52 protein-coding genes, 2 pseudogenes and 1 riboswitch are annotated in these 57,671 nt (G+C 50.0%); of the genes and pseudogenes, 41 read left to right on the top strand and 13 right to left on the bottom strand.

The features are described 5' to 3' along the window. Nucleotides 1-130: 130 nt before the first annotated feature. Nucleotides 131-175, top strand: a riboswitch (PreQ1 riboswitch). 112 nt (nt 176-287) lie between these two features. From queC to ACFPYJ_RS26315, 19 genes are all read left to right on the top strand, one after another. After that, entirely contained in the window at nt 288-956 is a 669-nt protein-coding gene (queC, locus tag ACFPYJ_RS26405; RefSeq protein WP_379191227.1) for a 7-cyano-7-deazaguanine synthase QueC, read from the top strand. After that, on the top strand, nt 953-1,399 hold the full coding sequence (gene queD, locus ACFPYJ_RS26400; RefSeq protein WP_379191226.1) for a 6-carboxytetrahydropterin synthase QueD: 447 nt from the start codon (nt 953-955) through the stop codon (nt 1,397-1,399). The genes queC and queD overlap by 4 nt, the downstream gene beginning before the upstream one ends. Further along, nucleotides 1,389-2,117: a 7-carboxy-7-deazaguanine synthase QueE gene (gene queE / locus ACFPYJ_RS26395; RefSeq protein WP_379191225.1), complete on the top strand. Its 729-nt coding sequence runs from the start codon at nt 1,389-1,391 to the stop codon at nt 2,115-2,117. The genes queD and queE overlap by 11 nt, the downstream gene beginning before the upstream one ends. A 16-nt stretch (nt 2,118-2,133) precedes the next feature. Then, nucleotides 2,134-2,631: a preQ(1) synthase gene (queF, locus tag ACFPYJ_RS26390; protein WP_379191224.1), complete on the top strand. Its 498-nt coding sequence runs from the start codon at nt 2,134-2,136 to the stop codon at nt 2,629-2,631. Nucleotides 2,632-3,369: 738 nt separating this feature from the next. After that, nucleotides 3,370-3,678 carry a winged helix-turn-helix transcriptional regulator gene (locus tag ACFPYJ_RS26385; protein WP_379191267.1) on the top strand — a complete coding sequence of 103 codons (309 nt, stop codon included), beginning with the start codon at nt 3,370-3,372 and terminating at the stop codon, nt 3,676-3,678. 136 nt (nt 3,679-3,814) lie between these two features. Further along, entirely contained in the window at nt 3,815-4,447 is a 633-nt protein-coding gene (gene hxlA, locus ACFPYJ_RS26380) for a 3-hexulose-6-phosphate synthase (protein WP_379191223.1), read from the top strand. A 5-nt stretch (nt 4,448-4,452) separates the two neighbouring features. Continuing rightward, a complete protein-coding gene (gene hxlB, locus ACFPYJ_RS26375; protein WP_379191222.1) occupies nt 4,453-5,013 on the top strand; it encodes a 6-phospho-3-hexuloisomerase in 561 nt (186 codons plus the stop codon). A gap of 435 nt (nt 5,014-5,448) precedes the next feature. Then, entirely contained in the window at nt 5,449-6,897 is a 1,449-nt protein-coding gene (locus tag ACFPYJ_RS26370; RefSeq protein WP_379191221.1) for an ABC transporter substrate-binding protein, read from the top strand. A gap of 124 nt (nt 6,898-7,021) precedes the next feature. Continuing rightward, nucleotides 7,022-10,009, top strand: a complete 2,988-nt coding sequence (locus ACFPYJ_RS26365; protein WP_379191220.1) for an extracellular solute-binding protein — start codon at nt 7,022-7,024, stop codon at nt 10,007-10,009. Beyond that, nucleotides 10,006-10,971, top strand: coding sequence for a carbohydrate ABC transporter permease (locus ACFPYJ_RS26360; protein WP_379191219.1), 966 nt, complete (start codon nt 10,006-10,008; stop codon nt 10,969-10,971). The genes ACFPYJ_RS26365 and ACFPYJ_RS26360 overlap by 4 nt, the downstream gene beginning before the upstream one ends. 3 nt (nt 10,972-10,974) lie before the next feature. Then, nucleotides 10,975-11,841: a carbohydrate ABC transporter permease gene (locus ACFPYJ_RS26355; protein ID WP_379191218.1), complete on the top strand. Its 867-nt coding sequence runs from the start codon at nt 10,975-10,977 to the stop codon at nt 11,839-11,841. Nucleotides 11,842-11,854: 13 nt separating this feature from the next. Next, nucleotides 11,855-13,363, top strand: coding sequence for a hypothetical protein (locus tag ACFPYJ_RS26350; protein WP_379191217.1), 1,509 nt, complete (start codon nt 11,855-11,857; stop codon nt 13,361-13,363). Then, entirely contained in the window at nt 13,360-13,974 is a 615-nt protein-coding gene (locus tag ACFPYJ_RS26345; protein WP_379191216.1) for a YIP1 family protein, read from the top strand. Before ACFPYJ_RS26350 ends, ACFPYJ_RS26345 begins: the two co-directional genes overlap by 4 nt. 12 nt (nt 13,975-13,986) lie before the next feature. Then, nucleotides 13,987-16,332 (top strand): DUF5696 domain-containing protein, encoded by a 2,346-nt coding sequence (locus tag ACFPYJ_RS26340; RefSeq protein ID WP_379191215.1) that lies wholly within the window; start codon nt 13,987-13,989, stop codon nt 16,330-16,332. Nucleotides 16,333-16,335: 3 nt separating this feature from the next. After that, on the top strand, nt 16,336-17,214 hold the full coding sequence (locus ACFPYJ_RS26335; protein WP_379191214.1) for a carbohydrate ABC transporter permease: 879 nt from the start codon (nt 16,336-16,338) through the stop codon (nt 17,212-17,214). A 2-nt stretch (nt 17,215-17,216) separates the two neighbouring features. Continuing rightward, on the top strand, nt 17,217-18,203 hold the full coding sequence (locus tag ACFPYJ_RS26330) for a carbohydrate ABC transporter permease (protein ID WP_379191213.1): 987 nt from the start codon (nt 17,217-17,219) through the stop codon (nt 18,201-18,203). A gap of 167 nt (nt 18,204-18,370) precedes the next feature. Continuing rightward, on the top strand, nt 18,371-20,212 hold the full coding sequence (locus tag ACFPYJ_RS26325) for a sensor histidine kinase (protein ID WP_379191212.1): 1,842 nt from the start codon (nt 18,371-18,373) through the stop codon (nt 20,210-20,212). Nucleotides 20,213-20,224: 12 nt separating this feature from the next. After that, nucleotides 20,225-21,859 carry a response regulator gene (locus ACFPYJ_RS26320; RefSeq protein ID WP_379191211.1) on the top strand — a complete coding sequence of 545 codons (1,635 nt, stop codon included), beginning with the start codon at nt 20,225-20,227 and terminating at the stop codon, nt 21,857-21,859. Between the two features lie 8 nt (nt 21,860-21,867). Beyond that, complete coding sequence (locus ACFPYJ_RS26315) at nt 21,868-23,214, top strand: ABC transporter substrate-binding protein (RefSeq protein WP_379191210.1); 1,347 nt, start codon at nt 21,868-21,870, stop codon at nt 23,212-23,214. Nucleotides 23,215-23,668: 454 nt separating this feature from the next. On the opposite strand, the pseudogene ACFPYJ_RS26310 reads toward ACFPYJ_RS26315, so the two are convergent. The 3 genes and pseudogenes from ACFPYJ_RS26310 to ACFPYJ_RS26300 form a co-directional block, all read right to left on the bottom strand. Further along, nucleotides 23,669-23,869, bottom strand: a pseudogene (locus ACFPYJ_RS26310) (DJ-1/PfpI family protein); the annotation flags it as partial. A 105-nt stretch (nt 23,870-23,974) separates the two neighbouring features. Further along, nucleotides 23,975-24,610: a DUF2306 domain-containing protein gene (locus tag ACFPYJ_RS26305; protein ID WP_379191266.1), complete on the bottom strand. Its 636-nt coding sequence runs from the start codon at nt 24,608-24,610 to the stop codon at nt 23,975-23,977. 57 nt (nt 24,611-24,667) lie between these two features. Further along, nucleotides 24,668-25,702, bottom strand: coding sequence for a DJ-1/PfpI family protein (locus ACFPYJ_RS26300; RefSeq protein WP_379191209.1), 1,035 nt, complete (start codon nt 25,700-25,702; stop codon nt 24,668-24,670). A gap of 173 nt (nt 25,703-25,875) precedes the next feature. Here ACFPYJ_RS26300 and ACFPYJ_RS26295 point away from each other — a divergent pair, with 173 nt between their 5' ends. Together ACFPYJ_RS26295 and ACFPYJ_RS26290 are read left to right on the top strand one after the other, a co-directional pair. Next, the gene (locus ACFPYJ_RS26295; RefSeq protein ID WP_379191208.1) at nt 25,876-26,562 is read left to right on the top strand and encodes a response regulator transcription factor; all 687 of its coding nucleotides are present in this window, start codon (nt 25,876-25,878) and stop codon (nt 26,560-26,562) included. A 1-nt stretch (nt 26,563) separates the two neighbouring features. After that, entirely contained in the window at nt 26,564-27,898 is a 1,335-nt protein-coding gene (locus tag ACFPYJ_RS26290; protein ID WP_379191207.1) for a sensor histidine kinase, read from the top strand. 198 nt (nt 27,899-28,096) lie between these two features. Here ACFPYJ_RS26290 and ACFPYJ_RS26285 read toward each other — a convergent pair whose 3' ends face one another. Further along, nucleotides 28,097-28,516, bottom strand: coding sequence for a collagen-like protein (locus tag ACFPYJ_RS26285; protein WP_379191206.1), 420 nt, complete (start codon nt 28,514-28,516; stop codon nt 28,097-28,099). 103 nt (nt 28,517-28,619) lie between these two features. Then, the gene (locus ACFPYJ_RS26280) at nt 28,620-29,441 is read right to left on the bottom strand and encodes an FG-GAP-like repeat-containing protein (RefSeq protein ID WP_379191205.1); all 822 of its coding nucleotides are present in this window, start codon (nt 29,439-29,441) and stop codon (nt 28,620-28,622) included. Nucleotides 29,442-29,572: 131 nt separating this feature from the next. Here ACFPYJ_RS26280 and ACFPYJ_RS26275 point away from each other — a divergent pair, with 131 nt between their 5' ends. Both ACFPYJ_RS26275 and hmpA read left to right on the top strand, forming a co-directional pair. After that, a complete protein-coding gene (locus tag ACFPYJ_RS26275; protein ID WP_379191204.1) occupies nt 29,573-29,887 on the top strand; it encodes a chorismate mutase in 315 nt (104 codons plus the stop codon). 139 nt (nt 29,888-30,026) lie between these two features. Continuing rightward, nucleotides 30,027-31,241 (top strand): NO-inducible flavohemoprotein, encoded by a 1,215-nt coding sequence (gene hmpA, locus ACFPYJ_RS26270; RefSeq protein WP_379191203.1) that lies wholly within the window; start codon nt 30,027-30,029, stop codon nt 31,239-31,241. 31 nt (nt 31,242-31,272) lie between these two features. Here hmpA and ACFPYJ_RS26265 read toward each other — a convergent pair whose 3' ends face one another. Next, on the bottom strand, nt 31,273-31,776 hold the full coding sequence (locus ACFPYJ_RS26265; protein ID WP_379191202.1) for a Crp/Fnr family transcriptional regulator: 504 nt from the start codon (nt 31,774-31,776) through the stop codon (nt 31,273-31,275). Nucleotides 31,777-32,016: 240 nt separating this feature from the next. Between ACFPYJ_RS26265 and ACFPYJ_RS26260 the strand changes: the two genes are divergently transcribed. The 5 genes from ACFPYJ_RS26260 to ACFPYJ_RS26240 all read left to right on the top strand — a co-directional run bounded on the left by ACFPYJ_RS26260 (nt 32,017) and on the right by ACFPYJ_RS26240 (nt 37,114). Continuing rightward, nucleotides 32,017-32,700: a FadR/GntR family transcriptional regulator gene (locus ACFPYJ_RS26260; protein ID WP_379191201.1), complete on the top strand. Its 684-nt coding sequence runs from the start codon at nt 32,017-32,019 to the stop codon at nt 32,698-32,700. A gap of 97 nt (nt 32,701-32,797) precedes the next feature. Next, the gene (locus ACFPYJ_RS26255; RefSeq protein WP_379191200.1) at nt 32,798-34,135 is read left to right on the top strand and encodes an ABC transporter substrate-binding protein; all 1,338 of its coding nucleotides are present in this window, start codon (nt 32,798-32,800) and stop codon (nt 34,133-34,135) included. 77 nt (nt 34,136-34,212) lie between these two features. Further along, the gene (locus tag ACFPYJ_RS26250; RefSeq protein ID WP_379191199.1) at nt 34,213-35,091 is read left to right on the top strand and encodes a carbohydrate ABC transporter permease; all 879 of its coding nucleotides are present in this window, start codon (nt 34,213-34,215) and stop codon (nt 35,089-35,091) included. Beyond that, nucleotides 35,091-35,918: a carbohydrate ABC transporter permease gene (locus ACFPYJ_RS26245; protein WP_379191198.1), complete on the top strand. Its 828-nt coding sequence runs from the start codon at nt 35,091-35,093 to the stop codon at nt 35,916-35,918. The genes ACFPYJ_RS26250 and ACFPYJ_RS26245 overlap by 1 nt, the downstream gene beginning before the upstream one ends. Further along, a complete protein-coding gene (locus ACFPYJ_RS26240) occupies nt 35,915-37,114 on the top strand; it encodes a trans-sulfuration enzyme family protein (protein ID WP_379191197.1) in 1,200 nt (399 codons plus the stop codon). Before ACFPYJ_RS26245 ends, ACFPYJ_RS26240 begins: the two co-directional genes overlap by 4 nt. Nucleotides 37,115-37,169: 55 nt before the next feature. Here the strand turns inward: ACFPYJ_RS26240 and ACFPYJ_RS26235 are convergent, their stop codons facing one another. The 3 genes from ACFPYJ_RS26235 to ACFPYJ_RS26225 form a co-directional block, all read right to left on the bottom strand. After that, nucleotides 37,170-38,351: an NAD(P)/FAD-dependent oxidoreductase gene (locus tag ACFPYJ_RS26235; protein ID WP_379191196.1), complete on the bottom strand. Its 1,182-nt coding sequence runs from the start codon at nt 38,349-38,351 to the stop codon at nt 37,170-37,172. 41 nt (nt 38,352-38,392) lie between these two features. After that, complete coding sequence (locus ACFPYJ_RS26230) at nt 38,393-38,827, bottom strand: helical membrane plugin domain-containing protein (RefSeq protein ID WP_379191195.1); 435 nt, start codon at nt 38,825-38,827, stop codon at nt 38,393-38,395. Nucleotides 38,828-39,150: 323 nt separating this feature from the next. Continuing rightward, nucleotides 39,151-40,422 (bottom strand): S-adenosylmethionine decarboxylase related protein, encoded by a 1,272-nt coding sequence (locus tag ACFPYJ_RS26225; protein WP_379191194.1) that lies wholly within the window; start codon nt 40,420-40,422, stop codon nt 39,151-39,153. 193 nt (nt 40,423-40,615) lie between these two features. Between ACFPYJ_RS26225 and ACFPYJ_RS26220 the strand changes: the two genes are divergently transcribed. Both ACFPYJ_RS26220 and ACFPYJ_RS26215 read left to right on the top strand, forming a co-directional pair. Beyond that, complete coding sequence (locus ACFPYJ_RS26220; RefSeq protein ID WP_379191193.1) at nt 40,616-41,275, top strand: glycosyltransferase; 660 nt, start codon at nt 40,616-40,618, stop codon at nt 41,273-41,275. Between the two features lie 139 nt (nt 41,276-41,414). After that, nucleotides 41,415-41,613 (top strand): annotated as a pseudogene (locus tag ACFPYJ_RS26215) (sodium-dependent transporter); the annotation flags it as partial. A 104-nt stretch (nt 41,614-41,717) separates the two neighbouring features. Here ACFPYJ_RS26215 and ACFPYJ_RS26210 read toward each other — a convergent pair. Beyond that, nucleotides 41,718-42,632 (bottom strand): amidoligase family protein, encoded by a 915-nt coding sequence (locus ACFPYJ_RS26210; RefSeq protein WP_379191192.1) that lies wholly within the window; start codon nt 42,630-42,632, stop codon nt 41,718-41,720. A gap of 888 nt (nt 42,633-43,520) precedes the next feature. Between ACFPYJ_RS26210 and ACFPYJ_RS26205 the strand changes: the two genes are divergently transcribed. The 3 genes from ACFPYJ_RS26205 (at nt 43,521) to ACFPYJ_RS26195 (ending at nt 46,320) form a co-directional block, all read left to right on the top strand. Continuing rightward, the gene (locus ACFPYJ_RS26205) at nt 43,521-44,576 is read left to right on the top strand and encodes a hypothetical protein (protein ID WP_379191191.1); all 1,056 of its coding nucleotides are present in this window, start codon (nt 43,521-43,523) and stop codon (nt 44,574-44,576) included. A gap of 6 nt (nt 44,577-44,582) precedes the next feature. Next, nucleotides 44,583-45,440 (top strand): hypothetical protein, encoded by an 858-nt coding sequence (locus ACFPYJ_RS26200; protein WP_379191190.1) that lies wholly within the window; start codon nt 44,583-44,585, stop codon nt 45,438-45,440. Nucleotides 45,441-46,164: 724 nt separating this feature from the next. Beyond that, entirely contained in the window at nt 46,165-46,320 is a 156-nt protein-coding gene (locus ACFPYJ_RS26195; RefSeq protein WP_379191189.1) for a hypothetical protein, read from the top strand. A gap of 251 nt (nt 46,321-46,571) precedes the next feature. On the opposite strand, the gene ACFPYJ_RS26190 is transcribed toward ACFPYJ_RS26195, so the two are convergent. Beyond that, a complete protein-coding gene (locus ACFPYJ_RS26190) occupies nt 46,572-47,420 on the bottom strand; it encodes a helix-turn-helix transcriptional regulator (protein ID WP_379191188.1) in 849 nt (282 codons plus the stop codon). Between the two features lie 557 nt (nt 47,421-47,977). Here ACFPYJ_RS26190 and ACFPYJ_RS26185 point away from each other — a divergent pair. After that, complete coding sequence (locus tag ACFPYJ_RS26185; protein ID WP_379191187.1) at nt 47,978-48,160, top strand: hypothetical protein; 183 nt, start codon at nt 47,978-47,980, stop codon at nt 48,158-48,160. A gap of 62 nt (nt 48,161-48,222) precedes the next feature. Next, the gene (locus ACFPYJ_RS26180) at nt 48,223-48,930 is read left to right on the top strand and encodes a DUF421 domain-containing protein (protein WP_379191186.1); all 708 of its coding nucleotides are present in this window, start codon (nt 48,223-48,225) and stop codon (nt 48,928-48,930) included. A 65-nt stretch (nt 48,931-48,995) separates the two neighbouring features. On the opposite strand, the gene ACFPYJ_RS26175 is transcribed toward ACFPYJ_RS26180, so the two are convergent. Both ACFPYJ_RS26175 and ACFPYJ_RS26170 read right to left on the bottom strand, forming a co-directional pair. After that, a complete protein-coding gene (locus tag ACFPYJ_RS26175; protein ID WP_379191185.1) occupies nt 48,996-50,306 on the bottom strand; it encodes a histidine--tRNA ligase in 1,311 nt (436 codons plus the stop codon). A gap of 303 nt (nt 50,307-50,609) precedes the next feature. Then, nucleotides 50,610-51,035 carry a MarR family winged helix-turn-helix transcriptional regulator gene (locus tag ACFPYJ_RS26170; RefSeq protein ID WP_379191184.1) on the bottom strand — a complete coding sequence of 142 codons (426 nt, stop codon included), beginning with the start codon at nt 51,033-51,035 and terminating at the stop codon, nt 50,610-50,612. Between the two features lie 186 nt (nt 51,036-51,221). Here ACFPYJ_RS26170 and ACFPYJ_RS26165 point away from each other — a divergent pair, with 186 nt between their 5' ends. The 6 genes from ACFPYJ_RS26165 to ACFPYJ_RS26140 all read left to right on the top strand — a co-directional run bounded on the left by ACFPYJ_RS26165 (nt 51,222) and on the right by ACFPYJ_RS26140 (nt 57,612). Beyond that, a complete protein-coding gene (locus tag ACFPYJ_RS26165) occupies nt 51,222-51,677 on the top strand; it encodes a CBS domain-containing protein (protein ID WP_379191183.1) in 456 nt (151 codons plus the stop codon). A 44-nt stretch (nt 51,678-51,721) separates the two neighbouring features. Beyond that, nucleotides 51,722-53,002 (top strand): MFS transporter, encoded by a 1,281-nt coding sequence (locus ACFPYJ_RS26160; RefSeq protein WP_379191182.1) that lies wholly within the window; start codon nt 51,722-51,724, stop codon nt 53,000-53,002. A gap of 233 nt (nt 53,003-53,235) precedes the next feature. Then, nucleotides 53,236-53,973, top strand: a complete 738-nt coding sequence (locus ACFPYJ_RS26155; RefSeq protein WP_379191181.1) for a MerR family transcriptional regulator — start codon at nt 53,236-53,238, stop codon at nt 53,971-53,973. A gap of 319 nt (nt 53,974-54,292) precedes the next feature. Further along, entirely contained in the window at nt 54,293-54,769 is a 477-nt protein-coding gene (locus ACFPYJ_RS26150; RefSeq protein ID WP_379191180.1) for an HPP family protein, read from the top strand. Nucleotides 54,770-54,975: 206 nt separating this feature from the next. Then, nucleotides 54,976-56,424 carry a DEAD/DEAH box helicase gene (locus tag ACFPYJ_RS26145; protein ID WP_379191179.1) on the top strand — a complete coding sequence of 483 codons (1,449 nt, stop codon included), beginning with the start codon at nt 54,976-54,978 and terminating at the stop codon, nt 56,422-56,424. A 264-nt stretch (nt 56,425-56,688) separates the two neighbouring features. Next, entirely contained in the window at nt 56,689-57,612 is a 924-nt protein-coding gene (locus ACFPYJ_RS26140) for an alpha/beta hydrolase (RefSeq protein WP_379191178.1), read from the top strand. Nucleotides 57,613-57,671 lie beyond the last annotated feature (59 nt).

Raw genomic sequence — 57,671 nt, 5'->3', positions numbered from 1 at the left:
CTGCACAAGTACAGTACGGTTGAAACTCCGGATATCCGCCGTTATTTATTGTCAATTGAAACGGAAGCGGTAAAAGTGGTACAATTCAACTAACAGCATACAAGTCCAAGTGCGCTAGTAGAGCCGCAGCTTGGGAGAGGTTCTAGCAACACCCTCTATAAAAAACTAAGGAAACGATACCTCCTTGGGTATCGTTTTTTCATTTTTTGTGAGCAGTGGAACAAGCGCATTGTCCTAGAATCTCTTGCGATTTTGCCTAGTTGAGGGTAGAAGGGAAGAGGGTTTATATGAAGAAAGCAAGCAAAGCCGTGGTTGTTTTCAGCGGCGGCCAGGACAGCACGACCTGTCTGTTCAAAGCGATGAAGGAGTTCGAAACGATAGAGGCTGTTACGTTTGACTATGGCCAGCGTCATAAGCTGGAGCTGGAATGCGCAGCCCGCATTGCGGCGGAATTCAATATTAAACATCATGTGCTCGATATGTCGCTGATCAGCCAATTGGCGCCGAACGCGCTAACCCGGGATGATATCGCGATCGAACAGAAAGAGGGGGAGCTTCCTTCGACGTTCGTGGACGGGCGCAATATGCTGTTTCTGTCCTTTGCGGCGGTATTGGCGAAGCAGGTGGGAGCCAAGCATATTGTTACGGGCGTGAGCCAGTCGGATTTCAGCGGCTATCCCGATTGCCGGGACGTGTTCATAAAGTCGCTCAATGTGACGCTCAATCTGGCGATGGATTATGAATTTGTGATTGATACCCCGCTCATGTGGCTGACGAAAGCGCAGACCTGGCAGCTGGCCGATGACCTGGGCGTCTATGACTATATAAGGGAAAACACATTGACCTGCTATAACGGGATTATTGCGGATGGGTGCGGGGAGTGTCCGGCTTGCCTGCTGCGGGCAAGAGGGGTTCAAGAGTACGAGGCGGCCAGAGAAGAAGGGCTTCGCGTATGATTCAGCAAATCTACCCATCGGTCATGCATCCGTTTCGTTATGAGCTGAATAAAGACATGCATTTTGCCGCGGCTCATTATGTCCCAAGCGAGAGTGCCGGAGCATGCAGCAATGTGCATGGCCACACTTATTTTCTCAATGTTACGGTTGCAGGCAACGAGCTGGATGAGACCGGGTTCCTCGTTAACTTCTCGCAGATCAAGAAGCTGATTCATGACCGGTTCGACCATACCATGCTGAATGATCACTCGTCCTTGTTTAGCGATGAAGATCCAAGCCGCTTCCCGACAACGGAAAATGTAGCGAGAATCGTCTGCGAGCTCATTCAGGCGTATCTGGACCGATCAGCGAACAAGGCAAAATGTGTGCAAATCTTCCTCAGGGAAACACCGACCAGCTATGTCGTCTACCGTCCTTATGCAGGAGGCAACTATGGCGAATAGTCGGTTTCCAGTTATTGAAATCTTCGGTCCTACCATCCAGGGTGAGGGCATGGTTATTGGCCAGAAGACGATGTTCGTTCGAACAGCTGGCTGTGATTATCAATGCTCCTGGTGCGACTCCGCTTTCACGTGGAACGGCACAGGCAAAGCGGATATCCGCATGCTTACGGCAGAGGAAATTGAAGCGCAGCTGAGAGATATTGGCGGCGATACCTACTCCCACGTAACAATTTCCGGGGGCAATCCGGCACTGCTGCGGCAGTTGAACGAGCTTATCGAGCTGCTTCACAGCCTCGGAATCTCGGTTGCCTTGGAGACTCAGGGCAGCATCTGGCAGGATTGGTTCCTGCAGATTGATGAGCTGACCCTTTCGCCCAAGCCGCCGAGCTCAGGCATGACGACGGATTGGGATCAATTAGATCTGATTGTTGTCAATCTCGCCGGGCAGAAGCGGAATTTTAGCTTAAAGGTCGTTGTGTTTGACGAGACAGATCTGCAGTATGCGGCTGATGTTCATGAGCGGTATAAGCAGGTTCCGTTCTTCCTGCAGGCGGGCAACGACGATGTGCACGAGCAGGATTCAGCGTTGTTATTGAACCGGCTTATCGAGAGATATAAATGGCTGGTGGACACCGTGATTGCGTCCTCTGAGCTGACGAATGTACGCGTTCTTCCTCAGCTTCATGCATGGCTGTGGGGCAATAAACGAGGCAAATAAAGGAGAGAAACGATTCATGGCAGGACGAGACGAAGCCGGGCTCGAAGGCATCAGCCTTCTCGGCAATCAAGGCACGCAGTACGCGCAAACCTACACGCCAGCTCTATTGGAGGCGTTCGATAACAAACATCCATACCGCGATTACAGGGTAAAGTTTAACTGTCCGGAGTTTACAAGCCTGTGCCCGATTACGGGACAGCCGGATTTTGCGACCATCTATATCTCATACATTCCCGATGTGAAAATGGTAGAGAGCAAGTCGCTCAAGCTCTATCTGTTCAGTTTCCGCAACCATGGGGATTTCCATGAGGACTGCATCAATATCATCATGAATGATCTGATTGACCTGATGTCGCCGCGTTTCATCGAGGTATGGGGCAAATTCACACCTCGCGGCGGAATCTCCATCGATCCTTACTGTAACTACGGCAAGCCCGGCACCAAGTACGAGCAAATGGCGGATTACCGCATGATGAATCATGACTTGTATCCGGAGAAAATCGATAATCGCTAGCTTCATCAGCAGGCAGCGCTAACCCCGATGGGGATGGCCGCACTCCTGCTTGATCAGCCCCAGCCGCTCGCAGCAATCTGAAAGTTACAATGAGGCTGCTCGGCTGCTCGGCTGCTCGACTCCAGCTTATCCTGCCGCTATTAGTGGTGGAGCATGTGTTTTTAGAATGATTAAGCGGTTGTTCGGCTGATCGGTTGATCCGACACCAGCTTATCCTGCTCATTTCATTGGTGGAGCGCCAATCTATACTGGATTTTATACAGTTAAAAGGCAGATTTCGGCCTCAAGGAGCTGCTATACTGGATTTCATACAGTTAAAACAACCAAGAATGGCTGTTTGGAGCTAATTTCGGCGTTATAACTGTATCATTTCCAGTATAGAGTTCAATAGAATCGATCAAGCGCGAAATAGCTGCAATTATCCAGTTTAGATGCTGGTTTTGGTGCGCATTGGCTTAAGCATGCAGAAGCATATACCCGGTGCCGATTCCGATTTTTGCTTAGCCCGCAAACGCAGCTACCAATCCGGTGCGGGGGTGCTTTGCAGCCCGCCAGCCCACCAAGTACACCCTCTAATAAGGCTGCTCCAAGTCGTGATCATGACTTGCGAACAGTCTTTTTTGCGTTCACTCAGCTTGCAGCCCATACGATCTAAATTGAAAACCAAGCCTTCTACGCGTTAAAATGATTGGTAATGCGCAAGATGCACATGAAAGGAGCCGACAAACCGTGGGCGACATGCAGTTTAAGCGATCAGTCGAGATGACATTGAAGGTCATCGGGGGAAAATGGAAGCTTGTTATTCTGTGCCATCTCATTGATGGCGTCAAACGCTTCGGCGAATTGAAGCGGGAGATGCCGGATATTACCCAAAAAATGCTCACCCAGCAGCTCAGAGAACTGGAGCAGGATGGTATCATCGATCGGAAAGTGTTCAATCAAGTTCCGCCAAAAGTAGAATATTCGATCACGGATTACGGCCTTACGCTCAAGGAGGTTCTGGATGTCATGTCCGAGTGGGGCCTGCATCATGTGGAGCACTCTTAAACGTTCATTTTATTGCCCGAAATCACTCCAATAGTATCTATTTGGGTACTACGTTACACAATAGTGCGTACTTTCCTTTTCGATTGTGATCCGCTACGATAGAGGGGTGCACAATAACTTGTAGGAGTGATCATTAATGGAGCTTCAACTAGCATTAGATCTCGTGGACATCGCAGGAGCCAAGGAATTGGTGAAAGAAGTAGAGTCCTATATCGATATCGTTGAGATCGGTACGCCGGTCGTTATTAATGAAGGACTTAGAGCCGTCAAGGAAATCAAAGATGCTTTCCCTCATCTGAAAGTGTTGGCGGACCTAAAGGTCATGGATGCAGCGGGCTATGAAGTGATGAAGGCCTCGGAGGCTGGCGCGGATATCGTTACGATTCTTGGCGTAGCGGAGGACATGACGATTAAAGGTGCCGTGGAGGAAGCGAAGAAACAGCAGAAGAAAATCCTTGTCGATATGATCGGCGTGAAGGATATCGCAGGCCGTGCTAAGGAGCTCGATGCGCTGGGCGTAGATTATATCTGTGTGCATACCGGTTATGACCTTCAGGCGGTCGGCAAAAACTCCTTCGAGGATCTTATGATTATCAAAAGCGTAGTCAAGAATGCGAAGATTGCCGTAGCAGGCGGCATCAAACTGCAGACGCTGCCGGAAGTCATTAAAGCCGGTCCGGATCTTGTCATCGTAGGCGGCGGCATTACTGGGCAAGAGGATAAGCAGGCTGCTGCTGCGGAAATGCAGCGTTTGATTAAACAAGGGTAACCGGCATGCCGACAACGCAATTATTAGATCAAATCATACAGGAGCTGGCGCAGACTGCCCGGGTAGTTGCCGATGCCGATGTGGACAAGCTGGCGGAGGAAATTCTCAGGTCCAGGAAGGTCTTCGTAGCAGGTGCCGGCCGTTCTGGATTAATGATGCGCGCTTTTGCCATGAGACTGATGCAGTTGGGGATTGATGCTTATGTAGTTGGGGAAACCGTCACACCTAACCTGGATCAGGGGGATTTACTTCTGATTGGATCAGGTTCAGGAGAGACCAAGTCGCTCATACCTATGGCTGAGAAAGCCCGCAGCTTAGGTGGAACCGTTGCGGTTATCACGATTTCTCCAGAATCGGCCATAGGCCGGCTGTCGACGCTTATCATCAAATTGCCCGGTGCGGCCAAAGATCATTCGGGCGGCCAGAGCAGCATAACCATCCAGCCAATGGGCGCGTTATTCGAGCAAACACTGCTTCTATTCGGTGATACGGTCATTCTGAAGATGATGGAGAAGCAGGGTCTGAATACCAAGGCGATGTTCGGCAGACATGCCAATCTTGAATAGCGAATCAGCACCATAGAAAGCAGCAGAGCAGGGTCCGCAAAAAGGCCGCCGCTCTGCTGCTTTTTGTGCCTATGGCTGGCCAGTCGTAGGCAGCGGTGCAGGTCCGAGTTCAGCCGAGCAGAAGGATGGGCCGGCAACGATAAAGCCCGAATAAGCAGACAAACATAACGAGCGTAATCAAGGCCTCCTCTATCTAGGGGGCTTTTTTTGCTGCAAGCAGTCATATACGGGCGCATCTTGTTGTAACCGCTGTCAAATTAGTTTAAATAATGGAGTTTTTTTTATAAATCGTTCATTTTTACCTCGCTTGAAACCATCTAGAATAGAAAAGAAAACAAACGGAGACAGATTTTCTCCGGAGCAGATGAAAGCGCTGTACGGTTTTTGGAAGAAGCTGCTTTGTTTTGCCAGTTAAACGATACAAGGAGGGTTTCTATGAAAGGGTTAAGGTCAAAAGGATTTATTTTTCTTCTCGTATTGGCATTTGTATTAAGCGCTTGCAGCTCTGGAACGCCCAAAACAGAAGGCACGAATAACGGCACCAATGAGCCGGCGGCGAACACGACCGGCAATGCGGCGGAGCCGGCAGACACGAACGCTGCGAATGATCCGAAGGCTGATAATAAAGCGGAGGAAGGCACAGCAGCAGAGAAGGTTACCGATCCGAACATGAGCGGCAATGTTACGTTCTGGACGTTCACCGCGGATATTTATAAACCGATTATTAAAGAATTTAACAAAGTGTATCCGAACATCAAGATCAACCTGGTCGGAATTGATTTTGGCGGTATGCATGACAAGCTGCAAACAACGCTTGCAGCAGGTAAAGGCGCACCTGACGTGGCGCAGGTCGAGCAGGGACAATTCCCCCGCTATCTGAAGGGCGATGTGCTTGAGGATTTGCTCAAGCCGCCGTTTAATGCAGGGCAATACAAGGATGACACGTCGGAGTATAACTGGATACGCTGGATGTCGCAGGACAATTCGAAGCTGTACGGTATGCCTTGGGATGTAACGCCAGGCGTTCTATACTACCGTGCCGACATCTTCGAAGAGCTCGGTATCGAATCCGATCCGGAAGCTCTAGCTGAGGTTATTGCGGATGGAGACGGCTGGATCAACGTTGTTGAGACGCTTACGGCTAACAAAAAATACGGTATGGAATGGCGCGACGGTCCAGTCCACTGGGCAGGCGACGTAACTGGATATTTCGACAAAGACTTCAACTGGCTGCGCAACACAGACGAGCTCGTTCAGGTTCTTGATGTAACGAAGCGTCAAAATCAACTGAAGGTCGCACCGCACATGTCCGGTATGTATGATGACAAAGGTAAAGCGCTGACGAAGAGCGGTCAGCTTACCGCGATGGCTCTGGGTTCATGGGGTGCCCGCGATATTGCGAAGATCTTCCCGGATCAAAAAGGCAAATGGCGCGCAACGGCACTTCCGCTTAACATCAGCGTAGGCATGGGCGGATCGACGTTCGTGTTCCCGAAACAGGCAAGCGCTGCAAATAAAGAGGCTTCATGGAAATTCGTAGAATGGATGCAGTTCTCTGAAGAAGCCTGGAAGATCTTCGTGGCGAATTCGGTTCAACCGGGCTGGAAGAGCATCACACAGCTGGGCTGGTACCAAGAGCTTAAGAATGATTACCTTGGCGGACAAAATGACTTTGCTTTGTATTCCTCGCTTGCGGATCGGATTCCACCGCGCAAAATCACGGCCCTTGACGGAAAAGCATGGGATATCTGGCTTAAAGGCGTTCTGAATGCGCTGGATAAGAACGTCGATTCCAAAACGACACTGAACAATATTGAAGATGAGATCAAACGTAAGCTGACACCGGAAATCGATAAGCTGAAGAAAGAGCTTGCTACTCCGTAAAGCAGCCCGGTAGCCAGCATGTGAGCCTGTTGCCGGCCGTACCCATCAGGGTGCGGCCGGTCGGTTCATCATGGCATCTTCAGCTGGTCCAGGTTCATCGTATCTTGTTAGGGGGATCGACTTTATGTTAACCATTTTACGCAAATTTAAGGTGACCATCGCGGTCATCCTCTTGCTTGTCGTTTTTATCGCCTGGTGGGATAGCAGCCGCGGCTATGACGATTCCGTCATGGCGAATGTCCCTGCTTACTCCGACTTAGATGAAAACTCGATTCTTCAGCAGGAGGATGTGAAGGCCAAACTTGAGCCCTCTTATCTTAAATATATGAAAACGAGTGCAGGTGAAGGAGCGAAGGATGCGGATTCATTTACACAATCGATCGCTTCCATGGACTATTCAGCTATTAGTCCGCAGGGTACGAAGACGGAAGAAAAGCTCGGCGATCAAGACGGCCCTGTATTAGCTCTATTAGAGGAAAACAGCTGGGTCGAATATAAGATTACGATTCCAAGAGACGGCTACTATCAGATTGGCATGAGCTATTATGCCATGCCCGGCAAACGTGCTTCAATCGTTCGTTCGTTAAAAATTGACGGAGAATATCCATTCTTTCAAGCGAAAAAGCTGGATTTCCAGCGGATGTGGCATGAGGTCGGAGCGCCTTGGCATGACAATCAAGGCAATGAATTCAACCCGAAGAGGGAGGAACTGTTCGGTTGGCAGTACCGCGGCCTTCGGGATACCGAAGGTAAAGTGAGCGAGCCCTTCCGTTTCTTCTTGAAGCAGGGCGAGCACACTCTGCGAATCGAGGCGGTAAGGGAGCCGGCGGCCATCGGGCAAATTGATATTCATTCTCCAACCGTAACGCCTTCCTACACGGAAGTGCTTGAGGAATATAAGAATAAAGGCTATAAGCCGGTCAAGGATGTTCAGATCAAGATTCAGGCTGAGAAATCCTCGCTTCGGTCGGATCCAACGCTGAAACGGCTCGAAGACCGTGAGCCGCTCACGGAGCCGTTCAATACAAAGGCGAGCGTGCTGAATACCTTCGGCGGCGCCGCCTGGCGTACGGGCGGCCAATGGGCGGAGTGGGAATTTGAGGTGCCGGAGAACGGGCTGTACCATATCGGCGCCCGTTACGGTCAGTGGTTCCTGAACGGATTCCCCGTGCAAAGGATCATGACAATTGACGGCAAGCTTCCCTTCAAGGAGGCGAACGACTTATCGTTCCCTTATGCCGCGAAGTGGCAGATTGCCAAGTTTGGCGACGATAAGGAGCTGTATCAATTTTACCTGGAGAAGGGAAAACACACGATCCGCATGGAAGTGCAGGTCGGCGCCCTTGGCAGTGTTTTCGAGAAAATAACGGATACGACGCATAAGATTTCCCTGCTCTCCCGTGAAGTTATTCGCGTAACCGGCACAAACCCGGATCCAAACGGAGATTGGCGCCTGGAAGAGAATATTCCGAATTTGGTGCCTAGGCTGAATATGATGGCTCGGGATTTTGATGATGCGATTAAAGAGCTGTACAAGCTTGGCGTAAAGGAAGGCAGCTCGGATATCAGCACGATCTATCAGGCCCGTGAGCAGATGTTAAGTATGGCGATGGATACAACAACCATTCCATCGAGGCTTCAAGCGATTACGGATCTGCAGTCCTCGCTCGGTCTGTGGGTCAACGGTCTGGCTAAGCAGAGCCTGCAGTTCGATTACCTCCTGGTGCAATCGCCGGATCATTCCTGGCCCAAGGGAGAGGCGCCTGCTTATGTGCGCGCCGGTACGATGCTGAGCGACTTTGCCTTGTCCTTTACGAAGGATTACAGCGGTGTCGGCAATGTGTATGGAGATGAAGAAGTGCTTGACGTATGGGTCGCACGCGGCCGTGACTGGGTGCAGATCATTAAACAGATGATCGATGAGGATTTCACGCCGGAGACCGGGATTAAGGTCAACGTCAACGTTATCCCTGCGCAGCAGATGCAGGTGCTGCTGCTGGCGAATACCGCAGGCCTTGCGCCGGACGTCGCGCTTGGCGTTGAGGGCGAGGTTCCGATCGACTTCGCGGTTCGTGACGGTCTGGTCAATCTCAGTAAATTCCCGGATTATCCGGAGGTAGCCAAACGGTTCCGTCCGGGCGCGCTCATTCCGTATAAGTACAACGGAGGCAACTTCGCGCTGCCGGAGAACCAGAACTTCAATATGCTGTTTTACCGCAAAGACATTATGGAGCAGCTCGGCATTACCGAGGATAAGATTCCTGATACATGGGATGAGGTCATGAATCTAATCCCAGCGCTGCAGCAGAACGGAATGGACTTCTTCTATCCGCATGCGGCGAACAATCCGAATGGCGCCATTAATGAATTTGCCCCCTTCTTCTTCCAGAATGGCGGCGACTTCTATAAGAACGACGGGATGAAGTCCAACATGGACTCCCCTGAAGCCCTTAAAGCGATGAAGCTGTGGACGGGATTGTTCACGAATTACAAGATTCAGAAGCAGGCGGATTTCTACAACCGCTTCCGTTCGGGCGAAATGCCGATCGGTGTCGCCGATTACTCCACGTATATCCTGCTGTCGACGGCAGCGCCGGAGCTTACGGGCTGGTGGGGCATGAAGCCAATGCCGGGCATTCGCCAGGAGGACGGCCAGATCAACCGCTCAACGGGCGGCCTGGGCCAGACGGGAATGATTTTCAAAAGCTCGAAGAAACAGGAGCAAGCCTGGAAATTCCTCAAATGGTGGACCAGCGCCGATTCACAGGAGCGCTTCGGTACGGAGCTTGAATCGCTGCTGGGCGTTGAAGCGCGATGGAATACCGCTAACGTTGAAGCCTTGAAGCGGATGCCTTGGCAGAAGTCCGATATTGATGGGATTCTGGAGCAGTGGGAGTGGTTCAAGGAACGTGAAATCGTTCTTGGCGGCTACTACACCACGCGCTACATCGCCAATATGTGGAATGAAATCGTGCTTAACGGAAAAGTCATCCGCGAGGCTGTGGACGAAGGCGTGCGCGAGATTAATAAAGAGCTGCGCAAGAAACGCGAGGAGTTCGGACTCGAGATGGATAAGAAAAATACAGCGGATCAAGGAGGGGGATTGCCATGAGTGTTCAAACAGAAGCTGCAGCGCCGGTAGCCCCCGTCATGCAGACGCACCCGGTTCGGCCGGGCCGATTGACGCAGTTATGGGCCGATATGAAGCGGCACAAGGTATCCTACCTGTTCCTTACTCCGTTTCTGCTCCTGTTCACGTTCTTCACCATCATCCCGGTCTTTATGTCCATTGGACTTAGCTTCACGTACTACAATATTTTGGAGCCGCCGCGGTTCATCGGGCTGTCCAATTATAAGCTGCTGTTCGTCGATGACGACATCTTCCTGAAGGCGATTGGCACGACGCTCAAGTTTGCTTTTATTACCGGACCGGTCGGTTATATCATGGCCTTTCTGCTCGCTTGGCTGATCAGCCAAATCCCGATCAAATACCGGTTCTTCTACACCCTGTGCTTCTATACGCCGTCGATTACAAGCGCAGTGGCCATGTCGGTAGTCTGGCTGTATTTGTTCGCCGGGGATCGCAAAGGGCTGCTGAACTATTACGCGATGAAGCTGGGCATTATTAACGAGCCTTATCTGTTTCTGCAAAATATCCACTCGATCGTACCCGTCATTATTATAGTTTCCCTGTGGATGAGCATGGGCGTCAGCTTCCTCGCCTTCCTTGCGGGGCTTCAAAATGTGCCGAAGGATCTCTATGAGGCAGGGGCCATCGACGGTGTGCGTTACCGCTGGCAGGAGCTGATCTACATCACGGTTCCGGCAGTAAAGCCGCAGCTGCTGTTCGGGGCGGTCCTGCAGGTGGTCACATCGCTTACGGTGTTTGACGTCAGCATACAGCTCGTCGGTCTGCCGAGTCCGCTGTATGCCGGTCACACGATATTAACGCATTTGTACGACTACGCCTTCATCAAATTCGAAATGGGCTATGCATCCGCCATTGCCGTTGTGCTGTTCGCCATGATGATTGGGCTGAACCGATTAATCTTCAAATGGCTGGGGAGGGATTAGCAGATGCATCAAGGAATCGTAAAAGGCCGCAAAATCGATTGGGGCGCGATCTTTCTATATACCTTTCTGACGGCAGCGGGACTCTTAATGCTGATGCCTCTTGTTTATATGGCGACGACATCCATTAAACCGGTAAGCGAATTGTTTCTGTTCCCGCCGCGCTTCTTTGTCGTCAACCCGACGTTTCTGAACTTTCGGGATTTGCTGCTCATTACAGGAACGTCTTTCGTACCTTTCTCCAGGTACATCTTCAACAGTCTGATCGTATCAAGCGGGATTGTTGCCGGGGGCGTACTGGTCTCGGCAATGGCTGCCTATCCGCTGGCGAAACATAACATGCCGTTTCGCAATGCGATCTTCAATATGGTTGTCCTCGGGCTGATGTTCTCGCCCTTGGTTCTCCAAATTCCGCAATACCTGCTCATCAGCCAAAGCGGACTGATGAATACTTATTTTGCGCTTATTCTTCCTTATTTGGCGGCGCCGATCGGTATGTTCCTAATGACGCAGTTTTTACGGCAAATTCCTGATGCTCTGCTGGAAGCCGCGCGGATCGACGGCGCATCCGAGTGGAAGGTGTTCTGGGTCGTGGTCATGCCGATGCTGAAGCCGGCAATTTCCACCTTCGCGCTCTTCAGCTTCATTCAGGCATGGAATGACCCTTATCCTGCGATGGTGTATACGACCCAGGAGGATATGAAGTCGCTTCCTCTTGCGATTCAAACCATCAGCGGGGGAGCCGGTGTTATCGCTAGGGTCGGCACACTCGCGGCGGCAAGCTTCCTGATGATTATTCCGACCATCCTGGTGTTCATCATTACGCAGCGCATGGTACTGCAGACGATGGCTCATTCAGGACTGAAAGAGTAGAGGGGGAGCCAATTTGATACGCTTGATCCGTTTCATCACACTCACGCTGCTAGCAGTGCTTGCAGCACAATGGCTCATGCCGGCTGCGGCGCAGGCTGCTATTCCTTATGAAGGTTATGCATGGGGAAAATCATCCCGTGATCAACATTCGATTAATGGCTATGTCTACATGGAATCTATTGACGGCTATGAGCTGGAATCCGGTCCCTTCAAGGATCCTGAGGGCATCTTCGTTGCGCCTGATGATTCCATGTATGTGGCCGATGCAGGGAATAATCGGGTCGTCCATTTGAACAGGAACCGCGAAGTGCTCGGGATTATCGGCGATGCGGAAGGAGACGGCGCCCTGAGCGAGCCTAAAGGGGTATTCGTCAAGCCGGACGGCACCGCTTATGTGGCCGATACCAAGAACCAGCGTATTGCCGTGTTCAACGATAAAGGGAAATTCATCAAAGCATACGGCGCTCCCAAGAGCCCTCTTCTTGGCGCGAACTTCACCTATTCGCCATCCAAGCTCATTGTAGATAAACGGAACTATATGCTTGTGGTGAGTGAAGGAAATACGCAGGGGCTGCTTCAAATCGATGCCAATGGCGATTTCAAAGGCTACTTCGGGGCGAATCATATCGGCTTCAACTGGATGCGTTTATTCGTCAAGCTCGTAGCCTCCGATGAGCAGAAGAATCAATTGGCCGTACAGAAGCCGATGGAATTCTCGAGCCTGACGCAGGATGACGATGGCTTCGTCTATACGACAACGCTCGCTACAGAGACGAACCAGATCAAACGGTTGTCGCCTGTAGGTGTCGATACGCTGAATCCGAGTGCTACCAAGTATGGAAGCCGCTTTGAAATGGGACCCTTTGAGGTTGCTTCCTTCATCGGCATCACGGTCAGCCCGGAAGGCTTCATTACCGCGCTCGATCTGCAGTCCAGTAAAATATTCCAGTATGACAAGCTCGGCAATTTCCTCTTTGCCTTCGGCGGAATGGGTGAGCAGAACGGATTGTTCAAGACACCATCCAGTCTGTCGCAGTTAAAGGATGGCGTAATTGTCGTGGTGGATAAAGGCCGCAACCGGCTGGATTTCTTCCGCACGACGCCATTTGCCAATCTCGTCCATCAAGCATCCTCGCTTTATGTTGAGGGTCAATATGAGGAAGCCCAGTCCATGTGGCAGGATGTGCTGAAGCAAAATGCGAATTTCACGATGGCTTATCAAGCCATCGGCAAATCGTTGTATAAAGCAGAAAACTATGAAGAGGCCATGCATTACTTCAAATTGGCGAAGAGCAAGGGAGACTACTCGACGGCTTTCCGTGAATATCGCAAGGAGTATACGAGAGCGCATTTTGTATGGATTGCGCTTGCCTTTATTTTGCTCCTGGTGCTTCTGCGGTTTGGACTGCCGTTCTTGGCATCGAAGTTCAAGAAGTATGCTGCTGCCCGGAGAGATACGGACCGCCGGGTAACAGCTGCAGGCAGCCGGGCTGCAGCCGCGAGGGGAGGAGACCTGCAATGAATACGCTGCTTCTCATGCGTCACGTTATTGCTCATCCGATTGATTTTTATTATGAAATCCAAAATCCGAAACGGATCTTTTGGTTTCAGGGCATTCTGCTGGTAGCGCTGGTATTCATCGTGAGGATGATCTCGATTCTGCTTACCGGCTATGCCTTCGAGACAAGAGAGCCTTATCAGATCTCCTGGATTTATGAACTGATCTGGATTGTCGTGCCCTGGATTGTGTACTGCATCTCCAACTGGGCGGTCAGTGCCATTTTGGAAGGGGAAGGGAAGTTCAAGGAGATTTTCGTGGGCAGCGCATTTGCCCTTGTTCCCTATATTCTGCTGACGATTCCGGTTGCGCTGCTGACGAATATCTTGTCGCTGGACGAGCTTGATATTATCGTAACGCTGACTAATATTTCACTGGTCTGGACCGGCTGGCTGCTTCTGGTCAAGATCAAGGTTCTGCATGACTTTGAGCTTGGGAAGCTGGTCTGGATTGCGCTGCTGAGCCTGCTCAGCATGGCGATCATGCTGTTTGTCGGCATTTTGCTCTTTGGCCTGATCAACCAGCTTATCGAGTTTATCTTAGATCTCATTAAGGAAATGCGATTTCGGTCATAGGAGGGTATGCCAATGAAACACAAACGACGAAATGCTGTCCTGGCTGCTGCGCTCGCCGCCTCTCTTGTGACGGCGGTTCCTTATTTCAGTGAAGCGGCGCCGGCAGTGTCATCGGAGGAAGCAAGCGTGAATGCGGAGCCTGCCGTGCAGGAGGAAGCTGCATCACCGGCCGCAGGCGATGTGAAGACTGCCGCAGCCGAGCCTGCCGCTCAGGCGGAACCAGCCGCAGCTTCCAAGCCAGTAACCGCCAAGCCGAAGCTCAATCCGATTACGGCAACAGAGAAAATGGCGGAGAGGGGCAATTATACCCTTTACGCGGATAAGAAATCGGGGAATATCCGGATTGTAAGCAAGTCCGGCAAGGAATGGCTGGGTTCGCCTCAATCGGATCGCAAGACCACCTCTACCAATAAGAAGTATATGGATTCTCCCGTTCATATCAAATATACGGAAGGTGCAGAGGTGACCGCGACTTATCCGCTCAAGGAGAAGGGGACCTTGATTAAAGTCACTCCGGTCGAGCAGGGCTTCCGGGTGGATTATGATGTGGTCACGATTAAAATGAAGCTGGCCGTGGAATATCGGCTGACGGATGATGGGATCGAGGTTACGATTCCGGAGAATTCTATCGTTGAATCGGGAACGGCCAGGCTCGTCAGCCTTGAAGCGCTGCCATTCCTGAATGCGGCAAAGGGCTCGGAAGACGGTGCAATTCTGCTGCCGGACGGCTCAGGGGCGCTGATTCGTTTCAAGGAGAAGCATGCGCCGTATTTTGCAGGGTACTCACAGCCGATTTACGGTTTCGACTGGAACTTTAAGACCCAGTATAACGACTATATGGATGTCAGTTTTCAGCACCGAACATCGCCGAAGGAGAAGATTGCAATGCCGGTATTCGGCATCCACCGTAATGGCGCAGGTGTGCTCGGTATTGTGACCGAGGGTCAATTCTCGGCGAACATTAATGCGACTCCTTCCGGAATTCGGAATATTCCGTACTACCACGTATCTACCGAGTTTATTTACCGTAACGATGATGTCATCTTCATCGGGAACACCGGACGGGTTCCATTATTCCAAGGCAAACGGATATCGGGAGACCGCAAAATCCGCTACCTGCTGCTTGAGGATGAGGCAGCTAACTATGTGGGGATGGCCAAGGCATACCGGAGCTACTTAATGAATGCAGAAGGCGTTAAGCCTGTACAATCGGACGGGGCGCCGCTTAATCTTCGCTTGTTCGGCGGGGTGGAGCGGGATGAGGTATTCGGCACAACCTATATCTCCATGACTACTTTCGATCAGGCAAGAACCATAGTCGATGTTTATGTCGCACGCGGGATTACGAGGCTTGATCTCACTCTGACAGGCTGGAATGACGACGGACAGTATGGAGACCAGCCGGATCATTTCCCTGTGGCCAGCCAGCTTGGAGGGAAGAAGGAGTTGAAGGCGCTGGTCGACTATGCCCGCAGTAAGGGCATTCGCCTGTTTCTGAACGCCAATTATGTCCGCGTTGCCTCGGAGAGTGACGGGATCAGCAAACGTAAGGACAGCATTCACGGGATTGACCGCGAGGTGCTGAAGACGTATGAGTCCTTTGTTGCAAGCGGCTGGGGCGATCCGAGCCGGGTATTCTATCTGATGAAGCCGCAGCGCATGCTGGATAACCATATCACGAAGGAGCTTCAAACCTACGCAGACCTTGGCGTTGCAGGGGTCAGCTTTGCCGGTATAGGGGATATGCTGTACTCCGACCAAGACAAGAACAAGCTGACTGAACGGCAGGAGACGGCCGGCATTTGGCATAAAGCGCTGGAGACTTATCGCAGTAAATTGGGCGCAACCGCTGTTGATTACGGCTTTGCCTATACGTTTGGCGAGGTGGACCGGATCGATGGGGCCCCGATGGACTCCAGCCATTTTATCTTCGCAGATGAAACGGTTCCGTTCTACCAGCTGGTCACGCATGGCCTTGTTCCGTACTCGGCGCCGGCAAGCAATCTTCGTGATGATTCACAGGTGGAAGCGCTGCGGGCCATCGAATTTGGCGCTATTCCTTCCTATGAGCTGACCTTCGAGGAAACGAGCAAGCTGCAGCGGACGATGGAAGACCGGCTGTTCAGCTCGCATTACACCGATTGGATAGACGCCTCGCAGGCAGAATATGAGGATTACCGCAAAGTAGCGGACAGTACGATTAACGAACAGATGATCAATCATGAGAAAATAAGCAATGATGTCTATCGGACAACGTACAGCAATGGTTTAGCGGTAATTGTCAATTACGGAACGCAGGCCGCTGCTGTGGACGGTGTACAGATTGAACCGCTGGGCTATGCGGTGGTGGGAGGCTGAGGAATGAATAAACCATTTAGGCTTTCCATGCGCAAGCGTCACATTCTAGAAGGATATTCCTTTATTTCGTTATGGATTGTCGGCTTTCTGTTGTTCTTGGCCGTGCCGCTGGGCCGCTCGCTCTATTATTCCTTCCAAACCTTAGAGCCCAGCGAGAGCGGCTTGAAAGCAACTTACGTTGGAATGCTGAACTACAGGGCCGCATTTACGACGGATATTAATTTCCTGCCCTTGCTGCAGAAAACGATGGTTACCATGTTGACCCAAGTGCCTCTGATCCTGATCTTCGCGATTATGAGCGCTCTGCTGCTCAATCGGCATAGCATCGGCCGGGGCATGTTTCGGGGGATCTTCTTCCTGCCGGTTATTATTGCATCCGGTGCAATCCTGCGCGAGCTGCTCGAGCAGGGCGCAGCTCAGCTGCCAATCTTTCTTAATGATGACCTGTTCAACAAGCTGAGCTTCTTAATTCCGGAGGAAATTTTGGAGCCATTGCTTGGCTATGCTGATTCGTTGACACTCGTCATGTGGGATGCAGGCGTACAGATTCTTATCTTCCTGGCCGGTCTTCAGACCATATCGCCGATTCTCTATGAAGCTGCGAAGATGGACGGAGCAACGAAGTGGGAGAGCTTCTGGAAAATCACATTCCCGATGATTATGCCGATGATCTTCGTAAATACACTGTTCAGTATCGTGAACTCCTTCACGAAGGCGGATAACCAAATCATGAATCACTTGATGACTGTCGTATTCCGGGATAACAACTACGGCTACGGCTCCGCGATCGGCTGGCTTTATTTCTTCTTTATCTTTATTGTTCTCGGGGCTGTATTCTTGATGTTCCGCAAGAGTATGGCAACGTCTGAAGGGAGGGCATAGCGATGCGCGCGCCCGGAATATCCATAGTCAGAAGGCGGATGGATTCATCCCCAATCGATGCTCATTTACGAATGACTTTAATCAAACGAAGCCGCAGCGTGATTGGCACCCTGTTCTATTATGTGGTCCTGCTGAGCCTCTCCTTCGTGTTTTTATATCCGCTGCTGTTCATGATCTCCCGCTCGCTCATGCAGCCGCAGGACGTAGCGGATGCGACGGTGCAGTGGATCCCGACTTCGCTTAACTTTCAGAACTATGCAACCGCAATGACGGAAATTCATTTCTGGTCGGGGTTTGCCAACAGCGCTATTATTTCCTTCGGCAGTGCGGTGCTGCAGATTCTGAGCTGTTCGCTTGTCGGCTACGGATTTGCACGGTTCCAGTTCCCCGGCCGGGGGATTTGGCTTGCGCTTGTCGTCTTTACCTTTCTTGTCCCGCCGCAGACGATCGTCGTTCCGCTCTTTATTTTCTTCAGTGATCTGAACTGGATTAATACGCATCTTCCTTTCGTGTTCCCGTCCGTATTCGGACATGGGCTGAAGGGTGCGCTCTTTGTCCTGATCTTCATTCAGTTCTACCGCAGACTTCCTGCGGTCCTTGAGGAGGCAGCGCGTATTGACGGTGCGGGTGCGTTCCGGACGTATTGGACGATTATGTTCCCGCTTGCCCGTCCGGCTATGCTGGTCGTCTTCTTGTTCTCGGTGGTGTGGCACTGGAATGATCTGTTTGAACCGAGCACCTATCTGCTGGTCCCGGAATATTTTAACCTCTCGCAAAATATGGCGGTGTTTAACGGAGTTGCCAACCAACAGGTGAACCAGATTGCGCAGATGGCTTCCGGAAGCGGAGCGATCGGCAGCGCCCCGACGCTGATGAATCAGATTATGGCGGCGGTTATGCTGACGATTTCACCGATATTGCTGCTCTATTTATTCGTTCAGCGTTATTTTGTAGCGAGCATCGAGCAATCCGGTATTGCGGGAGAATAAGCAGCAATTGGAGCTTGTTTTACATGTTTTGCCTAGCTCCTCAGTTCCAGATTCAGTATAATTAGTTAACATGCATCCAGAACCGCGTATCCCTGTAAGGGGTCGCGGTTTCTGTTGCTGGTGAGCCGTAACCGCTTTCAATATCATACACCTGGGGGGCTCGCGGGATGGTAAGTTATGTACTCCGACTGTTTGCGGTACGCAGAAGCATCCAGGCTAAAATTTTCTTATCCTTTATCATTCTCACGATCTTGACGGTTTCTTCCGTCACCTGGATTTGGTATTCCAACACGAACGATATGCTCAAGGCAAATGCCACGAATTATGTGATGGACAATATAAGGGATGCCAACCACAGCCTGGATTTATTCATGAGCGACTTTGTCAGCTTGACGACGCTCATTGCGATGAATCAAGAGAATATAGTCAAGACAACGAGGCCTCGGTTCAATTTAAGTCCCTACGATCAGCTTTTGAACCGGCAGAAGGCGGAATCCTTCCTCCAGTCGCTGTATGCCTTCAATAACAGCATTTTGGCGATCGATGTGGTGGGTTCGAATAAACAGGTTTACTCCGCCGGGTTTCCGAAGCTGTATTACAAGGAGCTGGAAGACATATGGATGCCCGAAGTGAAAGCTGCCGGAGGTAAAATGCAGCTGTTCAGCGTGAACCTCTGGAACGGCCTTGAGCCCGATAGCGAAGAAAGCCACCTTGTTGCCATTGGACAGGCAATCATGCGCGGGGGATATGCGATTGGCGGGGTATTTCTATATTTAAGATACAGCTCGCTGGTCAGTCTGTTCGACTCTCATCCGCTGCTCGGCACGCAGGTGCTGCTGCTTGATGAGAATAATAATCCCATTTATCAGTCGGAGGATGCTTTCAGGTATCTCGACATTAACCAGCCGGCTTTTACCGACAAATTGACCAGTCTTCAAGAAAACGGAGGCGAAATCCATTTTCAGCAGAGTGATCAGCTCATCCTGATCTATCGCTCGGCGAATACGATGTGGACGACAATCGCAATCATTCCGACCGAGACGCTGCTTCATGATTCCAAGGTGCTGCGGGGCAAGATGGGGTGGTTTATCGGGATCGTGCTGCTCGCTGCGTTGTTCATCTCTATTGCGGTTTCCCAAGGGACGACAAGGAATATCAAACGGTTAAATGCAGCGATGAAGGCCGTGGAATACGGGGATTTGAAGCATCGGGATGTTCCGTATACCAAGGACGAGATCGGCCTGCTGTCGGTTCGTTTTACCAAGATGATGGAAACGATTCAGACCCTTATCCTGGATATTAAAATCAAAGAAATGAAGAAGAGGGAAGCTGATCTCAAGGCGCTTCAGTCACAAATTCACCCTCATTTTCTCTACAATACGCTAAACACGATCCGGTATTTGGCGAAGCTGCAGCATGTCCCTAATATCGACGAGGTTACGGATTCGTTGATCAAGCTCCTTCGCAGTGCGACTAAGGGCGGCAGGAAACTCGTTACTTTGGAGGAAGAGCTGGCTACCATTTCGAGCTATATCAATATTCAGCGCTATCGGTTTGTAGAGGATTTTGAGGTTAAGCTGGACGTGGATGAAAGCTTGATTTCCTGTCTGGCGATTCCCCTGCTTTTGCAGCCTCTGGTTGAGAATGCTCTGCTCTACGGGCTTATCGGTCATGAAATAGAGCGAAAAAGCCTGATTACGATCCGAATTGCAAAGCTGCCTGACCAGCAGTCCTACGTTATTCAGGTCAGGGATAACGGCCCCGGTATGCCGCCTGACAAACTGGAGGCGATTGCCAAAGGAATCGCTGCTGAATCCGATGACCGCCAAATGTTCGGGATCGGACTTGCCAATGTGCATGAACGCATTCAGCTGTTCTTCGGCGGGCCTTACGGGCTAAGAATGGAGAGCCGGCAGGGCGAATATACGCTTGCAGAGCTCCATCTGCCGATTATACATTCAGCGAATGATTCTATCATCCCAGATTCCACTGATGTCAGCCTATTTTAAAGGGGGATCATGATGCATCAAGTTGTTATCGTTGAAGATGAAGTGCTGGCCAGAACTCATTTGCTCGAGCTTATTGCATGGGAGGATCATGGATATCGCATCTGCGGGGTGTTTGACAGCGGTTTGACTGCTATGAAGCAGCTTCAGCGTCTGCAGCCGGATATTATTATCTCAGATGTCTATATGCCGGGGATGGATGGAATTGAGCTGTCCAGTCAGCTCAAGACCGCACAGCTGGCGGCGAAGCTAATTATGCTGAGCAGCTATGACAGCTATGATTATGTAAGAGAAACGTTCAGCAACGGGGCTGTTGATTATTTGCTCAAAGACCGCCTGAATACGGAAACCCTTCTCCGTGCACTCGATAAGGCGAGAAGCGGAATCAAGCGGACGGAGGGCCGGCAGCTCCATGCGGAAGGGGTAGAGAAGGGGCCGTTCATGCTCCGGACGTATACGGATGTGACGAAGCGGTTTATTGCCCGCAACTGGCTGCTTGGCATTGAACAGGATGAAGATCATGCAGAGGAGCAGCTAAAGGGGCTGGAGCTTGATTTTGATCGGCATGCGGTTGTCGTTCTTTCCCTGCAGGTATCCAATGCGGACATGCTGATGAATCGATTCTCGGATAAAGAAAAGAGCATGTGGGTGCAGTCGCTGCTTAATCTTCACGAGCAGAACCTGGCTGGAACGATGGTCCATATCGATCAGAGCCGGTTTGCGATCCTGTACCCGGTGGAGATCAACCGGAGCGAACAAAAGGTCGGCGAGGAAGTCCAGCAGTATACCAACCGCTTATCCAAGCTGCTTGAGAAATTCATGAACGTGAAGCTGATCTGCGGGGTAAGTTCTCCCTGCCATGATGTGCGCCGGCTTGCCCAGGCATTCCTGTCCGCATCCGGCCAAATCCAACCCTCCGCAGCTTCAGAGGGTCCCTTGCCGCCCGGGGATGGGGGAGATGAACATCTCCTGATGATAGGGATCCGGGAAGAGCAGGAATTATTAACGGCTCTGGTATCGATGGATGTACAGGCGGCGGAAAGTCTAATCAGAAATCTGTACAAGAAAGTAAGCCTGGATGACCCCGTTTATAAGGCCAATGCGGCTGCATTATCTTCGGAGCTGGTCGCCCTGGCGCGTAAAACGTCCAGACAGCTGGGTGATCGGGCGGACAGCCGTATGCAGCTTCAGGCGCCTTTGCATATACCGGATATCACGGGTGAAGGCCAGCATGCGGGCATGCTGGAAGAAGCGATGGTGAAGCTTTATATTGAACTGATCGAGGGGATTGCGAATATTCAAATGCAGGGTGCCTCTCCCTATGTGAGAAAAGCAATCAGCTGTATACGAACGAGATACCGCGAGGAGCTGTCCCTGGGTGAAGTAGCCGGCCATATTGGCATCCACCCGGTCTATTTAAGCAGGCTGTTCCGTCAAGAAATGGCGATCCCGTTCGTTGAATATTTGAATAAAGTTCGAATTGAAGCGGCTAAAACAATGATCAGCAGCGGCATGAAAATCAAAGATATCTACGAGCAGGTAGGATTTAACAACTATAATTATTTCTTTAAAGTATTCAAGGCGCAGGAAGGGCTGACGCCCGCTGAATACGAGAAACGCAAGAACAGCTGCAGTGATGAAGCGAGGTGAGGGAACGGTTGCTGTGGAAAGGATATGCTCCAAATATCCGTAAGGGAATGACCGTTGGTCTGCTTCTAACCTGCCTGCTGACAGGCTGCGGCGGTCCCGGTTCCGACGCTGCGAATAATCAGGCTGCGCAGCCGGGTGTAAACAAACAGAAAATCACATTCTGGAAGTGGATTCCTACCCAACCTCAGATGAAGGATCTTGAGGAAGAGTTCGAACGGTTGAATCCGGATATTGATTTGGTTGTCAAGCATATCGGGGAGTCGGAAGCGTATTTTCAGAAGCTGGCTGTTGGGCTGGCCAGCGGAAGCGGGCCGGATATCATTGCTATGCAGGTGGGCGCAAACGCCAACCTGTTCAAGTCCTTTCTTGAGCCGCTTCTTCCGTATGCGGAGAAAACCTGGGGGCCGGGATGGGAATCCAGATTTGTAGATATCGCCTTGGAGCAATCCCGTTATTCCGGGGCTGATTATCGCGTAATCCCGGGCGGATTGAGCGTAACTCCGATGATTCTTTACAACGAACGAATTTTTCAGCTGTATAAGCTAAAGCCGCCTAAGACCTATGAGGAACTCAAGCATATACTGCAGGTTCTTCATCGGGAAGAACCGACCTTGACTCCGGGAATTGGGATCGGAGCGAAGGATGGCTGGGCATGCCGGGATGTGTTTTTGGCCATCGCCGGGCAGGTGGCGCCGGGCGTGGTAAATCTGGCGGAGCATGGACGATTGCCTTGGACAGATGCTCGCCTGGTAGAGGCATTCCGTTGGTGGAAGCAGCTGGTTGACGATGGTATTTTTATGAAGGATGCCCTGCAGTATCCGGTCTACCCTCAGATCCTCAACGAGTTCAATAACGGAAGGTTAGCGATGATGAGCCTAGGATCCTGGCATCTTGGAAGCATGACGCGGTTAACGGCAGGCAGCAGCTATGATGCTCCAAGCCGCGGCATGTTTCCCCTTCCCCAGCTCGTCCCCGAGGGGCGCCGCAATGTCACAGTAACAGTAGACCTCGCTTGGGGAATGAATAACCGATCCAAGCATAAAGAGGCCGTCTGGAGATTCATAGCCTTTATGGCTTTGGGGGAAGGGCAGCATATGTGGACACAGGAGATGCTTCAGCTGCTGCCAAGTGCGGCTAATGTCAAAGTGGATGAAGGGATTATGAACGGGACCTCGGAGAGGGATGCCCTGCGTATGACCGTAGACTACCTCGAGCATGAAGTTTCCGGTTCAAGAGAGCTCAGGGAATCAGATCAACAGCAGACTTTGTATGGGGTCCTGCAGGCACTTGCCGCCGATGGAATAACGCCGGAGGAGGCAGCGGCGAGCATGCAGGAAACGTATGAGAAACGATAATCTTCCTGCTGGATGCGAAGAGGTGAGTCGAACAAAGTACGAATAGGACCCTTAGCTTAGCGGGGAGCCTATTGGTGCTTCTGTACGGGCAGGCTGGGAAGGAAAGCTGCATCATTGTGGCCGCGGGCTGCGCCGCCCATTCAACTCCTGCCCTTGCAGAGGAGAGTTGTCTAAACTGGATTTCATACAGGATAGAGAGCGATATTTACTCTAAGAGGCAGCTATACTGCATTTCATACAGCTATTTCGACCCCTGCGATGCTTTTTTGCGTTAGTTGTGACAATTGAAGTGGAAATATCCAGTTTAGGCGCTCATCTGGACAGGAAAAGCCTGGAACAACTGTAGTTATCCAGTATAGATGCCTGGAGCAGGCAGGAAACGGGAGGGATCGGCCCTGGACATGTTCGGGTGGCGGGTATTCGGGTGGCGTGGTAGAAGGAAAAGTGGTCGGACAGAACGATTGGGGTCTAATTTGGCTTGCGCTTCGATGGAGGGCCCATTCATACCGCTCGGGACGGAACGCTTGCCTTCTGCCGACACTAATTCCACAGTAACCGCTCCTCCCGAGTACATGCCCGCGGCAGCGAATACTTCATATGGTGCCAATGCGTCCAGCAGATCGAAACCATCGAATAATACAATTTGAACCTGTATACTTTTGTCCTCGGATGCATCATTATTCTTATTTGTTTTCGCGCTTGCCGCAGGGGCAACTAGCCTTAGAATGAGAAAAATCCCAACATTTTTTTCATTTGTATATTAATTTCTCTCTGGATTTATAATTGTTCTGATAATGACTTCGGGAATGAGCAGCAGCAACGCAAGGGTGCCATAGACTCCAATGGTATAGCTGACAGCGTAACCGAAACCGAATACCTGATCAAAAAGAAAAGTGACAAGATGAATCAATATGTTCGTAAAACAAAAAGCGTAGCTTCGGATCATCCAGTTCCGGTGCCGAATCATTCGTTTCTTTTTGATTTGAATGAGCGCCGTAATGGTGATAACCGGCCATATCATATTTAGCACGTTGATCCCCATACTGCTGATTTTTCCTCCGGTGGCGTAAGGCGCCATATATCCGGAAGTCACTACGACAAGAAGGACGGACACGATATAAACGTAGCCGTTTATGCGATGGAGCTTACGGCCTTTCTCAAAAATACGGGTAGAAAAGTTGAGCAGCCCCGACGCCATGGCCAGGCATGCAAATGCGACATGAACGTACATCACATTTAACCAGACTGGAAGATTAAGCGCGCGCTTAAGCCCGGTTTTATGGCTTAGAAATCCCGCGGCTCCGGGATCAATCATATAATTTTTCGCCAAGGCGTAAAGAATAAACAGAATGCTGACACAGGATAAAATTCCGTATAATAATTTCCGTTTCTTTATGTGGTCCAACACAACACCCCCGCGGCTCCATAGTTAGTACCCTAACACCATTCCGGGTTAGGAAATTCGACTGCCAGTTAATTTGGATGCCGGTAAAATACCGGCCTTGGCGATTCCAGTTATGTGATCTCCGTCGGCGGAAACTTCGAATTTCAGATTTAAGCGCATGGGTTTTGTTATTCGAAGCGACCAGGTAAGCTTGTTGTTCTGAAGCACGGGGTTCATCAATTCGACCGTTTCGTCCCCCTGTGTTGCCGTGCCTCGGATCAAACCCTCTCTTGTCGATATCGAGAGCTTGACCTGCAGTTTCCCGACTGGCGTAGCGATTGTCGTATCCCAATCCCCTTCGAAGACAGATGCCTGTGTAATTTGGTTATCCAGAACTTCGCCATTCATCGCCGCTGTATCTGTCGCGACGTTCGGTTCATCACTCCCCATTGTTTTATGACTGCCAGGCGCCATTCCTGTTTCTCTCCAAACCGTCCCTCTTCGTTCGTATTCGAATAACTGTTCTACTGCATGCGCGATACGCGGTCCAAGCTCACGTTCTACCATGTACAGAGCTACATCGAGGCCGGAAGTTACGCCGCCTCCGGTAACCAGGTTGCCGTCATCCACTACGCGTGCTGGGACGGGAACAGCTCCAGTTGCTCCAAGTAAATCCATGCCCAGATGGTTCGTTACCGCTGGTCTGCCTTCCAGCAATCCTCCCATGGCCAGTACCAGAGAACCTCCGCATACCGTAGCGACTACGATGTCTTTTTGCCCGAGCGCCTGTCCCATCAAACCTGTTAATGCTGTGTTCGTGGCGCGGCCCAGAATAGCTGGGATGGAGTCAGGGCCATCTCCTTTCACGTCACCGGATGCTCCAGGCACAAGGACGATGCCCTGCTCTGCCGGGTTCAGACTGCCGCTTGCTTCAATTTTTAACCCGTTGATGCCGCTAGTTACGAACCTCGGCCCTTCGGCAGTGACGAATTCTACGCTTAACGCGTTGTCAGCAAATATCGCAGCGGCGCAAAAAACCTCGTAAGGTGCAATGGCATCCAGAAGGTCGAAGCCGTCAAAAAGCACGATTTGAACCGTTAACATGAATAAATCCCCCTTATCCCAATAAAAATCGTTCGTAATAGAATCATAACAACAGAATCTCTCAATCAAGGTTGTGAAATAGTCACAAAACAATAAACGAACCGTCACAAAACATAGGGTTTCGATTGGTCCAGCAAAAAAAATGATAAACTGGATGGGAAGGTGGGATATTCATGAGCGTATTGAATACGATACTCGTTGTAGACGATGACCCAAGTATCGTTGAACTAATGAGGGACTTTTTGGAGAATGATAATTTTCAAGTGATAACGGCTTGCGACACCTCTGAAGCATGGGTCTTGTTCCAACAAAGCCCCGTGCATTGCATCGTTCTTGACATCATGATGCCAGGGCAAGACGGATTCGAGTTATGTCGTCGGATTCGGAAGGAGAGCAGCGTTCCGATCCTTTTCTTAAGTGCCCGCAGCGATGATGTGGACAAGATTCGAGGGCTGACTCTCGGCGGCGATGACTATATCGTCAAAAGCGCTTCCCCAGGAGAGATTGTTGCCAGGGTAAAAGCTGTATTGCGGCGTTCCGTTTCCCAGCAGCAAATGGATGAAAAAATCTTGGATTATGGACGCATCAAGGTAAATCTGTCCGCAAGAGAAGTGGTAGTGGAAGGGGAAAACGTATTGCTCACACCGAAGGAATATGAGCTGCTGCGATTGTTTGTGGAACATCCCAGACATGTTTTTTCCTATGAACAATTACTTGATAGGTTTTGGGAAGGGGTTGGCGATAAGCATACGATTCGGGTTCATCTCAGCCGGCTTCGGGACAAAATCGAACCCAATCCGAACCAGCCGCGGTACCTGGTCAATGTATGGGGAATAGGGTATCGCTTCGAGGGAGGATAAGATGAGGACAATTCGTATTCGCACGTTTACTTTGCTTTGTTTCTTCTTCATCCTTTCACTGCCGTGGATCTTCTATGTTGCCGCTCATTTCTTGGAAACAAACACACTTAGCTTCGCAAAAAGCCAGTCAAAAAACGAAGCTCTGCAAAGACATTTGGCCGAGACGACTCACCTGATCGAATCGAACACGGACAAATGGATGGATCCGAATTGGCAAAACCAATTGCACAACCAATTGCGGAAAGCGAAGATGGATGCGGTTATATTATCGGCGTCAGATCAGGAAATTTATCGGTCTAACCCGGAGTCCCACAGCGCTTTTTCGTCAACCGCCGAACGGTATTCTCTCTTAGAGGACGGTCATTTACTTGGAAAGGTTGTCCTTTATCTGCCGGAGACAAATACGGTACAACTAATTTCGATGATTGTCGGATTATTGCTGGCATTCTTTATTATTGGTGTCGGGATGCGAAGGTTCCTTCTAAAGCCCCTCGAGAGGATGAGCCTTGCAGCTAGACAAATTGCAGCAGGAGATTGGGATGTGCGGTTACCCGTATCCCAAATCACAGAAATCGCCGAAGTACGCGATGGATTTGAAGTTATGGTGAAGGGACTTCAAACATCTAATCAGAAGCAAGTGGAATTGGAGGAAGAACGCCGGTTCGTGATTGCTGCCGTCGCGCATGATTTACGAACACCGTTGTTTGCATTACGAGGCTATTTGGATGGCCTGGAACAAGGGATTGCTCAATCGCCGGAGAAAATAACGAAATATTTGGCGGTTTGCAAGGAAAAATCGGCACAATTGGATCGGCTGGTAGAGGACCTGTTCACATTTACGAAGATGGAGTATTTGGAGACGAAATTGAACAACAAGACCGTTGATCTGACATGCGTACTTCGGAAGTCGATTGATAGTCTGAGTCCGCTGGCTCGGCAAAAACACATCTCGATCTCCAGTCATTTTACAGACGATTGCATCATTAGCGGCGACACGCATTTATTGGAACGCGCCATGAATAATCTTTTGGATAATGCCGTTAGACACACACCTTCCGATGGTGAAATTGTAGTCCAGTGTTATAAAGATGGCAGTAAAGTGAAGTTTACGATACGTGATACAGGACCTGGTTTCTCTTCGGAAGAGCTGCAGCGCGTGTTTGAACCTTTATATCGTGGTGAAATATCCAGGAATCGGTTAACCGGAGGCAGCGGATTAGGGTTGACGATTTCACAAAAAATTATTAGGCGTCACGGGGGCGAGCTTGCTGCAGATAACTATTCGGAGGGTGGAGCCCTGCTGACTGGCTGGATACCTGTATACGGTTCGGACTAAAAATGAAGTTTTTTATCACCTGATAGGTACAAGAAAAAGTGGCTGTTCAAGGTCACAGTTCACGGTACCCTGTTCAGCCACTTTTTACGAAAGCCGCGCTTACGGATTTATGTGAAGACGCGCAAGCTCCCGGTTCACCTTCAATTTTTGGACAGCACGGCTCCTTCGTACATGGCACGCAGGAGTAAGATCTCTATCCTAGAAGCAGGTAAAGGAATCAATGCGGCTTAAATCAACGCCGAAATACATCCAGAACCGGCCGTTCCATCTAAACCCGGCTACAGAGGTGCGGCCGACGAATACCGGGTAATACCAGAAGCTCTGCCCATTATTGAGCCATACAAAGGTGTTGCGGAACATGCACCGCCTTATACCGCCCGGATCTACAGCAAACAGGCCAACATTGTTAGGCTGTGTGGGGGTGAATTGGGGCGGCGGAGCAGTAGGTCCTTGTGTTCCTGGAGGACCGCCTTGCGGTCCTTGCTGTCCTGGAGGTCCCCCCGGAGGGCCAAAAGGCGGCGGTCCAAAATTTCCCGGAGGTCCAAAATTTCCTGGAGGTCCAAAATTTCCTGGAGGCCCGAAAGGACCGCCCGGAGGACCTGGAGGCATGAATGACATAAGCGATTCACTCCTTGTAAAGTAGGCTAAACCATCGTATGCAGGGACAGGAGCGGAGGTTTGGGCGGATGAACATTATTCAATTCGCTTGTAACACCGCCGCCTAGAAGAGAGCAGCCAGTTTTGTGCTGAGGATGGAGACAGATAATCTGGCGGATACGAATGAAGTGCCGGACCAGACGAGCAGATTCTCGACGTACCCCAGGGTATCCGCATTGATGGGGCCAATAATACGCTGCATAGCCAGTAAATCATAGCTTGTGCGGGCTTCATTGGAGACAATGGGGCTCAGGGCGCCGAGCGCGAGCACCTCTCCCTTGACGGGCTGCTTCAGTCTTCCATTGTCGTTGTAATACTGCGACAGGTATTCGGGGCCTTTGCTGCTGATATCAATGGTGAACAGCACATCCAGCTGCGGGCTGGATACACTAACCTTGTAGAAATCCTCATAGTAGACGTTAAATTTGTATTCATTATTATAGAGATCCACGTCAAACATCGTCCGCAGCCTGTTATGTTTGAACGAGTACATGTAGAAGTAGCCGTACCCGCCGCTTCCGCCCGCGTCGATGCTTACGAGAATATCAGGGACCTGGTCTTTATCAAAATCCCCAAGGAAGAGCCTGGCGCGGTAGCCGGCGTTGTTCGGAAGGCTAACGGTCGTGTAGCGATTACTGTATCCGTCTTGAATGACAAGTGTTATTTGATCCGCAAAATCACTGACCGGCCCTTCCGGGCGGTTGCCGACCAGAAACACCTGGTCCAGACGGCCATCCCCGTTAACATCCCCCTGCTTCTTGTCCAGCACCACGATTTTTCTTGCCAACAGATTCGGGCGAAAGGCTTGTGAATGGAAAGGCGTAGCCAGATAAATGCCCCCTAAACGAAAGATTAAGCTGCTCTTGCCTATACGTATGTAGGTCAAGGACTTATAAATTGTGCAAACGCCTATTTGCGGCTTTTTTATTTACAGCATCGATTCTTGCATGGTATATTCGTTCTAATACTTCATTGCATAAAAGCGCAAAAGCGTTAAAGTAAAGGAGCTGCCTCAACATGACAATCCCAAAGAACGAAAGCATGGAAGCTATCAACTTAGAAGACTTACGCAGACGCATTGATCAGCTTGATCAGGAAATCATAAGCCTGTTAGCCCAGCGGTTCCAATTAACTGAGACTGTAGGTCACTATAAAGCACAGCATCATTTGGAGGCTCAAGATAAAGCGCGCGAATCACAGCAGTTTAAGAAGATTATCCGGCTGTCCGAGCAGGCGGGGTTAAATGCGGAGTATTCTGTGCAGGTATATAGGCGGATTATTGATATTGTAATTATGCGGCATCAAGAATTGCAAAGGGCAGCCGGAGACTGAGTATAACTTCGGGGAGGATTCGGCCTCGGACCGCCGCCACAAATCGTTACCATTCACTGTGACTGCAATCACATGCCAGCCCGAGCTGTGGGCTTATACTTGGTTCATACAATGAATCATGAAAGCGAGGGTGTTCCTAATGTTGAATAAGCAAACGATTGAAGTTATTAAATCAACTGTACCCGTATTGGAGATTCACGGAACGAATATCACCACAAGATTCTATGACCGTCTCTTTACGAGCCATCCGGAGCTGCTGAATATATTCAATCATGCGAACCAGAAGCAGGGGAAGCAGCAGACTGCGCTTGCCAATGCCGTCTATGCAGCAGCGGTTCACATCGATAAACTGGAGGCGATTCTTCCTGTAGTGAAGCAAATTGCGCATAAGCACCGCAGTCTCGGCGTAAAGCCAGAGCATTATCCGATCGTCGGGGAGCATCTGCTTGGGGCGATTAAGGATATCCTTGGAGATGCGGCGACGGAGGAGATTCTGCAAGCCTGGGCGGAGGCCTACGGCCTCATTGCGGATGCATTCATTAGCGTAGAAGCTGAGATGTACGATCAAACCCGGCGGCAGCAAGGAGGCTGGGCGGATTTCCGGGCCTTCAAGGTTGCGGAGAAGGTTAAGGAGAGCGATGTGATTACGTCCTTCTACCTTGTACCTGAGGATGGGAAGCCGATTGCCGACTTCCAGCCAGGCCAATATATTAGTGTGAAGGTGGAAGTTCCGGGAGAACCTAATACGCATATACGCCAGTACAGTTTGTCTGATGCGCCAGGCAATCCGTATTACCGGATTTCCGTCAAACGGGAAGATGAGAAGACCGGCAAACCTGCTGGCCATGTATCGAACTATCTGCACCAAGCGGTTCAGGAGGGCGGAATTTTATGGCTGTCTGCACCTGCAGGGGATTTCGTGCTGGATGTGCAGGATGAGCGAAGGGTCGTCCTTATAAGCGGAGGGGTTGGATTGACGCCGATGGTGAGCATGGTGAACACCTTGGTGGACAAATATCCGCAGCGTCAGGTGACTTTCATTCATGCGGCAAAGCACAGCAGCGTTCATGCGATGAAAGAACCGCTGGAGCAGCTGGCACTTGCCAATCCGCAGCTGTCTGTGCATTGGTGCTACAATAAGCTATCCGATGAGGACAAAGCGAATCGGACTTATCATAAGGAAGGCTATCTCGATTTGGCGTGGCTGCAGGAGATTGTCCCGTCGACAGACGCCGCCTTCTACTTCTGCGGACCGGTTCCATTCATGCGTGCCTTGAATAGCTTGCTCACACAACTGGGGGTTCCGCAGGCGGATATTCATTATGAATTCTTTGGTCCTGCAAGCAGTCTCTAAACAGCCTGGTCAAAGCGTTTGTCAAGCCGCGTTAAATCGAGGTCTGCGCACGCAGCAGCCGGTTGACGGTTTCCCGGCGGAGTCCGATCAGCTGGCCGATTTCCTCTTGGGTAAGGACATCTGTCAGATGGTCCGGTCCTATATAGGTCTTGAACCAGACCTCCAGCTTGCGCAGCTTTTCGGCCGGCGTTACTTGGGTCAATTGATCGATCCGCTGCTGCATCATGCGCAGCTTATCCTGCAGCAGAAGTGCAATGTCGCGGCACTTGGCCGGGTTCTGCTCGAGCTCCCGATACCACTGCTGCGAGGGCACCGGCTCAACCTCGCAGGGAACCAATGCAATAGCCGTGCCATTGTAGGGGTTCGGGCTGATTAAGGAATGATGCGGGATGATTTCATCCGGTATAATGATATTTACCAGAAACGGAACGCCGTCCTCGTGAACGCGGGCGATTTTTAATAAACCGCTCTTGAGATGATACAACTGACCGGACTCGCCTTGGCGAAACAGCGTTTCTCCCTTATGCAGAAGCATCGTAATCCTCCATAGCTATCAAGCGGACGCCTCTTTTCAGAGGTGTTTCGCTTTTTTTTGTTTATAATTGCTGTAAGTATAACAGGTTCGCGGCAGCGGAAAAACCTTTTCGGAAAAGGACGTATGTCCTATATTTCAAATCGCCTAACCTGATTGGCGACGTCAATACAATTGACAAGATAGAATCTATCGTTTAGCCTATCAGATAGGTGGTAAGCTAGAAAGGCGGAACGATGGGGTATGAAAAAAATACAAAAAATCCTAGTGCATGAGCTGGTGTCACAGGAGATTCAAAACTACATTCAGGAGCATGAGCTGGAGGAAGGGGATAAGCTGCCATCTGTCGGAGAGCTGACTGAAATGTTTGGCGTTGGCAGATCCTCTCTCAGAGAAGCCTTAAGGTATCTGGAAGCAGTTGATATCATACGGGTTGAGAACGGGAAAGGGATTTTCGTCCGTGATGTGAATACATTCCGGTTCTCCGGGAAAGTTAAGATCGAGCGGGAGCGGACCTTCCTGCTTAATACACTCGATGTCCGCAGGTCGCTCGAGGGCAAAGCGGTGGAGCTGGCATCTAAGCGGATTACAGCACCTCAGATCCAGGAGCTCGAGAATTGCCTGGAGGAATACCGGACTCTAAAGGAGAACGGCGAGGACACTTCACAGATTGATCTGGCATTTCATCATTTTATTATCAAAGCCGCAAACAATCCGATTCTTGAAATCGTACTCGATTCCATATCCGGACTATATGAGAAATTTTTTAACGATCCGCTCGGAGATAAGCGGCTGTTCGACGAGTCGTATCCGTATCATTTCACGATGTTTAAAGCCATTGCGGCACATGATACCGAACATGCTATGGAAGAGTTCAATAAATTGATGGATTGCATTGAAAACATCATCAGCACTTATAAAGGCTAATGGGATATTTTTGTGTTGACAGTAAAAAAGCCTTTACATATAATCAACCTATCAGACAGGATGACTGTATGATACATGCATAAGGGGGCGAATTTCCATGACAGGTCGCAAGAAAGTTTTAGCTTCGCTGCTTACAACGGTTTTGTCAGTTGGACTTTTGGCTGGATGCGGAAGCAACCAGGCAAATGACAGCGCTACAAATGGTAATGCTGGTAATGGAGCCAAAGACGAGAAGGTAACGCTTCGCATGATTGAAAGCTTGACAAGCCCGAAGAGAACGGCACTGCTTCAGGCGATGATTACCAAATTTAAGGCTGAGAACCCGAATATTGATGTGGATTTGGTTTCACCTCCTTTTGACCAGGCAGATAACAAGATCAGAACGATGCTCGGTTCCAATGAGCAGATTGACGTTATTGAGGTCAGGGACTTGAACGTCGCTGAGTTCGTCAATAACGGATATATCGAACCGCTGGACACTTACACCGGCCAATGGAGTGATTTTGCTACAGTAAGCTCCATTTCCAAATCGGTTGGTTCCGTAGGCGGCAAATTGTATTTCATACCGAACGGCTTATACGAAAGACAGATGTTCTACCGCGCGGATTGGTTCAAGGAAAAGGGCTTGACGCCGCCGACGACATGGCAGGAGCTGTATGAGACAGGGAAGAAATTAACGGATCCGGCGAAGAACCGTTTCGGTTTCTCCTTCCGCGGAGGAGCAGGCTCTAACTCGACTACGGATGCACTGGTTCTGGCATACAACGGGGATAACGTGAACTTGGAGGATTCCATGTTTACGAAGAGCGGCGCAACGATCTTCTCTACACCGGAAGCTAAGACAGCTATGGATCTGTACATGAAGATTTATAAAGAAGCATCACCGCCTGACTCGATCAACTGGGGCTTCCAGGAGCAGGTTCAAGCCTTCACTTCAGGCGTAACCGGCATTCTGCTGCAGGATCCGGATGTTATCCAATCGCTTCAGGAGAAGATGGAGAAAGACACATGGGCTACAGCACCGCTGCCAATGGGTCCAAACGGCAAATCACTGCTCGCTGCCGGAGGAGCAGGCTGGGGAATCGGCGCCAATTCCGAGCATAAGGACGCAGCATGGAAGCTTGTTTCCTTCCTTTCAAGTCCAGCAGAGAATACGGCATTCTCCAAAGACTATGGCTTAATTCCGATCCATACAAGCGCTTCTGAGGATGAGTTCTTCCAATCGGGACCGTATAAAACACTGCTCGATATGTCGAACAAACCAGATATCTTCGTCAATTTCAAACCGCCGTTCGAATATCCGGGAACCGGTCAATGGGGCCAGGTTGTAATGGAAAGCGGACAGGCTCTCCTCTTAGGCCAAGCCAAGCTGGATGATACTTTGAAGAAATGGAATGACTTCTGGGTTGATCAAAAGGAAAAAGTGAAAAAATAAGGCTCGCATAAAGAAGTCATACTCGTGGTGGGTGGCAAACGCTGCCCATCATCATTTTTTTCCGAGGCGGTGTGGTAATGAAGAATCAGAGGTTTATACTAACGGGATTAATCCCCGCCCTGCTCCTGGTGCTCGTATTTACGTATTATCCCTTTATCAAGGGAATTGTAATGGCTTTCCAGGACTATAAGCTGTTCGATCTGAGAAATGTCCATTTCGTGGGTTTATCCAACTTTAAGGCGGCTTTCCAAGATCCTAAATTCATCAAGGCTCTGCAGAACAGCGGATATTGGGTGTTCTTCTCCCTTATTTTTCAATTTTTATTTGGTTTGACGCTTGCGCTTTTGCTCAAGAAACCGTTCAGAGGACGGGGAGTTTATCAAGGTTTTATCTTCTATTCCTGGGCGTTGTCCGGTTTTCTGATCGGGATGATCTGGAAATGGATGTTCAACTCTCAAATCGGCGTTATCAACGATATTCTGCTGCGTTTAGGCATCATTCATGAAAGAATCGGATTTCTCTCTGACCCCAAGTGGGCCATGATTTCTGTTATTATCGCTAATGTCTGGTACGGAATCGCTTTCTTTGCCATCATGCTGTTAGCGGCTCTGCAGTCCGTTCCTTCAGAACTATATGAAGCGGCGGATATCGACGGAGCAAGTGCAACGCGTAAATTATTGAATGTCACCCTGCCTTATATCATGCCGACAATCATCGCCACTACACTGCTGCGGGCGATTTGGATATTTAACGATCCTACTATTATCTATGGTTTGACCAATGGCGGACCAGCGGGCAGCACACATATTCTGTCTTCGCTCATGCTGGATAAAATCATCTATGCCGGCGATTACGGCTCTGCATCTGCTATCGGAATCATTATGATCGCCCTTCTGCTGCTCTATACGATATTCTTCTTAGCAGTTACTAAAGCAGAGAAAGCGGGGGATTTCTGATGAAGCTGCGTCTCTTGAGCCTATCCAAAATCATTTACTTAGCGCTCCATCTGATCGTGATGGTCTTTCCACTTTACTGGATCATCATTACATCATTAAAGCCGCAAAAGGCTATTTTCTCTTTCCCGCTTAAATACTGGCCGGAGCATGCAACGCTGCAAAACTACATCAATATTTTCAAAATATCCAAGTTTCACATTTATATCGGGAACAGCCTGCTGATTGCGATTGTATCCGCTATAATCGTGATCGTTATCGCGGTGCTCAGCGCTTACGTGATGGCGCGGTTCACCTTCCGCGGGCATCGGCAGATCATGCTCGCGTTCTTCGCGACCCAGATGCTGCCGGGCTTCATTGCCCTCGCGCCTTTGTATTTAATGATGAGCAAGATGCATCTGATTAATAACCGTTTATCGCTCGTTATCATGTACACGGTTGCACTGATTCCTTTCTGTACCATCATGCTGCGGGGGTTCTTTCAGCGGATACCTTCAAGCCTGGAGGAAGCGGCGATGATTGATGGCTGCTCGAGATGGACGGCGCTGCTGCGGATCATTATGCCCGTTATGCTCCCGGGGATCGCCTCTACCTTCATCTTCGCGTTCGTACAGAACTGGAATGAACTGTTCCTGGCGGTTATGTTTATCGATAACGATGCACTAAAGACGCTGCCGGTTGCGATGAACTCTTTCATTCTGAAGTTTGACGTGGATTGGGGAGCGATGTCGGCGGGCGCGGTCTTGTCTATTATACCGACAATCCTTTTATTTGCTTTTGCCCAGCGATTCATAGTAGAAGGATTAACACAAGGAGCAGAAAAAGGATGAGCGTGCTTAATAAGAATGCAGAAAAGAAAGCAAAAAGGGATGAGCAGTTTACGGCAGCGGCTTATGATCCCATCGATACCAGACACCACGGCGCCATTCATATGCCTGTTTACCAAAACAGCCTGTTTGCATTCGAAACTTATGCTCAATTTGAGCAAGCGACCAAAGATCTTATGCACCATCATGTTTATTCACGCGGCAACAATCCAACGGTCTCTTATCTGGAACAAAAGCTCGCCGATCTGGAGGAAGCGGATATTGCCAAATGCTTCGCTTCGGGGATGGCCGCTATTACTGCTGCGATCCTGTCCGTTGTAGGGCAGGGAGACCATGTCGTGTGCGTGAATCAGGCTTATGGTCCGACGAAAGAATTCCTTGGCTCTTACATGACTAAGTTTGGCGTAGAAACAACTTTCATTGATGGCAGCAAGATGGAGAATTGGAGCGCCGCGGTCCGTCCGAATACGAAGCTGCTCTATCTGGAGAGCCCAACTTCGGGGTTCTTCGAATTACAGAATCTCCGTAAGTGCGCGGAACTCGCCAAGAGCATTGGGGCTGCAACGATCATTGACAACACCTGGGCAACCCCTCTGTATCAGAGTCCGCTTAAGCTTGGCGTAGATTTGGTCGTACATTCGATTTCCAAATATATTGGCGGCCACAGTGATTGTATCGGCGGTGTCGTACTGGGCTGCAAGAAGGTAATGGAACCGCTTTGCAATACCGAATATATGCTGTTTGGCGGACTCATGACGCCGCAGACGGCAGCACTTGTGTCCAAGGGTCTGCGGACACTTCCCCTGCGCATGGAAAGACATGAAGCAAGCGGGCTGCAGGTGGCCGAATTTATGAGCAGTCAACCCTATGTGAGCCGGGTGAACCATCCCGGTCTGGCCTCTCATCCCCAGTATGAGCTGGGTCTGAGTCAGATGTCCGGCAGCAGCAGTCTGTTTTCCTTTGTCTCTCCTGAACCTGTTGAGAAGCTGAAGGAATGGGCGAGCCGGTTGAAATATTTTAAAATCGGGGTGAGCTGGGGCGGCTTTGAAAGTCTGGTGACGGTTAACCAATTCATCAGCAGTGAAGCGGATGGACGTCCGTCTACGATCGTGAGGCTGTATGTGGGTATGGAGAATCCGCAGGATCTGATCGCCGACTTGAATCAAGCCTGGCAGGCTGTATCATCGCTGAGTCAATAGAAAAGCGGCATAATAAAAGGGGGCCAATCGGCCCCCTTTATTATGTCTATTCGGTTTAGTACGCCAGTGCGAACAAACCGTGGATATGCGACAGGTAACGAACGTTACTTGCTTCTTTCATCAGCGTTGCAGGCAAGCCTTTAAGCTGTGTGCCGCTTCCGCCGATTGTACCGACTGCATCCTTGCGGCCCAGACTGCCGAGTGTTCCTGAGAATACCGGCGAGAACTTATCCATAACGCCGCCTTTGATCAGAACGGACAGATTGTAGCCGACCGTTTCGCCCATTTGCCAAGCAAGCTGAGCTGTTGGCGGGAAAGGACGTTCGCTTCCCTCTGGGAATACAACCGCACAGTCACCGGCAAGGAATACTTCAGGGTGGGAAGTCGATTGCAGTGTCGAAGTAACTGTAGAGCGGCCGCGATCTTCTGCAAGGCCGCTGCTGCCGACAACCGGGTTGCCTTTAACGCCGCCAGTCCAGATGATCGTGCTGGAATTAATCACATTGCCGTCTTTAAGCGTCACGGAAGTTTTAGTTGCTTCTGTAATCGCTACGCCAGTGATGAAGGTAACACCTCGCTTCGACAGGCTTTCCACGGCGCGATCGATCAGCACTTTAGGGAAGATAGGCAGAACTGCAGGAGCTGCTTCCACGCAGTATAGGGAAACATCGTTGAAATCGATGCCTTTGCTGCGGCAAACTTCAGGAAGCTTATCCGCAAATTCGCCAACGAGCTCAACGCCAGTCAAGCCGCCGCCGCCCACAACGATGGTTGCATCCGCTTTGTTTCCTGATTTCTTATAAGCATCCAGGCGGGCTTCAACATGCTCGCGAATACGGTTCGCATCAGCGACCGATTTCAGCACAAAGCTGTTTTCTTCCAGACCCGGGATACCGAAGTAATTCGTTTCACTGCCAAGAGCAACGACGAGATAATCGTAGCTTTGAACGCTTCCGCCCTCAAGAACGACTTTCTTCTCGTTCGGTTTAATTTCTTTGACCGAATCCACGATAATGTTCACATCATTGCTGCCGACAAGCTTGGCAAGAGGAAGCGAAACGGCTTTCTCCGCGATGGTTCCACCAGCAAGACGATGCAGCTCAGTAATAATTTGATGTGTCGGGAAACGGTTAACGATCGTAATGCTCGCATCCGATGCTGACATATATTTGCGCGCAGTTTGAGCGGTAAGAACTCCGCCGTATCCGCCGCCCAGAATCAAAATTTGCTTCGACATATCCATCCTCCATTCTTTCTCACAACTTCATAAGTTGTTATCTATTTTTCGTTTTTGCGTTCAGCCAGCACATTCAGGAATGCTTGAGCAAAGCGAAGTGTCTTCTGGACTTCTGGATCTTTCAGCATTTTAAGCATAGCGAACAGGCCGACTGTAGCCCCTGTGTCTGCTTGCGTGCGCTCGCCAGCTTCAATTGCCGCAGCTGCGATACCTTTTGCTTTGTCTTGAACGGGCTTCACGAATTCGCCGATACCATGCGCAAATTCATTGATCAGCACTTTGTCAGTTGCGATGCCTTGAGCGAAGTCATATGCCTTCGTCATCAGGGTTACCATTTCCGCCAGCTTCGGCAGGCTGTCCACCAATACAGTTAAAGATTGTTGGACATCCGGTTTCATCAACTGGTCAAGCACGTCTAATGACTTTGTTTCTTCGGCAGTTACTGCTACCTCTTGTTGAACAGATGTTTGTGACATTAGAGAACGTCCTCCTTTGCAATGAGATAAAAGTAAGTTGCATCCCTTGATTGTGTCAGTCCCAACAGGGAAGTATGCACTCCTAAGACTTGTAACATTTTTCACATAGTGAATCCGGGTGAAGAAATGAAACATGCTGTGAGCATGACGTAATCGGGTCCCAACCCTTTGCTTCTATTCTACTCCATATGCCGTGAGATTTAAATGACTACTGTTATGGAATTTTGGAGAATCTAGGGGAAAATAAAAAACCCGCCGTAATTGCGGGTTAATTGCTCGGCTGAAGCTGCCTATAGATGAGAAAATAATCCTTTAATATCCATTTATTTATCCATAAGCCTTCTTCTCTGATACAGCAGGCCGTCCGAAGTCTCATTCCGGCCGATAACAAAGTCCTTCATATGGCGGGTCAAATATTGCTCATACCGGCTTTCTGTTTGAAGCAGCAGCTCGTCAACGTAGTAGCTCCCGGGCGGAATCGGGTCGAGAAGCAAACTGGCAAGTGAAGCATACAAGCCGCAGGCGACCTGAAAGTAAGTCGCATTCGTTTGGTACTGAACGAAGGTGTCGCTGCTTTTTACCGTGTTGTACATGTAGGTCTCATAACCGTCATAGACGAGCAGGACGCCGACGAGATCTTCGCCTGATACTTCTTGCCGGGCTGGCGTGATAATCTGGCTGTTCAGATCCCACAGCTTGCTTGCATCGTTTAGGTTGCTGCGAATCAGCTCCGTTGTATGCTCGTTGATGCGGTACAGAAAGCCAATCTCCATATCATAGAGATGTCCTAAGGTGAGAACCTCTTCATGCGCCATAAGGCTGCCGTAAAACTGCTTATCGCCTAGGCTCACCTTATATTCGGAGGCATACACCTGCTCATACATGCACAGCGGGATATGGTGGTGAACGAACATTGGATAGCAGGAGACAGCCTCATCCAGGAAGCTTTCTGTCGACCAGGTCGTATATAGTGTGTTTGGGTCGACGCTGCCCGGATCCGCCAAGAAGGATGTATCATGCTCAACGATATAACAGGCTAAAGGCTTATCCTGCGGATTGAGCTCCATGAGATGAATGGCCATCCACTGCACAACGCCCGGATTCATCCCCGTGCCGATGATCGCTTTGGCGTTGTTGAAGCTGCCCTTGTGGGCTTCTAATCTTAAGTACCGTTCAATGGGTGGAAATCCATAATTCTGTTCCCCTTCATCAACGAGGGTATCGGTCAGGGCGGTATTCATATATGAGATGCCAAGGCGATCGCAGCAGCTATGCATTTCAATAGTGCCGGCAAGGGAAACATCAACGACAAGAGAGGTTCCAGTAAGGACGAGGAGCGCTTCGAAATCTTCAACCTGTGCAAGATCCAGCTGATAGAGCGTGATCTGCGGCATTAAGCCTGGACACACCTGTGAGTAGTATTCCTCCGTTTTCTGTCTGTAATCCACCAGATGGAGTCTGGCTCTGCTGATGATGGACATAAGGGGGTCGCTCTCATCCTGAGCAGAATGATTAAGGAAAGCTAAGAAAGCTTTCGCAACGCCGCCGCCGCTCCCAAGAATCGTAATCGAAATCGGATCATTAGGGTTCTCCATAGAATCACTCCTTGAGATACTAGATTCTATAGATTATTAGAGATTCATAGATTTGGTTTGGACGAACTTCTCCATATAAATGAAATAAGCCGAATAATTAAAAAAAGGCTATTTAACCCGTGCCCAGTGTATGAAATGAGTAAAATGGTCCAAAATAAGGCGATGAAATCTGAAAATAAAGGAGAATAAAGAATTGAAAAATCGGTTTTTGAAAGTAATGCTGCTTTGTATAACCCTGACACTAAGCTTGGCCGTACCGTCAAAAGCGGGGGCTGCGGCAGTCGATCATTCGCATGGGCATCATCAATGTCTGAGTAAGTCAGCGGCACAGCTTCAGTGGGATCTGAGAAAGCTCTGGATTGATCATGCGCTATGGACGAGAAATTATATTGTGAGCGCTGCAGCAGGCCTTGAAGATCAAGATAAAGTGCTGGCAAGGCTTCTGAAAAACCAGCAGGATATTGGAAATGCGATAAAGCCCTATTATGGGGAAGCGGCAGGCAATAAGCTGGCTGAGCTGCTGAGAGAACATATTCTGATTGCCGGTAAAATCATCGCCGCATCGCTGCAGGGCAATCAAGCAGATATAGAACGATACAATAAAGACTGGTATAAAAACGCAGATGATATCGCGAAATTCCTAAGCGGCGTTAATCCGAATTGGTCCGCCAAAGAATTAAAGGATCTGTTGGATGTGCATTTGCAGCTGGTTGCAGCCGATGCGGCAGCGCGGATCAAGAAGGACTGGGATGCGGACATTGCAGCTTTTGATGAAGGGGAATCACATATTATCAAGCTGTCCGATACACTTGCAACTGGGATTATCAAGCAATTTCCTGATAAGTTTAAATAATTCGCATGCCCGGGATGTCCCCCAATCGTTGTATAATAGACTTGCTGCGGATACCAAGAAGGTAATCCGTTAATAGGAATGACTGTATTGGGAGGAGATCATGAATTCACATTAAGACTCAGCACAGCATCATTCTTCAGGCAAAGAAGAACGATTCTCCTCATCGGGCTTTATTCTCGCGGCGATCGGGAGCGCAGTAGGTTAAGTTCCCTTACATAACCGGACTTTACGGCGGTGCAGCATTTTTTCTGCTGTTCATTGTTTGTTTAGTGGCTGTAGGTTTGCCCGTACTGTTAGCCGAGCTTACGATTGGCCGGGGCGGGAGAGGAAGCGCAGCATGGGCTGCACGGAACTGAATACAACGTCAAATAGCCGTCCCTGCAGGGGATGGCTATTTGACGTATGCTGGTCTCATCAAAATTCGGCGCGTATTGGATGTATCTTATCCTGCTGTGAATCCCCAGCCGGTTAAAGGCAGCTGCAGTTTATGCTCGCTCATTGAGCCATCTGACGTATCCTCAATGCCCACCAGCAATCCCTCTGCTGTCGGGATAATGTGCAGGATCTCGCCGTTCGGTACGCAGCTTGCGGCAATCGGGGCCAGCAGCGGGAAGAGCGCTTCTTCGAGCCAGGTCCGTTCTTTGAACCATTGCGGCGGTGAAGCGGGGAAGGGGTAGCCGCCGGCAGGGGCACCGAGTTGAGCGGCCAGCAGCTCCGGATCCGGGGACAGCTGCCTCCCTGCGCCGACCGCAGCGACAAAACGCAAGCATAGCTCTGCTGTACGCAGAACTTCGTCATAGTTCAGCGACCCGTTGGCATAGCGGATCTCGACGGTGCCGATATCGAACCAGGCTGCCGTATTGATCCCGCATCGATGGGACTGGGGGCGGCCGCTGTTATGAACGGCGTCGGCACATGGCTGCTCCATATAGCGGCTGCGCATCTCCGGCGTAACCGGCGGACAGAATAGAAGCCGGTGTTCACTTGTCTGAAGCAGGGAGCGTAATGCATCCTGGCAGCATAATGCGGCATCCAATAACGGGAGGATGATATCCTGCCCCCACGGCTCCAATCCTACGTGAACATGCAGGCCGCAGCTCCAATTGGCCTCCGCCCCTTGCTCAGACAGCCGATCCAGCATCACCTGCAGCTGCTTGCGGTCGCGCCATAGAATCGGAGGCGGCTTAAGCTCGCTGCCGGACTGCGCTCCGGCGGAATCAACCTGATGCTCATCCAGCGCCATCACCCAGCCGGGCAGGAGCTCAAGCTGTTCAGGCTGACCGCCGACAAACTCGATTTCGACACCGAATCGAAGGTCTTTCCAATTCACTTCTCTAGGCCACATTATCGTCGTCATTATCGTTGATCCATCCCCTTCGTATTCTCATTATCGCAGTGCGCGGCGAGAAGGAAGGAGGCGGGCCGCGGGCTTAACGGGGAATCTTCATTCTAGGCATAGGTGTGCCCTCCTTTATAACAGTATCGCTTATGGCAATCATACCCAAATGCAGAGTCGCAGTAAATATGAACTTACTCCTTCAAGCCGCCCCGATACTCGGCAGGCGATACTCCCGTATATTTTTCTGCTGCTCGTAGAAATAGCCGGGCTCCAAATAGCCGATATGCTTCGCGTGGGGCGATGTGTGTTGGCAGTCAACCACAAGACGCATGTGCATCTATACTGGTTTATTACAGTTATTTCGGGCTATAGACGTTCAATCGAGTGCTATACTGGAAATTTCCAGTTATAAATGCTTGATTGAGCTCCAAAAGGTTCATATGGGGCGATTTAACTGTATCGATTGCAGTATAGAGGTATTCTCAATCGGAGAGCACTCTTTTTAACTGTACGAATTCCAGTATAGGCCAAGGCTTAACAGATTTCTTTTTCCACGGATAGGTAGGGAAGAGCAATGGATGGCGGAGCTTTCATATAAGTCATCAAAGATGACGTAAGAATAGCCCCTTTATCTTTATTGAGTCAGCTGCTTTGTTTTTTCAATAAACTGAGCGTTCTCTATTCGGCCGGTCAATTACTCAGGACGGAGTCATTCATTTGGAGCGATTCCAATACATATCAATATATTCAGTGGCTGGAAACATACGACAATAGTACAATTATTTATAAGTCGGGAGCCCTTCACTTCATGTGTCCAAGGAAGAGCTTCTTCACATTGACGCCAGACAGCATGAAACAGCCTGAATGAGTTGTCGAACCAACCACTAAGACAGGAGGTATCATTTAATGAACATGCTTCAATTATCGGCTTCAATGTCTTCGAAACGAACGATTACGACCAACAAGCATTATATGACGATTGTGTTTGGGATGTGGTTAATTGCCGGGGTTTTCATTGATGGCTTTGCGCATAATCATGGTGCAGTGGAGACCTTCTTTACGCCGTGGCATGCCATTTTGTACTCCGGATTTCTCGCCTCTGCAGTCTGGATGGCATGGCTTCTCTATCAGTCGAAGCAAACATCGGGAGGAACGTGGGTGCAAGCAGCACCGACCGGCTATGGGCTTGGACTGATAGGGGTCGCGGTGTTCCTCTTGGGCGGGCTCGGCGATATGGGCTGGCATATTATCTTCAGTATCGAGCAGAATGTGGACGCGCTGCTGAGTCCGACGCATCTGATGCTTCTGATCGGCGCGCTGCTCATATTATCCAGTCCATTTCGGGCTGGGTGGAGCAACCGCGCAATGACAGCGCCAAGCTGGCGGGAGTTTGCGCCCCCCTTCCTCTCAGTTGTCATTACGGCAGGTGCGGTCAGCTTCTTCCTCATGTATGCATGGATGTTCCGTTACAATTTACCCGCGGCACCGGTAATCGACTGGTACTGGAACCGGTACTATGACGAGAATATCGCGCAAAATAATGAGGTGCGCGGATTAACGTACCTGCTGCTCAATACGCTCGTCTTCATGTATCCCGTATTTCTGCTGATGAAGCGCTGGAGAATTCCATTCGGCACGATTACGCTGCTGTTCGCCTTACTGACTGCGCTCATGAGTGTGCTGGACGGATTCAGCAATTACCCCTCTATCATCATTGCATGTGCGGCCGGTTTAGTGGGCGATCTTATCTATCGATGGCTGCAGCCAGATGAAGGGCGCATTTGGGCCTATCGTGTTGTTGCGATTGCAGTGCCTACTGCGTTGTGGAGCTTCTATTATGCATGGATGCAGCTGTCAGACGGTATTGGATGGTCAACCGAGCTCTGGTCAGGCTCGATTATCGAAGCAGCCCTTGCTTCACTTGGACTAAGTCTGCTCGCGATTTCCAAGTCAAAGGAATAATGTGTCATGAACAATAGAAAAGCCGCAATCGTATTCCTGCTTACAATCATTCTGATCATCGTCAGCGGCTGTTCCGGCCATACCATGGATAACGTGGATATTCATCCGCCTACACAGGGGCTGCTTCATTATTTGCAGAAGGATCAGATGGCTAATGTATCGGATCGGGGCTATAAGGTGAGCGTGAAGACATCTTCAGCAGCGGTGAGCAGCAAGAATGAAGCTCAGCTGACTTTAGAAGTTGCAGATCCTTCAGGCGTACCCGTAAATTCCTTCACGGAGGATATGACCAAGCTGATGCATCTTATCATAGTAAGCAGCGATCTGTCGTCATTTTCACATGTTCATCCAGAGTATGAGGGAGAAGGCAAGTTCACGGTGAAGTTTAAATTTCCGTCAGGCGGCGATTATCTATTGATAACGGAATTTATGCCGGGCGATAAAGGGCTTACGGTGTATAAACAGTGGATAAAGGTTGAGGGTGATAAGCCCCAGGCGAAGAAGCTGACGCCAGACACCGATCTCGAACGAAACATAGACGGTGTGAACATCTCCTTGTCGATGATGCCTGATGCAAAGGAAGTCCGGGCAGGGCAGATGGCCATGCTGGACTTTCGGTTAACGGATGCTGCGACCGGGAAGGATATTCCCTTGGAGCCGTATTTGGGCACCTCCGGCCACTGCGTCATCCTGGACAGCAAAGCGAAGCAATACCTGCATGTACATGCAGTCAGCGAAATGAGCAGAGGCTCGAGCGTCATGTTCCATACCGCGTTTCCGACAAGCGGAACCTATAAAGTATGGGGACAGTTTCAATATAGGGGAAAGGTTATCGTTGTCCCTTTTGTCATTACGGTTCAGTAAGAGAGTGTTAAGCCAAGGAGCCATCGAGGGTGATGGCTTCTTTTTTATATCCTCAGCGGATTCCATGTGCCTTTAAACTGGAATCAGCAAGGAGAGGGGAGGGGCGGCTGTTTCGATGCAATTATTTTGGAGCGTTTTTGGATGCCGATAGATGAGCCGATTGAGCGGTAAAGCTTGATTGAATCAACTCACCCTCTTTTTTGAAGGTCGCAATTGCCCGTCGAATCAGACGGTATTGGGCTGGAAAAGCTCAGAAAAACCCAGTAATCACAAGGCTTTGTCGATTCCACCCGTCTTCTGAGGCAGACGCCATTCATCTTCTGGTGATTGGAGTGATTATGCTCAAACTGCACTTACAAAACGCAAGGCGTCCCAATCGGACGGCCGTTCTGACTGGCGAGACTTCCCGCTTACACGGCTTGGGAGGAGGGAACAAGCTTAGAGATGAGGCTTTTACGTTAGAAAGGAGGCGTGCGCGATTTTGTATGGCAAACCGATAGAAGCCATACCTGCGTATGCTTGGCTTCCAGCGAGGATGATCGAATGCTAGGTATAACGCATGCAGAGATCAGCGTTCGGGGGAGATGAAACTTGATGGGGATTAACCATAATCAACTGTATTTCCGACAAGCGGTGTTTATAAGATGAATGAGGTGGCTTCTCTATAAGAGAATGATAATCGTTGTGCCTCTTGCCCTCACGGATCGTTGAGAGATTGTTAGGCATGGGGGCATCAATGGCGTTCACAGAGATGCTGTCAGATCAGACTTGGAATTTATATGCAGATCTAGTTGACAAAGTTAATCGGAGTACAAGCGCGAGGGAGAGGCGGCAGCTCGGTGGATTTATTTTTGGATCGATTGAGGAGGTCGACGGATGAGCTGATATAGCAGTAAAGCTTGATTGAATCAACTCACCCTCTTTTAGAAAGGTCGTATTTGCCCGTCGAATGAAGGGGGATTCCATTAGAAAATCTCGGAAAAATCCTTTAATCTCAAGGGTTTGTCGATATTCCACTTCTCTTGAAGCGGTGATTTTGATCCTGCAGCGGCTGGAGTAATTATGCCCAATCTCTGTTCCAAAGGCGAAAGGCTGCCCGGATTGGACAGCTTTCGTCTTGTGGTCTACATTTTAAACGGCTTTGAAAGGGAGAACAAGCTCATGAAGCAGCTCTTGCGGCAGAAAAGGGGCGAGAGCGGATAGATGCTTCGGATCCAGCTGCCCGCTTTGAATTCGTTTCACCAGGATGGCAAGATCGGACCGGTCCAGAAAAGGGGCAAGCCCAGCGATCACTCCCGCATCGGGATTGTGAAGCGCCTCCTGCTGAACCAGCTTCGATAGCGTTGCCCGGTCAACGAAAGGACAAAGACCTTGAATAACCTCCCAATCGAGATTGTCCAGCGCATGATCGACCAGTTGATCGAGCGGTTCTTTGCCCAGAAATGGAGCCAGGGCGAGAATCTGGCGCGCATCCACAGAACCAGTGATAACCTTGCCGACCAAGCGCTCAAGTGAAGCCCGGCCAAGGAATGGGGCCAAGGCAGACAAGGAACTCCAGTCCGTCTCGCCTTCGAGCGTCTCAACCAGCATTTCCAAGGTCTCGCTAGGCAGGAACGGCGCGAGAGTAATAATATGCTCCCAAGAAATAGTACGCTGTTCAGAGTTATCGGCAGCATCATCAGCTGTTAATTCCAGTTGTGATTCCGGGTAATGCTCTTCCGAATCAGCGGCAACCTCTAAACTAGCTGGTCTCCCATCCCGCTCTTTACCTGCGGCTTCGCCGCTTAATAAGGCATCAATCGTAATGCCAAGAAGGCTCGACAATTCGGGCAGCAGCCCAATATCCGGCAGCGATTCACCGCGTTCCCACTTCGATACGGCTTGATGACTCACCTTCAGCAGGTTAGCAAGTTCACCCTGCGTATAGTCTTTGTTCCTTCTTAATTCCGATATTAATGCACCGATTTTTCGCACATCCATCTTCTCTTACCTCCCTGGCTATGGTTTGCAATCGCGCGATTTGCTGCTATTAACGTAACATAGGACTTGTCTAAAACCAATCAGCGATTAGTTGAATCTGGAAATATACGATTTATATCTAAATTCAACCAACGGTTGAGTGCCCTGAAATGCAGTCATATTCACGTGAAATAAAGGGGGGAAATGCATGCATATGGAGTTAAAACAGTCAGATGATTCCTTGAGAACAGTTAACTTTAGAAGGATAAAGTCACCTATAATCTGATTTGCCGGATATGTGAATACGGGCAGTCTATTCGCTTGAAATCAGAGGATATCAGCATGTTTATGCGCAGCCGCCAGTTCATAATCCTTGGCTCTTGATTTCGGAGAAAATCACTCATGGGCGAAAGTAAGAGCCCATTCAAACATTGGTAATAAATCTGCAAAAACAGCCTCTTACCGACATGAATGGATATCTTGATTCCGCATAATTATTTGCATATAAGCACACAGTGTCGAATTCAGCGGCATACCGCCTGAATACGACGATATAATGCTGCAGCTGCGCTGCAAGATTGAAACCTCCGCATGTCGCGGGAACCATGGAGCAGGCAGCAGGGCAGCAGGTAGAAACGGTTGCAGAATTCGCAGCCGGGTTCTCGGAAGGGGCATACGGCGTTGCAGTCGGCAGGAAAAGTCAGCTCTACCACAAACCCATTGAAATAGGCTCTGATTTCAAGCGGCGGCAATCCCGCTGAACGGTCAGCTGATTGACTTCCACCGGGTTTGGAAATAATGAGAGGTCAGGAGGGATCAAAGGATGCATGCTTATATGGAGATTCTAATTCGGGCCATTCTGTCTATTATCCTGCTGTTATTCATTGCGAAAATACTCGGTAAGCAGACGATTTCCAATATGACGTTTCATGATTTTGTGACCGGCATTACTATAGGGGCGATTGCTGCCAACTTGGCTTTTAATGAGGACCTGAAATGGTCCTATTTGCTGTTGTCGCTCGTTGTCATTTCGGCGACGTCCTTTTCGTTATCCCTCATTGCCTTGAAGAACCGCAAACTAAGAAGCTGGATCTCGGGCTCTCCCACCGTACTCATTGAGGGCGGCAAAATTCTTGAAAATAATATGAAAAAGGTAAGATATACGCTGGATTCATTGGATCAAGCGATAAGGGAAAAAGGGATTTTCAACATGGAGGAGGTGGAATATGCCGTGCTTGAAGATAACGGTATGGTATCCGTATTACAATGGGACGAATATCGATATGTAGCCAAAAAGGACTTGAAGCTTCATTCAAACGCACAGGCGTTTCCCGTTGAATTAATTATGGATGGAACATTCATGGAAACAAATTTGGAGCATAACGGCCTCACGAAGGATTGGTTAGAGTCCGAGCTAAGACGCAGGGGGAAACGGTTATGCGATGTTTTCTATGCAGTAAGAGGAACGCAGCAGCAGCTCTTCTTTGATTTTTACGAAGATGGCATTCATAAGCCTATTGATAAAGAATAGGAAAACCGGGTTCGTCAAATAGGAACGAACCCGATTGAAGCCGCTCATTGTGCCTCGAAATAAATCTATGCTTCGCCGCGAGTCTCCCTTGAAATGATAGCCGCAGCTTCATCAATGGTGACTGCGAATTCAGTTTTTTCCTTCATATCCTTCAAGCGCACCTGTCCAAGCTCAGCTTCGCTCTCCCCGATCAACAGTGCATAACGAATGCCTTTAGCCGCAATACTGGCCAATGATTTACGCAGCTTGCGTCCGCTCATGTCTGTACGTGTGCGGATGCCGCACTCACGCAGTTTGACTGCAGCCTTCAATACAGCGGGAATCGTATCCCCTCCAATAGGGATCACCACTACGGTGCTCGAAGAGGTATCCGCCGCGGACATGGAACCTGAACGATTGCGCAGCAGCTCCATGATCGGCTCCATCCCGAAGGACAGCCCCACGGTGGGATACGCCATATCTTCTCTTCCCACCAGCTGGCCGATGATATTATCGTACCGCCCGCCGCCGCCTAAGCTGGATGGATGAACCCCCGAAGCATCGAAGATTTCATAGACCGTACCCGTATAGAAAGAGAGCCCGCGTGAGAGAAAGGGATCAAATCTACAGGTCTGCTCTAGCAAGGTGGCCTGAAGAAGCTGCTGCAGCGCAACAACCTCTAACGCTCCGGGTTTGTGCTGAATGCCGCAGCTGGCTGTGATCTGCTCGAAAGTGGGATTCTCCATCCCGATTAGGGCGAGGACTGCCTCGGAAACCTGAGGATTCACGCCTTTGCCGGCAAGCTCATTTTGAACCCCTGCGGCTCCGATCTTGGCGATCTTATCGAGGGTGAGCATGACGGATAACGTCTCTTCAGCCGGGATTCCGAGGGACTCCAGCACTTCGCCCAGAAAACGCCGGTTATTCCATTTCAGCACAATTGGAATATCGAGTTTGCGGAACGCCTCAACCGCCAGTTGCATCAGCTCCGCTTCTGCCTCCGGGCCGCCGATTCCGACAACATCCACATCACATTGGAGAAACTCCCGCAGCCGTCCCCTCTTCACAGGGCCATCGCGGAAAACCTTGCCGATCTCGTAGCGTTTGTAAGGAAATTCAAGGCCTGGGTGGAGTGCGATGACTTTGGCAAACGGAATGGTTAAGTCGTAACGGAGCGCCAGGCTGCGCTCCCCTTGATCGCTGAGCTGATACATTTCCTTGATGATTTCATCGCCGCCCGCATACTTGGAGGTAAGGAGCTCCAGCTCATTCAAGATCGTCGTATCCATGCCGTCAAAATCATACAGCTCGAACAATTCCTCGAGCGTGGATTGAATGCTTTTCCGGAGCGCCTGCTCCGGGCCGAGATAATCGTAGGTTCCTTTAACATTTTGCATGCTCATCCGTCCTTTCTGGAATCGGTACAACAAAAAAACGCGCCAGACCCAGTGGTCCTGCGCGTTTGATATACCGCAGGCAGGCCAACGCGAGAAGCGTTAGCCCACCCTGATGATTTCAGGTGTGCTAACGCTGATCGTGATGATGAAGTTGGCTGCTCATGCGTGAATACATGGGATCGCTCTCCTTCGGTCTTGATTAGAACGATTATAGCGAATCGCACAGGTCGATGCAAGAGACGGTTGAAATCATCAAAATGGCAGCGGCTCTCTTATGAATTAATCCGGTTTGTATCCTACAGCCTAACTCCTGAGCGAACGGTTGAACTTGCGCAGGAGCTGACCGAATTGCCGGCTTTCCTCATCCGTCCAGTCCCCGAGCATGGTTGTAATGCGTTCGAAGCGAGCCTGCCTGTAAGCAGCTAATTCTTGAGCGCCCAGCTCAGTGAGCTGCAGGGAATACGCACGGCCATCGAGGGGATCAGGCGTCTTGAAAACATAGCCTTTCTGCTCAAGCGCAGCTGCTTGTCTGCTGGCAGTTGAGATATCCAGATGAAATTCTTCGGCCAACGCCTTTACACCCGCTGAGCCCTGCGTGGAGATATGAAACAGCAATAAATAGGCGGACCGGTCTAAATTGCTATATTTTTTGTCCGAGGTTGCAGATGTGATTCGGCGTACCATGATCGCAAGCTCAAGCTCAATCGTTTCTATAGACTGCTTTTTCATTATCGATCACCTCAAAATGATGGTCTGACTCTCATCTGGCCTTATGTTATCAATGGTAGCATATCAAAATCATTTTTTCTAATCACCGCGGGTAGTGAAAGCTATGTATTGACAATACGGTACATGATTGTATAATACAAGTATTAGTAGTTTCATTATACAACTAAATGAAGGGTGGAGATGTTGATGAAAGCAGCTGAAATTATGATCAGCGAGGTTTATAAAGTGAGAGAAACCGATACGGTTCGTGCCGTTATTGAATTGTTCATCAAGCATCATATCAGCGGAATGCCGGTCGTAAATGGCCAAAACCAGATTGTTGCTTATGTAAGCGACGGCGATGTGATGCGGTACATCGGTAAACATGAAGATAAAATCGTCGACTCGATTTATTTTGCTTTCATGTTTAAGGGTGATGACGTGGAGTTCGACGAACGAATCCGGGAGCTGCTGGACTTGAATGTGCTGGAGATCGCTCAGAGAAAAGTAATGAAAGTAACCTGGGACGAAGAAGCGGAGAATATAGCTGCGATTCTGGGTACCAAACGAATCAAGAAGCTGCCGGTCGAACGTGACGGGAAGCTGGTTGGAATTATTAGCAGAGGCGATGTGATTCGTCATACGTTCAGGTCGTTTTTGTGATCTTTCTTGATATGAAATGAATAAGAAAAGAAGGAGCTGCAATAATGGCATCGACAATAATCAAACAGCAGGCAGCGCAGGCTGCCCCCGGTAAAACGGGAACAAAGCCTCAGGAAAGCCCATCCCTGCTCAGACAGCCGCGCGCTGTCTGGGCTGTCGTATTCGCTTGTATAATCGCCTTCATGGGACTTGGTCTGGTTGATCCGATTCTGCCGGCGATCGCCCATAAGCTGAACGCATCGGCAAGTCAGGTAACGTTATTATTCACCAGTTACAATGCGGTTATGGCGGTAGCCATGCTCATTACCGGTGTTCTCTCATCGAAGCTCGGCATGAAGGGCACCCTGCTTACGGGGATCGTCATTATCGCGGTTTTCGCGGCGCTTGGCGGCGCTTCGAACGGAATTTGGCCGCTTATCGGACTTCGAGGCGGCTGGGGGCTTGGCAACGCCCTGTTCGTAGCGACCTCGCTGACTGCAATTGTAACCCTCTCTAAATCAGGTACGGCAAAAGCCATTATTTTATATGAAGCTGCTATCGGGGTGGGCATCTCTGTCGGTCCGCTGCTTGGCGGCGAGCTTGGCTCCATCTCATGGAGAGGTCCATTTCTGGGCGTCGCGGGGCTGATGGTTATCGCGTTCATCGGACTCCTCATTCTCATGCCTTCCGCCAAGAAAACGCCTGTCCTGCCGGGTGCAAGGACCGCTGCGGCAAGCAAACCCAGAGTCTCCCTGCTTGATCCTTTCCGCACGCTGAAGCATCGTTCCATCCTGGTGCTCGGTATCGGCGCTTGTCTCTACAACTTCGGGTTCATCACTTTGATGGCATACTCGCCGTTCGTTATGGGATTAGATGAGCACGGTTTGGGTTATGTTTTCTTGGGCTGGGGCGTTCTGCTGGCTCTGACCTCGGTCTTCATGGCACCTAAATTGCAGCGCAAATTCGGTACGGTCAAATCGATGTGTGCGATGCTCTTCTTGTTCGGCCTTGTGCTGCTCGCCATGGGGATCTGGACATCCACGCAGTGGGTCATTATCGCAGCGGTTATTTTTGCCGGAGCTCTGCTCGGAAATAACAATACGCTCATTACAACTGCGGTTATGAATGCGGCTCCTGTTGAACGTTCCACCGCATCGGCAGCGTACAGCTTCCTCCGTTTCCTTGGCGCGGCAGTAGCCCCGTACCTTGCAGGCAAGCTGTCGGAGTGGTACAACCCGCATGTGCCGTTTATTGTCGGTGCGGGATTTGTTATTCTGGCGGTCGTCTTCATTCTGCTGAATCGGAACTATGTGAAGCATGTCGACAACGCAGCTTCCGCGCATTAATAAGATCCCCTAATTCAATGCAGCCCTAGTTGCATCCGCGGCTGCCTGGTGACGAGCTTGAATTATATTGCAACGTAAACCTATAATTGATGCAGACAAAGCAGCCCATACAGGCTGCTTTTCTTGTACCCTATATTCTCCTCGGCGGCCTGAGACCAATTGATTTTACCTATTGACTCTCACGTTTCGTGATACTTTATAGTAAGTGGTGAAAGGAGGCGGGCCAACATTCAATGCGAGTAAAGGAAGTGGCCGATTTGGCTCAGATCAGTGTGCGCACACTGCATCATTACGATGAGATCGGACTCTTAGTCCCGGACCAGACAACGGAAGCCGGTTACCGCATTTACTCCGATGCTAATCTGGAGCTTCTGCAGCAGATTTTGTTTTTTAGAGAACTTGGATTTCCGCTTATGAAGATCAAAGACATTGTCGGCAGTCCAGGGTTTAACCGCCAAGAGGCGCTCGAGCTGCACCGTAAGCTGCTGCTTGAGAAACGCAGTCGTCTGGATAAAATGATCGCGACGATTGAGAAGACCGTTCAACATATGAAGGGAGAGATACAAATGACGGCACAAGAGAAATTCGAAGGCTTCGATTTCAGCAGCAACCCCTATGAACAAGAGGCAAGGGAGCGCTGGGGCGAACAAGCAGTCGATCAGGCCAATGCCAAGGTCGGCGGGATGTCCAAACAAGAGAAGGACGAAATGGCTGCAGGAATGAATGACATTTATAGGAAGCTTGCCGCGCTCCGGAGCGGTTCTCCGTCATCGGAAGAAGCGCAGGCGGCCATTAAGGAATGGTATGATTTCCTCAATAAGATGGGCAGCTACCCGCCGGAAGCCTTCAGAGGGCTTGGCCAAATGTATGTGGATGATGTGCGTTTCACCAAGAACATTGATAAATTCGGCGAAGGTCTGGCGGTCTTTATGCGGGATGCAATGGGGATTTACGCGGACAACCGGAAATAAACCGAGGTCTTAATGAAGCAGGGTGACAAACCGTGCTGAAATCTCGCAAGCTATAATGAGCTTCCTGCAAAAATGAAAACGTACAGCGAACAGGACAGCGAACAAGAAACAAGCAGGCCGATCCGGTCTGCTTGTTTTTCTTAAGTTCGTAAGATTATGTTTTACGCAGGTCCTGTGAATCCAGAACTACGGTTAATAAGGGAGCACTGCTTGTGCAGGCAGGAATTTAGCATTGACGCTCAAGGAGAACGGGGTTAAAATAGCACCTGCATATGTAACTATGAATACATGGTTTGTACGAAAAGAGGACGGTTTAAACATGAATTTAAGAACGGTCGCCATTTGCATATACATAGTGAGCATTTACTGGGTTTCCTCGCGAATTCCCTCCCTGCACACCTTGTTTTTTCCGACGCTTGGCGCATTCAGCCTGCTCTTTATTGCCCGCCCCTTCTCAGCGGCGCAGCTCGGAAAAGTTGCATTCGGCGCTATTTTATCATCGCTGATCGGAACGGTTCTGGTCTATTTGCATCCAGGCGTTATTACCTTATTAATCAATACGGTCATCGTTATTTATCTGATTAACCGGTTCAAATGGAACGCACCCCCTATTCTGGCGGTTTCCTTCGTTCCGTTCTTCGTCCAATCCTCCTTCATATGGGCTATTCCGTTATCGGTATGCGGATCCCTTCTAGGGCTCCTGATCACATTATTCGTGGTTCACTATATCGAACGGGCAGTGCCGGTTTTCCTGAAATCAGGAGTGGCGAAAGAGGACACGGATACAGCGGCATAATCCTATCAAAAGCAGCTCTGCTGCTCCAGCGGCGGACGCGCGCGGCGAACAAAGCAGACTTGGCACTCCTTCCAAGTCTGCTTATTTGCGTTTGGTCCATTACTGCCAAGAAGCGGGCAAATTGCTTATCTGCCTGTTATGTCCTACAATTCAAGATACATCGGACGCGGAATAACGATTTTATTTACTGAATAGAGGAGCCAATCATGAGTCAAGCAAGCTTTAGCCACTATAAATTAAGCGAGCCGATCGTCCGCGCTTTGGATAGTCTCGGTTATGAGCAGCCGACTGACGTTCAAGCGGAAGTCATTCCGGTTGCGCTGGAGAAAAAGGATCTTGTAGTGAAATCCCGTACAGGCAGCGGCAAGACGGCGGCGTTCGGCATTCCGATCTGCGAAATGATCGATTGGGAGGAGAACAGCCCGCAGGCGCTCGTGTTGACGCCGACGCGCGAGCTGGCCGATCAGGTCAAGGAAGATATGACGAATATCGGAAGGCTGAAACGGATAAAAGCGGCGGCCTTGTACGGCAAGCAGCCTTTTGCCAGGCAGAAGCTCGAGCTGCACCAGAAAACCCATGTGGTTGTCGGCACACCGGGGCGTGTGTTTGATCATATTCAGAAGGGTACGCTCGACATCGAGCGGCTGAAGTTTCTTGTTATTGATGAAGCGGACGAGATGCTGAACAAAGGATTCATCGAACAGGTCGGTGCGATTATCCACGAGCTTCCGGAGGAGCGGGTAACGCTGCTGTTCTCGGCGACTCTCCCGAAGGATGTGGAGGGCCTGTGCCATCGGTATATGAGTAACCCTGTTTATATTGAGATGCCTGAATCGGAGGAAGCGGCTGCGCAGATAGATCACTGGCTTATCCTTGTCCGTGAAGAGGGCAAGCCTCATCTGCTCAGAGACCTTACGGTTGCTGAGAACCCGGACAGCTGCATTATCTTTTGCCGGACGCAGGAGCAGGTCGATCAGGTGTATCGACAGTTAAACCGGATGGATTATCCGTGCAACAAAATCCATGGCGGTATGGAGCAGGATGACCGGTTCAGCGTCATGAATGATTTTCGGCGGGGCAGGTTCCGTTATCTAGTGGCAACCGATGTTGCAGCAAGAGGCATCGATATCGAGAATATTACGCATGTTATCAATTATGATCTGCCGGTTGAGAAGGAAAGCTACGTGCACCGGGCAGGAAGAACGGGACGAGCAGGTAAGACGGGTACGGCGATCAGCTTCGTGACGCCCAGCGAGGATCGGCTGCTTGCGGATATTGAGGGATACATCGGATTCGAAATCCGCAGAAGCGAGGCTCCTTCCAGAGATAATGTGAATAAGCGGATGGCTGACTTTGAATCGAAGCTGCGGGCGGCACCGCCTCTTAAGAAGCATAAGAGCGATCAGCTGAATCAGGAAATTCTGAAGCTGTACTTCAACGGAGGCAAGAAGAAAAAGCTGCGGGCAGTCGATTTTGTCGGGACGATTGCCAAGATTGAAGGGGTGAGTGCCGCAGATATCGGGATCATCACCATACAGGATAACTCAACGTATGTGGATATTTTGAACGGAAAAGGCCCTCTCGTGCTTGGAGCGATGAAGACGACAACTATTAAAGGCAAGCAGCTTAAGGTGCACAAGGCGCTTGATAAATAGCCATCTAATGTGTGCTTGCAGGTGCGTATAGGGCATCGTTACTGCGGATATCCTACTATCACCAAGGAAGAACAGCTGCGGGGATAAGCCGTTTATTCTGTACAGGCATCAAGCGCTTTCTCGAAACATCAGCATATGAATACCCGGTAACTCTGCCCGCCCTCAGATGAAGTTACGGTTATTCCAGTGAAAGCACCGCGTCTCGCAAGAGGGCGGTGCTTTTGTATAACGATTGCCAACTTCCAAGTAAAGGATGCAGGAATCATGAAAATAATTGCCTGTGTTGGTCTCGTCGTTCTTGTATTGCTCGTACTATTCGCGGTTAGTATGTATTTCTACAATATTGCAATCAAACGTGCGGATAAAAGCTTTTTGGCGCATAATCCCGATTTGGAGCTCGCTCCGATGGAAAACAAGGTTGTTTGGAAAGAAGAGCCGCGTATCGAAGAGGTTACGCTCACCTCCGAAGATGGACTGAAGCTCCAAGGGTATTGGATTGAAGCGAAGAAGCCGACAGATAGAATCGCTATTGTCGCTCACGGCTATTCGGGCAAAGCGCGGGATATGGATACTTTCGCTAAATTATTTCATGAGGAATTCGGATATCATGTGCTGATGCCCGATGCCAGAGGACATGGGCGCAGCCAAGGGGTTTGTATCTGCTTCGGCTGGCGGGAGCGCAAGGATTATGTGCAGTGGATCGACTACATGATTCGTACAAGAGGGCCGCAGTCGCAAATCGTACTCCATGGGGTGTCGATGGGCGGGGCAACGGTATGCATGACAAGCGGGGAAACACTTCCCCTTAATGTGAAAGCGGTTATATCCGACTGCGCGTATACTTCGGTGCATGCGCAGCTGGCTTATCAGCTGAAGCGGATGTATAAACTGCCGGCTTTTCCGCTGCTGTACAGCACAAGCCTTCTGGCGCGGTTGAGAGCAGGGTATTCATTTAAAGAAGCTTCGGCCCTGGAGCAGGTGAAGAAGTCGCGGACGCCGATGCTGTTCATTCACGGGGAAGATGATACTTTCGTGCCTTTCTTCATGGTGAAGGAGCTGTATGAAGCCTGCGGCTGCGAGAGGGAGCTGTATACCGTTCCTGAAGCGGGACACGGTCTGGCCTTCATTGTTGATCCGCCCGGTTATAAGAAGCATGTTAAGGAATTCTTGAGTAAATATGTTCGGTGAGTGAAATTGGTGTGTGGATCAGGTGAATATGTGAACCATTGGAACAGGTGGTGAACAGT

It is taken from the genome of Paenibacillus solisilvae (assembly GCF_042656405.1).
Lineage (GTDB): Bacteria > Bacillota > Bacilli > Paenibacillales > Paenibacillaceae > Paenibacillus_Z > Paenibacillus_Z solisilvae.
Note: the sequence above shows the minus strand (reverse complement) of the source record. Positions and strands in the feature narration are given on the sequence as shown.

Excerpts from the sequence above, each read along its gene's own strand:
- ACFPYJ_RS26335 (WP_379191214.1), top strand. The coding sequence starts at position 16,336 with ATGAATAAACCATTTAGGCTTTCCATGCGCAAGCGTCACATTCTAGAA.
- ACFPYJ_RS26275 (WP_379191204.1), top strand. The coding sequence starts at position 29,573 with ATGACAATCCCAAAGAACGAAAGCATGGAAGCTATCAACTTAGAAGAC.
- ACFPYJ_RS26190 (WP_379191188.1), bottom strand. The coding sequence starts at position 47,420 with ATGGATGTGCGAAAAATCGGTGCATTAATATCGGAATTAAGAAGGAAC.
- ACFPYJ_RS26230 (WP_379191195.1), bottom strand. The coding sequence starts at position 38,827 with ATGTCACAAACATCTGTTCAACAAGAGGTAGCAGTAACTGCCGAAGAA.
- ACFPYJ_RS26155 (WP_379191181.1), top strand. The coding sequence starts at position 53,236 with ATGCGAGTAAAGGAAGTGGCCGATTTGGCTCAGATCAGTGTGCGCACA.
- ACFPYJ_RS26250 (WP_379191199.1), top strand. The coding sequence starts at position 34,213 with ATGAAGAATCAGAGGTTTATACTAACGGGATTAATCCCCGCCCTGCTC.
- ACFPYJ_RS26255 (WP_379191200.1), top strand. The coding sequence starts at position 32,798 with ATGACAGGTCGCAAGAAAGTTTTAGCTTCGCTGCTTACAACGGTTTTG.
- ACFPYJ_RS26360 (WP_379191219.1), top strand. The coding sequence starts at position 10,006 with ATGAGTGTTCAAACAGAAGCTGCAGCGCCGGTAGCCCCCGTCATGCAG.
- ACFPYJ_RS26365 (WP_379191220.1), top strand. The coding sequence starts at position 7,022 with ATGTTAACCATTTTACGCAAATTTAAGGTGACCATCGCGGTCATCCTC.
- ACFPYJ_RS26200 (WP_379191190.1), top strand. The coding sequence starts at position 44,583 with ATGAACAATAGAAAAGCCGCAATCGTATTCCTGCTTACAATCATTCTG.
- queD (WP_379191226.1), top strand. The coding sequence starts at position 953 with ATGATTCAGCAAATCTACCCATCGGTCATGCATCCGTTTCGTTATGAG.
- ACFPYJ_RS26325 (WP_379191212.1), top strand. The coding sequence starts at position 18,371 with ATGGTAAGTTATGTACTCCGACTGTTTGCGGTACGCAGAAGCATCCAG.
- ACFPYJ_RS26175 (WP_379191185.1), bottom strand. The coding sequence starts at position 50,306 with ATGCAAAATGTTAAAGGAACCTACGATTATCTCGGCCCGGAGCAGGCG.
- ACFPYJ_RS26355 (WP_379191218.1), top strand. The coding sequence starts at position 10,975 with ATGCATCAAGGAATCGTAAAAGGCCGCAAAATCGATTGGGGCGCGATC.
- ACFPYJ_RS26165 (WP_379191183.1), top strand. The coding sequence starts at position 51,222 with ATGAAAGCAGCTGAAATTATGATCAGCGAGGTTTATAAAGTGAGAGAA.
- ACFPYJ_RS26140 (WP_379191178.1), top strand. The coding sequence starts at position 56,689 with ATGAAAATAATTGCCTGTGTTGGTCTCGTCGTTCTTGTATTGCTCGTA.
- ACFPYJ_RS26300 (WP_379191209.1), bottom strand. The coding sequence starts at position 25,702 with ATGTTAACGGTTCAAATCGTGCTTTTTGACGGCTTCGACCTTCTGGAT.
- ACFPYJ_RS26210 (WP_379191192.1), bottom strand. The coding sequence starts at position 42,632 with ATGACGACGATAATGTGGCCTAGAGAAGTGAATTGGAAAGACCTTCGA.
- ACFPYJ_RS26320 (WP_379191211.1), top strand. The coding sequence starts at position 20,225 with ATGCATCAAGTTGTTATCGTTGAAGATGAAGTGCTGGCCAGAACTCAT.
- ACFPYJ_RS26170 (WP_379191184.1), bottom strand. The coding sequence starts at position 51,035 with ATGAAAAAGCAGTCTATAGAAACGATTGAGCTTGAGCTTGCGATCATG.
- hmpA (WP_379191203.1), top strand. The coding sequence starts at position 30,027 with ATGTTGAATAAGCAAACGATTGAAGTTATTAAATCAACTGTACCCGTA.
- ACFPYJ_RS26370 (WP_379191221.1), top strand. The coding sequence starts at position 5,449 with ATGAAAGGGTTAAGGTCAAAAGGATTTATTTTTCTTCTCGTATTGGCA.
- ACFPYJ_RS26265 (WP_379191202.1), bottom strand. The coding sequence starts at position 31,776 with ATGCTTCTGCATAAGGGAGAAACGCTGTTTCGCCAAGGCGAGTCCGGT.
- queC (WP_379191227.1), top strand. The coding sequence starts at position 288 with ATGAAGAAAGCAAGCAAAGCCGTGGTTGTTTTCAGCGGCGGCCAGGAC.
- ACFPYJ_RS26240 (WP_379191197.1), top strand. The coding sequence starts at position 35,915 with ATGAGCGTGCTTAATAAGAATGCAGAAAAGAAAGCAAAAAGGGATGAG.
- ACFPYJ_RS26245 (WP_379191198.1), top strand. The coding sequence starts at position 35,091 with ATGAAGCTGCGTCTCTTGAGCCTATCCAAAATCATTTACTTAGCGCTC.
- ACFPYJ_RS26205 (WP_379191191.1), top strand. The coding sequence starts at position 43,521 with ATGAACATGCTTCAATTATCGGCTTCAATGTCTTCGAAACGAACGATT.
- ACFPYJ_RS26385 (WP_379191267.1), top strand. The coding sequence starts at position 3,370 with ATGCAGTTTAAGCGATCAGTCGAGATGACATTGAAGGTCATCGGGGGA.
- ACFPYJ_RS26285 (WP_379191206.1), bottom strand. The coding sequence starts at position 28,516 with ATGTCATTCATGCCTCCAGGTCCTCCGGGCGGTCCTTTCGGGCCTCCA.
- ACFPYJ_RS26260 (WP_379191201.1), top strand. The coding sequence starts at position 32,017 with ATGAAAAAAATACAAAAAATCCTAGTGCATGAGCTGGTGTCACAGGAG.
- ACFPYJ_RS26150 (WP_379191180.1), top strand. The coding sequence starts at position 54,293 with ATGAATTTAAGAACGGTCGCCATTTGCATATACATAGTGAGCATTTAC.
- ACFPYJ_RS26180 (WP_379191186.1), top strand. The coding sequence starts at position 48,223 with ATGCATGCTTATATGGAGATTCTAATTCGGGCCATTCTGTCTATTATC.
- ACFPYJ_RS26290 (WP_379191207.1), top strand. The coding sequence starts at position 26,564 with ATGAGGACAATTCGTATTCGCACGTTTACTTTGCTTTGTTTCTTCTTC.
- ACFPYJ_RS26160 (WP_379191182.1), top strand. The coding sequence starts at position 51,722 with ATGGCATCGACAATAATCAAACAGCAGGCAGCGCAGGCTGCCCCCGGT.
- ACFPYJ_RS26235 (WP_379191196.1), bottom strand. The coding sequence starts at position 38,351 with ATGTCGAAGCAAATTTTGATTCTGGGCGGCGGATACGGCGGAGTTCTT.
- ACFPYJ_RS26225 (WP_379191194.1), bottom strand. The coding sequence starts at position 40,422 with ATGGAGAACCCTAATGATCCGATTTCGATTACGATTCTTGGGAGCGGC.
- hxlB (WP_379191222.1), top strand. The coding sequence starts at position 4,453 with ATGCCGACAACGCAATTATTAGATCAAATCATACAGGAGCTGGCGCAG.
- queE (WP_379191225.1), top strand. The coding sequence starts at position 1,389 with ATGGCGAATAGTCGGTTTCCAGTTATTGAAATCTTCGGTCCTACCATC.
- ACFPYJ_RS26345 (WP_379191216.1), top strand. The coding sequence starts at position 13,360 with ATGAATACGCTGCTTCTCATGCGTCACGTTATTGCTCATCCGATTGAT.
- ACFPYJ_RS26340 (WP_379191215.1), top strand. The coding sequence starts at position 13,987 with ATGAAACACAAACGACGAAATGCTGTCCTGGCTGCTGCGCTCGCCGCC.
- ACFPYJ_RS26330 (WP_379191213.1), top strand. The coding sequence starts at position 17,217 with ATGCGCGCGCCCGGAATATCCATAGTCAGAAGGCGGATGGATTCATCC.
- ACFPYJ_RS26295 (WP_379191208.1), top strand. The coding sequence starts at position 25,876 with ATGAGCGTATTGAATACGATACTCGTTGTAGACGATGACCCAAGTATC.
- hxlA (WP_379191223.1), top strand. The coding sequence starts at position 3,815 with ATGGAGCTTCAACTAGCATTAGATCTCGTGGACATCGCAGGAGCCAAG.
- queF (WP_379191224.1), top strand. The coding sequence starts at position 2,134 with ATGGCAGGACGAGACGAAGCCGGGCTCGAAGGCATCAGCCTTCTCGGC.
- ACFPYJ_RS26145 (WP_379191179.1), top strand. The coding sequence starts at position 54,976 with ATGAGTCAAGCAAGCTTTAGCCACTATAAATTAAGCGAGCCGATCGTC.
- ACFPYJ_RS26195 (WP_379191189.1), top strand. The coding sequence starts at position 46,165 with ATGGGGGCATCAATGGCGTTCACAGAGATGCTGTCAGATCAGACTTGG.